Source organism: Mycobacterium sp., assembly GCF_035640695.1.
Classification (GTDB): domain Bacteria; phylum Actinomycetota; class Actinomycetes; order Mycobacteriales; family Mycobacteriaceae; genus Mycobacterium.
In genome coordinates this window covers 1-54936 of record NZ_DASQVQ010000008.1, presented here as the reverse complement: position 1 = coordinate 54936, position 54936 = coordinate 1, and the positions used below count along the sequence as shown (strand labels likewise).

General features: G+C 66.6%; 54 protein-coding genes. 30 read left to right on the top strand and 24 right to left on the bottom strand.

Annotated features, from left to right (window positions below; all coding sequences use genetic code 11):
* The first annotated feature begins 293 nt into the window (after positions 1-293).
* Positions 294-1451 carry a hypothetical protein gene (locus VE759_RS01605; protein WP_324927588.1) on the top strand — a complete coding sequence of 386 codons (1158 nt, stop codon included), beginning with the start codon at positions 294-296 and terminating at the stop codon, positions 1449-1451.
* 134 nt (positions 1452-1585) lie between these two features.
* Here VE759_RS01605 and VE759_RS01600 read toward each other — a convergent pair whose 3' ends face one another.
* The 3 genes from VE759_RS01600 to VE759_RS01590 are packed head-to-tail and all read right to left on the bottom strand — an operon-like array spanning position 1586 to position 4333.
* Positions 1586-2485, bottom strand: a complete 900-nt coding sequence (locus VE759_RS01600) for a class I SAM-dependent methyltransferase (protein WP_324927586.1) — start codon at positions 2483-2485, stop codon at positions 1586-1588.
* A 9-nt stretch (positions 2486-2494) separates the two neighbouring features.
* Positions 2495-3406, bottom strand: a complete 912-nt coding sequence (locus VE759_RS01595) for a class I SAM-dependent methyltransferase (RefSeq protein ID WP_324927584.1) — start codon at positions 3404-3406, stop codon at positions 2495-2497.
* 9 nt (positions 3407-3415) lie between these two features.
* A complete protein-coding gene (locus VE759_RS01590) occupies positions 3416-4333 on the bottom strand; it encodes a class I SAM-dependent methyltransferase (protein ID WP_324927582.1) in 918 nt (305 codons plus the stop codon).
* A 234-nt stretch (positions 4334-4567) separates the two neighbouring features.
* Here VE759_RS01590 and secY point away from each other — a divergent pair, with 234 nt between their 5' ends.
* The 10 genes from secY (at position 4568) to VE759_RS01540 (ending at position 13856) form a co-directional block, all read left to right on the top strand.
* On the top strand, positions 4568-5893 hold the full coding sequence (gene secY / locus VE759_RS01585; RefSeq protein WP_324927580.1) for a preprotein translocase subunit SecY: 1326 nt from the start codon (positions 4568-4570) through the stop codon (positions 5891-5893).
* A complete protein-coding gene (locus VE759_RS01580; protein WP_324927578.1) occupies positions 5890-6435 on the top strand; it encodes an adenylate kinase in 546 nt (181 codons plus the stop codon). The genes secY and VE759_RS01580 overlap by 4 nt, the downstream gene beginning before the upstream one ends.
* Before the next feature lie 3 nt (positions 6436-6438).
* Positions 6439-7236 carry a type I methionyl aminopeptidase gene (gene map, locus VE759_RS01575; RefSeq protein WP_324927576.1) on the top strand — a complete coding sequence of 266 codons (798 nt, stop codon included), beginning with the start codon at positions 6439-6441 and terminating at the stop codon, positions 7234-7236.
* 124 nt (positions 7237-7360) lie between these two features.
* Positions 7361-7876 carry a sigma-70 family RNA polymerase sigma factor gene (locus VE759_RS01570; RefSeq protein ID WP_324927574.1) on the top strand — a complete coding sequence of 172 codons (516 nt, stop codon included), beginning with the start codon at positions 7361-7363 and terminating at the stop codon, positions 7874-7876.
* The gene (locus VE759_RS01565) at positions 7873-8610 is read left to right on the top strand and encodes an anti-sigma factor family protein (protein WP_324927572.1); all 738 of its coding nucleotides are present in this window, start codon (positions 7873-7875) and stop codon (positions 8608-8610) included. Before VE759_RS01570 ends, VE759_RS01565 begins: the two co-directional genes overlap by 4 nt.
* Positions 8611-8802: 192 nt before the next feature.
* Positions 8803-10509 carry a thiamine pyrophosphate-binding protein gene (locus tag VE759_RS01560; RefSeq protein ID WP_324927570.1) on the top strand — a complete coding sequence of 569 codons (1707 nt, stop codon included), beginning with the start codon at positions 8803-8805 and terminating at the stop codon, positions 10507-10509.
* A complete protein-coding gene (locus VE759_RS01555) occupies positions 10490-11155 on the top strand; it encodes an SRPBCC family protein (RefSeq protein WP_324927568.1) in 666 nt (221 codons plus the stop codon). Before VE759_RS01560 ends, VE759_RS01555 begins: the two co-directional genes overlap by 20 nt.
* Positions 11152-12180: a 3-oxoacyl-ACP synthase III family protein gene (locus VE759_RS01550; RefSeq protein ID WP_324927567.1), complete on the top strand. Its 1029-nt coding sequence runs from the start codon at positions 11152-11154 to the stop codon at positions 12178-12180. The genes VE759_RS01555 and VE759_RS01550 overlap by 4 nt, the downstream gene beginning before the upstream one ends.
* Positions 12180-13229 carry a pyridoxal phosphate-dependent aminotransferase gene (locus VE759_RS01545; RefSeq protein ID WP_324927566.1) on the top strand — a complete coding sequence of 350 codons (1050 nt, stop codon included), beginning with the start codon at positions 12180-12182 and terminating at the stop codon, positions 13227-13229. The genes VE759_RS01550 and VE759_RS01545 overlap by 1 nt, the downstream gene beginning before the upstream one ends.
* A 93-nt stretch (positions 13230-13322) precedes the next feature.
* Positions 13323-13856, top strand: a complete 534-nt coding sequence (locus VE759_RS01540; protein ID WP_324927564.1) for a MarR family transcriptional regulator — start codon at positions 13323-13325, stop codon at positions 13854-13856.
* Positions 13857-13861: 5 nt separating this feature from the next.
* Here VE759_RS01540 and VE759_RS01535 read toward each other — a convergent pair whose 3' ends face one another.
* Positions 13862-15079, bottom strand: coding sequence for a GAF domain-containing sensor histidine kinase (locus tag VE759_RS01535; protein ID WP_324927562.1), 1218 nt, complete (start codon positions 15077-15079; stop codon positions 13862-13864).
* A 7-nt stretch (positions 15080-15086) separates the two neighbouring features.
* A complete protein-coding gene (locus VE759_RS01530) occupies positions 15087-15767 on the bottom strand; it encodes a response regulator transcription factor (RefSeq protein ID WP_324927561.1) in 681 nt (226 codons plus the stop codon).
* A gap of 116 nt (positions 15768-15883) precedes the next feature.
* Here VE759_RS01530 and VE759_RS01525 point away from each other — a divergent pair, with 116 nt between their 5' ends.
* Positions 15884-16669, top strand: a complete 786-nt coding sequence (locus tag VE759_RS01525; RefSeq protein ID WP_324927559.1) for an HAD family hydrolase — start codon at positions 15884-15886, stop codon at positions 16667-16669.
* On the opposite strand, the gene mmsB is transcribed toward VE759_RS01525, so the two are convergent.
* From mmsB to VE759_RS01510, 3 genes are read right to left on the bottom strand one after another with little or no spacing between them, the layout of a single operon-like run.
* Positions 16666-17541 carry a 3-hydroxyisobutyrate dehydrogenase gene (mmsB, locus tag VE759_RS01520; RefSeq protein ID WP_324927558.1) on the bottom strand — a complete coding sequence of 292 codons (876 nt, stop codon included), beginning with the start codon at positions 17539-17541 and terminating at the stop codon, positions 16666-16668. The two genes, VE759_RS01525 and mmsB, sit on opposite strands and share 4 nt — an antisense overlap.
* A gap of 3 nt (positions 17542-17544) precedes the next feature.
* Positions 17545-18720 (bottom strand): acyl-CoA dehydrogenase family protein, encoded by a 1176-nt coding sequence (locus VE759_RS01515; protein ID WP_324927556.1) that lies wholly within the window; start codon positions 18718-18720, stop codon positions 17545-17547.
* Positions 18721-18733: 13 nt separating this feature from the next.
* Positions 18734-20251, bottom strand: coding sequence for a CoA-acylating methylmalonate-semialdehyde dehydrogenase (locus tag VE759_RS01510; protein ID WP_324927555.1), 1518 nt, complete (start codon positions 20249-20251; stop codon positions 18734-18736).
* A gap of 137 nt (positions 20252-20388) precedes the next feature.
* On the opposite strand from VE759_RS01510, the gene VE759_RS01505 reads away from it, so the two are divergent.
* Positions 20389-20874, top strand: coding sequence for an RICIN domain-containing protein (locus VE759_RS01505; RefSeq protein WP_324927554.1), 486 nt, complete (start codon positions 20389-20391; stop codon positions 20872-20874).
* Between the two features lie 41 nt (positions 20875-20915).
* Here the strand turns inward: VE759_RS01505 and rfbC are convergent, their stop codons facing one another.
* The 6 genes from rfbC to VE759_RS01475 are packed head-to-tail and all read right to left on the bottom strand — an operon-like array spanning position 20916 to position 27479.
* Positions 20916-21518 (bottom strand): dTDP-4-dehydrorhamnose 3,5-epimerase, encoded by a 603-nt coding sequence (rfbC, locus tag VE759_RS01500; protein WP_324927552.1) that lies wholly within the window; start codon positions 21516-21518, stop codon positions 20916-20918.
* Positions 21519-21520: 2 nt separating this feature from the next.
* Complete coding sequence (rfbB, locus tag VE759_RS01495; protein ID WP_324927551.1) at positions 21521-22516, bottom strand: dTDP-glucose 4,6-dehydratase; 996 nt, start codon at positions 22514-22516, stop codon at positions 21521-21523.
* Between the two features lie 25 nt (positions 22517-22541).
* Positions 22542-23399 carry an LLM class F420-dependent oxidoreductase gene (locus VE759_RS01490; RefSeq protein ID WP_324927549.1) on the bottom strand — a complete coding sequence of 286 codons (858 nt, stop codon included), beginning with the start codon at positions 23397-23399 and terminating at the stop codon, positions 22542-22544.
* A 12-nt stretch (positions 23400-23411) separates the two neighbouring features.
* Positions 23412-24263 (bottom strand): LLM class F420-dependent oxidoreductase, encoded by an 852-nt coding sequence (locus VE759_RS01485; RefSeq protein WP_324927548.1) that lies wholly within the window; start codon positions 24261-24263, stop codon positions 23412-23414.
* Between the two features lie 29 nt (positions 24264-24292).
* The gene (locus tag VE759_RS01480) at positions 24293-25798 is read right to left on the bottom strand and encodes an ATP-binding protein (RefSeq protein WP_324927546.1); all 1506 of its coding nucleotides are present in this window, start codon (positions 25796-25798) and stop codon (positions 24293-24295) included.
* 13 nt (positions 25799-25811) lie between these two features.
* Positions 25812-27479, bottom strand: a complete 1668-nt coding sequence (locus VE759_RS01475; RefSeq protein ID WP_324927545.1) for an FAD-dependent oxidoreductase — start codon at positions 27477-27479, stop codon at positions 25812-25814.
* 214 nt (positions 27480-27693) lie between these two features.
* Here VE759_RS01475 and infA point away from each other — a divergent pair, with 214 nt between their 5' ends.
* The 8 genes from infA (at position 27694) to truA (ending at position 32279) form a co-directional block, all read left to right on the top strand.
* Complete coding sequence (gene infA / locus VE759_RS01470; protein ID WP_003418601.1) at positions 27694-27915, top strand: translation initiation factor IF-1; 222 nt, start codon at positions 27694-27696, stop codon at positions 27913-27915.
* A 32-nt stretch (positions 27916-27947) separates the two neighbouring features.
* On the top strand, positions 27948-28061 hold the full coding sequence (gene rpmJ, locus VE759_RS01465) for a 50S ribosomal protein L36 (protein ID WP_003879483.1): 114 nt from the start codon (positions 27948-27950) through the stop codon (positions 28059-28061).
* Between the two features lie 164 nt (positions 28062-28225).
* Positions 28226-28600, top strand: a complete 375-nt coding sequence (rpsM, locus tag VE759_RS01460) for a 30S ribosomal protein S13 (protein ID WP_324927543.1) — start codon at positions 28226-28228, stop codon at positions 28598-28600.
* Positions 28601-28603: 3 nt separating this feature from the next.
* On the top strand, positions 28604-29020 hold the full coding sequence (rpsK, locus tag VE759_RS01455) for a 30S ribosomal protein S11 (RefSeq protein ID WP_324927541.1): 417 nt from the start codon (positions 28604-28606) through the stop codon (positions 29018-29020).
* 24 nt (positions 29021-29044) lie between these two features.
* Entirely contained in the window at positions 29045-29650 is a 606-nt protein-coding gene (gene rpsD, locus VE759_RS01450) for a 30S ribosomal protein S4 (RefSeq protein WP_324927540.1), read from the top strand.
* A 79-nt stretch (positions 29651-29729) separates the two neighbouring features.
* Positions 29730-30782, top strand: a complete 1053-nt coding sequence (locus tag VE759_RS01445; protein ID WP_324927538.1) for a DNA-directed RNA polymerase subunit alpha — start codon at positions 29730-29732, stop codon at positions 30780-30782.
* Between the two features lie 38 nt (positions 30783-30820).
* Complete coding sequence (gene rplQ, locus VE759_RS01440; protein ID WP_324927536.1) at positions 30821-31399, top strand: 50S ribosomal protein L17; 579 nt, start codon at positions 30821-30823, stop codon at positions 31397-31399.
* 4 nt (positions 31400-31403) lie between these two features.
* Positions 31404-32279, top strand: coding sequence for a tRNA pseudouridine(38-40) synthase TruA (gene truA / locus VE759_RS01435; protein WP_324927534.1), 876 nt, complete (start codon positions 31404-31406; stop codon positions 32277-32279).
* Here truA and VE759_RS01430 read toward each other — a convergent pair.
* From VE759_RS01430 to VE759_RS01420, 3 genes are all read right to left on the bottom strand, one after another.
* Positions 32276-32956 carry a cutinase family protein gene (locus tag VE759_RS01430; RefSeq protein ID WP_324927589.1) on the bottom strand — a complete coding sequence of 227 codons (681 nt, stop codon included), beginning with the start codon at positions 32954-32956 and terminating at the stop codon, positions 32276-32278. The genes truA and VE759_RS01430 overlap by 4 nt on opposite strands.
* Positions 32957-33020: 64 nt before the next feature.
* Positions 33021-33620, bottom strand: a complete 600-nt coding sequence (locus VE759_RS01425) for a cutinase family protein (protein WP_324927532.1) — start codon at positions 33618-33620, stop codon at positions 33021-33023.
* A gap of 108 nt (positions 33621-33728) precedes the next feature.
* Positions 33729-34709: an EamA family transporter gene (locus VE759_RS01420; protein ID WP_324927530.1), complete on the bottom strand. Its 981-nt coding sequence runs from the start codon at positions 34707-34709 to the stop codon at positions 33729-33731.
* A 78-nt stretch (positions 34710-34787) separates the two neighbouring features.
* Here VE759_RS01420 and VE759_RS01415 point away from each other — a divergent pair, with 78 nt between their 5' ends.
* Positions 34788-35342: a CGNR zinc finger domain-containing protein gene (locus tag VE759_RS01415; RefSeq protein ID WP_324927528.1), complete on the top strand. Its 555-nt coding sequence runs from the start codon at positions 34788-34790 to the stop codon at positions 35340-35342.
* Here the strand turns inward: VE759_RS01415 and VE759_RS01410 are convergent.
* Entirely contained in the window at positions 35339-38542 is a 3204-nt protein-coding gene (locus VE759_RS01410) for an ATP-binding protein (protein WP_324927526.1), read from the bottom strand. The two genes, VE759_RS01415 and VE759_RS01410, sit on opposite strands and share 4 nt — an antisense overlap.
* Positions 38543-38706: 164 nt before the next feature.
* On the opposite strand from VE759_RS01410, the gene VE759_RS01405 reads away from it, so the two are divergent.
* A complete protein-coding gene (locus VE759_RS01405) occupies positions 38707-39165 on the top strand; it encodes a DUF3237 domain-containing protein (RefSeq protein WP_324927524.1) in 459 nt (152 codons plus the stop codon).
* A gap of 8 nt (positions 39166-39173) precedes the next feature.
* Here the strand turns inward: VE759_RS01405 and VE759_RS01400 are convergent, their stop codons facing one another.
* The 4 genes from VE759_RS01400 to VE759_RS01385 all read right to left on the bottom strand — a co-directional run bounded on the left by VE759_RS01400 (position 39174) and on the right by VE759_RS01385 (position 46593).
* On the bottom strand, positions 39174-42374 hold the full coding sequence (locus VE759_RS01400) for an ATP-binding protein (RefSeq protein ID WP_324927522.1): 3201 nt from the start codon (positions 42372-42374) through the stop codon (positions 39174-39176).
* A 98-nt stretch (positions 42375-42472) separates the two neighbouring features.
* Positions 42473-44536 carry an FAD-dependent oxidoreductase gene (locus VE759_RS01395; RefSeq protein ID WP_324927520.1) on the bottom strand — a complete coding sequence of 688 codons (2064 nt, stop codon included), beginning with the start codon at positions 44534-44536 and terminating at the stop codon, positions 42473-42475.
* Between the two features lie 55 nt (positions 44537-44591).
* The gene (locus VE759_RS01390) at positions 44592-45281 is read right to left on the bottom strand and encodes a hypothetical protein (RefSeq protein ID WP_324927518.1); all 690 of its coding nucleotides are present in this window, start codon (positions 45279-45281) and stop codon (positions 44592-44594) included.
* Entirely contained in the window at positions 45274-46593 is a 1320-nt protein-coding gene (locus tag VE759_RS01385) for a hypothetical protein (RefSeq protein WP_324927516.1), read from the bottom strand. Before VE759_RS01385 ends, VE759_RS01390 begins: the two co-directional genes overlap by 8 nt.
* Before the next feature lie 129 nt (positions 46594-46722).
* On the opposite strand from VE759_RS01385, the gene VE759_RS01380 reads away from it, so the two are divergent.
* The 6 genes from VE759_RS01380 (at position 46723) to VE759_RS01355 (ending at position 51601) form a co-directional block, all read left to right on the top strand.
* Positions 46723-47418, top strand: coding sequence for a hypothetical protein (locus VE759_RS01380; RefSeq protein ID WP_324927514.1), 696 nt, complete (start codon positions 46723-46725; stop codon positions 47416-47418).
* On the top strand, positions 47415-48467 hold the full coding sequence (locus tag VE759_RS01375) for a polyprenyl synthetase family protein (protein WP_324927512.1): 1053 nt from the start codon (positions 47415-47417) through the stop codon (positions 48465-48467). Before VE759_RS01380 ends, VE759_RS01375 begins: the two co-directional genes overlap by 4 nt.
* Positions 48468-48805: 338 nt before the next feature.
* Positions 48806-49249, top strand: a complete 444-nt coding sequence (gene rplM, locus VE759_RS01370; protein WP_324927510.1) for a 50S ribosomal protein L13 — start codon at positions 48806-48808, stop codon at positions 49247-49249.
* Complete coding sequence (gene rpsI, locus VE759_RS01365) at positions 49246-49692, top strand: 30S ribosomal protein S9 (RefSeq protein WP_324927508.1); 447 nt, start codon at positions 49246-49248, stop codon at positions 49690-49692. Before rplM ends, rpsI begins: the two co-directional genes overlap by 4 nt.
* Before the next feature lie 108 nt (positions 49693-49800).
* Positions 49801-51138, top strand: coding sequence for a phosphoglucosamine mutase (glmM, locus tag VE759_RS01360; protein ID WP_324927506.1), 1338 nt, complete (start codon positions 49801-49803; stop codon positions 51136-51138).
* Between the two features lie 40 nt (positions 51139-51178).
* Positions 51179-51601: a PPOX class F420-dependent oxidoreductase gene (locus tag VE759_RS01355; protein WP_324927504.1), complete on the top strand. Its 423-nt coding sequence runs from the start codon at positions 51179-51181 to the stop codon at positions 51599-51601.
* Between the two features lie 7 nt (positions 51602-51608).
* Here VE759_RS01355 and VE759_RS01350 read toward each other — a convergent pair whose 3' ends face one another.
* Positions 51609-52463: a hypothetical protein gene (locus tag VE759_RS01350; protein ID WP_324927503.1), complete on the bottom strand. Its 855-nt coding sequence runs from the start codon at positions 52461-52463 to the stop codon at positions 51609-51611.
* A gap of 55 nt (positions 52464-52518) precedes the next feature.
* Here VE759_RS01350 and glmS point away from each other — a divergent pair, with 55 nt between their 5' ends.
* Entirely contained in the window at positions 52519-54387 is a 1869-nt protein-coding gene (gene glmS, locus VE759_RS01345) for a glutamine--fructose-6-phosphate transaminase (isomerizing) (RefSeq protein WP_324927501.1), read from the top strand.
* 120 nt (positions 54388-54507) lie between these two features.
* On the opposite strand, the gene VE759_RS01340 is transcribed toward glmS, so the two are convergent.
* Positions 54508-54936 (bottom strand): hypothetical protein (locus tag VE759_RS01340; protein WP_324927499.1); only part of this gene is annotated, 429 nt, incomplete at its 5' end.

Genomic DNA, 54936 nt, shown 5'->3' with positions numbered 1-54936 from the left:
CCATGACGACCGGGAAGCGATGTTGTCTGTGGATCATCTTTCAAATGCGCCGCGGCGGGCAGACAGCGCGGTTCCACCGATGGGGTTGGCCGCCTGGCTACACGAAACGTGACGACACCGATTTCGACGAAACTCGCGATTAGCTGGATTAAGGTCACCTTATGAATGAGGCAGCATAGCCGCGGCGCACTCCTCGCCGGTCCATACCGAACAGGCGGGCTTACGTCAGGGGTTCGAGCAGGCTTCGGCTCAAGCGGCCTGTCGCAAAGGCCCAACGGCGGTTGACACCGAGGATGCGGGGTTATGTCAGGGGTTCGAGCAAGCTTCGGCTCAAGCGGCCTGTCGCAAAGGCTCAATGGCTCAACCGGCCGGGTGATATCTCCAGACGGCTGTGGCTCTGCCTGCTGGTCAGCCTCGTCGTCGACGGGGTCGGGACAATTGGTCTTGCATTCTTGAACGTCATTCTCGCGACAACTTTGCTAAGAATGGCGGGATCGGTTGTTTTGCTTGCAATTGGAGTGGCGAACCTGTGGGCTTTTAATTCCACACTGAGGGGAAGACAAGCGTGGGCGAGAGACAGTGTTATCGCCCAATTGCTCGTGCTAGTGCTGGCATTATCCTTTTTGTTGTTGGACGTGCGGAGCCTGCTAAAGAATGGAAGCTGGACCGCCATTGCGGTAATAGCAATTGCGATATCGATCGCTGTCATCGCCGTCGGATGGGTTATTTTTCTCTGGGAATGGATGGTCTCTGTTCCCGACAGGGCAGCCGAATCCGATTCTGTGATTGCGGCGCGCACGAGTCGGCTAACAACGATCGTGACAGCACTGATCACGGCCATCGTTGGGATTACGGGAACCATCTCCGCGGCCTTCGTGAGCTACAACAACAATATAAAACAGCTTACCAACGAAAAAGACAAACTGGCGTCGCAGATTACTCATGAAGATTCAAAGTCCCGCATAGAATTTCTCCGACAAGAGCGCGAGAAGGTATACGCTGATTTTTCTGAACAACTGGGTGCGACCGAAAACTCATTGATAAATCTGACGGCTCTGTTCGTGCCCACTGGCCCTCGGCCCACTAAGGGGACATACGACAAAGCTTTCGCAGATTGGCAGACCAACTTCGCTAAGCTAGCCACAACGGAAGTTCGCTTGCGTCTCGTGGCTTCGGAACCCGTTCGAGACGTAAGCGCGGAAGAGATAGCCACCCTCGGGAAATTCACGCAACGAGCGGTTGTTGCGGGGAAATACGTCGACGGCGGCTTGCCAGACGACGATTACTACAAATCGATTCCAGTGACGAGAGACGAAGCCTGCGAGCTCGACTCGACGCTATACAAATTCGAAACGGCGGCGCGCGCGGATGTGGGTGCCGAGGAAGGCGTCCACTCGAGTATATGCGTAAACGGACGCATGGTAATCAGTCCTGCGCGTTTCGGTAAATGAAATGCGGTGCGATGCCGCGCACTGCTACCTCAGCCAGCTCGGGCGCTAACGTAGGCTCGCCGACGTCGGGCCTTAGGGTTTGAGTGCACTGATGCTGGCAGCGAAAAGGTCTCGCGTACCGGCAGAAGATGTAGCTAGCGCAGCACCGCGCTGACGTAGCTGAGGTTCGCGAACGGCGCCGTCATCTCGTCGTCGCGAAACTCGAAGCCGTTGGCGGCGTACGCTTCCCGCATCGGCAGCGCGGACACGTCCCAGCCCAGTGACGTCAGGTATTCGGTGACGTGACTGCGCTCACCGTGGTAGACCAGGTCGGCCATCTCGATGTCGTGGCCGTACTTCTTCAACCGCTCGGAAATGCGTCGCAATCGACCGCCGGCAAAGACGGTCATGTCGGGGATGTGTTCGGTGGCCACGCGGCTGCCCGGCACGCTCAGATCGGTGATGTTGTCGAACAGTCGGTCCTGCGCCTCGGGCGGCAGATAGACCAGCAGCCCCTCGGCGATCCATGCCGTTGGCTCGGTTCGATCAAATCCGTTTTGCACCAGCGCTTTCGGCCAATCGTGACGCAAGTCGATGCCGACCGCCCGCCGCTCGGCGGTGGGTTCGGCGCCGAGGCCGGCCAGCGTCCTCGTCTTGAACTCGATGACCTCGGGCTGGTCGACCTCGTAGACGACGGTGCCGTCGGGCCACGGCAATCGGTAGGCGCGCGCGTCCAGCCCCGCGGCCAGGATCACCGCCTGGCGCACGCCCGCGGCGGTCGCCTCGGTGAACAGGCGGTCGAAGAAGCGGGTGCGCACCGCTATGCCCTCGGCCGCGCGCCGCATGTTGAATTCTGGGTCGACGTCGTCGAGATCGATCTCACCGTCGATCAACCGGATGAAGAATTCGGCGCCGACCGCGCGCACCAGCGGCTCGGCGAACGGGTCGTTGATCAACCCGGCGCGGGTGCCGACCACGCGTTGAGAGGCGACCATGGTGGCGGTCGCGCCCACGCTGGACGCCAAATCCCAAGTGTCATTGTCGGTTCGGGCCATCATGTTCCTTCACTCACGGACCGCGGTGACCGCAATCGTGTTTCGTAATGCGGCGGACGCGTCGTCGTCCGGCATCTGGCGCCGGTGCGCGGCGAACAGCTCCGCTCTGGTCCGGGTGGACACCCGCCAGCCGTGGGCGGTCAGGTACTCGGTCACGGCGTTGCGCTCGCCGTGATACATCAGCTCGGACAGGTTGAGGTTCAACCCGCCTTCCTGCCACCGGCGGCTCACGATTTTGCTGCGCTCGGCCAGCGCCGCACCGTCGGGGTGATATTCGGTGGCCAGCCGGCTGCCGCCGGCACTGAGCGCGCTGATCGCGTCGAACAGCCGATCCTGGGCCTCCGGCGGCAGATAAACCAACAGGCCTTCCGCGCTCCACGCCGTCGGTTGGGTGGTCGCGTCGAACCCGTTGTCCCGCAACGCCGCAGGCCAGTCGTCGCGAAGGTCGACGGCCACCACCCGACGGTCGGCGGCCGGTTCGGCGCCGAGGCTGGCCAGTGTCCTGCTCTTGAACTCCATCACGCCCGGGACGTCGATCTCGTACACGACGGTGCCGGTCGGCCATGGCAACCGGTAAGCGCGCGAATCGAGACCCGAGGCCAGGATCACCGCCTGCCGGATGCCGGCGTCGGCCGCGGTCGTGAAGAAGTCGTCGAAGAAACGGGTGCGAACGGCAATCAGATCGACGGAACGGCCCAGGTTGAACTTCGGATCGTCGCTGAGGTCGGCCAACGACAGGTCGCCGTCGAGCACCTTGGTGAAGAAGTCGATCCCGACCGCCTGCGCCAGCGGTGCGGCGAACGGATCGTTGATCAACGGGTCGGGCAGCTTGCTGGCCAGCGCCCTGACGGTGGCAACCATCGTCGCCGTCGCGCCCACACTGGACGCCAGATCCCAGGTGTCGTTATCCGAGCGCGCCATCGCCGACCCCTACTTCAGCACCGCGCTGACGTAAACCACCTCACCGAACGGCGTCTCGTCGACGAGTGGTTCCAGCCCGTACTTGGCGAACAGCTCCTTGGTGGTGCTGGCCGCCGTCTCCCAGCCGTGGGTGTTCAGGTACTCCGCCGCCTCGTTGCGGTCACCGAAGTACACGAGCTCTGTCATGTCGAGATCGAAGCCGTGCTCGCGCCAACGGGCGGAGATGGTGCGCATCCGCTCCTTGATCGCCTCCTCGTCGTCCTCGCGGTGGATCGGGATGCTCTCGGTCGCGAAGCGGCTGCCCTCGGCGCACAGCGCGGTGACGTTGTCCAGCAGCCGGTCCTGCGCGTCCGGCGGCAGGTAGCCCAGCAGGCCCTCGGCGATCCACGCGGTCGGCTGGTCGGGGTCGAAACCCGCCTCCCGCAGCGCCGTTGGCCAGTCGTAGCGCAGGTCGATGGCCACGGTCCGGCGCTCGGCGGTCGGCTCGGCACCCAGGCCGGCCAGCGTCGTGGTCTTGAACTCGATCACCTGAGGCTGGTCGATCTCGTAAACGATGGTGCCCGCCGGCCACGGCAGCCGGTAGCCCCGCGCGTCCAGACCGGCGGCCAGGATCACCACCTGGCGGATACCGTCGCGGGTCGCGTCGAGGAAGAACTCGTCGAAGAACTTCGTGCGGGCCGCCATGTTGTCGGCCATCTGCCGCATGCCGCGGGCCTGATCGTCGTCGAGGTCGACCAGATCGAGTTCGCCGCGCACCATCCGGGTGAACACGTCGATGCCCACCGCCTCGACGAGCGGCTGGGCGAACGGATCGTTGATCAACGGTTTCGCGTCGTTGGTCGCCCGCGCCCGGGCCGCGGCCACCATCGTCGCCGTCGCGCCCACGCTGGAAGCCAGGTCCCAGGTGTCGTTGTCCGTGCGCGCCATCCCCAACCCCTTAGTACTTAGCCTATGTAACGACGCAACTGTACCCCTCGCACCTGGCCGTGGGGCCGTCAGCCGGGTCCGGGCGAACTGTTAGGCTCATAACTTGTTCGGCGCGTGACTTCGGCATGCCCAAAGGCATGTTGCTGCGTCGGCGCGACAGAGGTTTACCCGACGCTGGCAGGGCCAGCCCAAAAAGGCATGCCGCGGGCCGGACTGGGCCGCGCAGGAGGACGAGTGCTTTCGGCTTTCATTTCATCGCTGCGCACAGCCGACCTGAGACGCAAGATCCTGTTCACGCTGGGCATCGTCATCCTCTACCGGGTCGGCGCGTCGCTCCCTTCGCCGGGGGTGAACTACCGCAATGTGCACCAGTGCATTCAGCAGGTCAGCGGCGGCGACTCGGCGCAGATCTATTCGCTGATCAACCTGTTCTCCGGCGGCGCGCTGCTTCGGTTGACGGTGTTCGCGGTCGGCGTGATGCCCTACATCACCGCGAGCATCATCGTGCAGCTGCTCACGGTCGTGATCCCGCGCTTCGAACAACTGCGCAAGGAAGGCCAGTCCGGCCAGGCCAAGATGACGCAGTACACCCGTTACCTGGCGATCGCGCTGGCCATCCTGCAGGCCACGAGCATCGTCGCGCTGGCGGCCAACGGCGGCCTGCTGCAGGGCTGCACCCTCGACATCATCTCCGACCAGTCGATCTTCACGCTGGTCGTCATCGTGCTGGTGATGACCGCAGGCGCGGGGCTGGTGATGTGGATGGGCGAGCTGGTCACCGAGCGGGGCATCGGCAACGGCATGTCGCTGCTGATCTTCGCCGGTATCGCCGCCCGGATCCCGGCCGAGGGCAAGACGATCCTCGACACCCGCGGCGGCGTGGTGTTCGCTGCGGTGTGCGCGGCCGCGCTGGTGATCATCATCGGCGTGGTCTTCGTCGAGCAGGGGCAGCGCCGCATCCCGGTGCAATACGCCAAGCGCATGGTGGGCCGGCGCATGTACGGCGGCACCTCCACGTATCTGCCGCTGAAGGTCAATCAGGCCGGCGTCATCCCGGTGATCTTCGCGTCGTCGCTGATCTACATCCCGCACCTGATCACGCAGCTGGTCCGCAGCGGCGCCGGCACCCGGGGCAACAGCTGGTGGGACAAGTTCGTCGGCAACTACTTGTCGGACCCCAGCAGCCCGGTCTACATCGCGATCTACTTCGGGTTGATCATTTTCTTCACGTATTTCTACGTGTCGATCACGTTCAATCCCGACGAGCGTGCCGACGAAATGAAGAAATTCGGTGGATTCATTCCCGGTATCCGGCCGGGCCGCCCCACCGCGGACTATCTGCGCTATGTGTTGAACCGGATCACCCTTCCCGGTTCTATCTACCTCGGCGTGATCGCGGTGCTGCCGAACCTGTTCCTGCAGATCGGCAACACCGGTGGTGTTCAGAACTTGCCGTTCGGCGGCACCGCGGTTCTGATCATGATTGGGGTCGGTTTGGATACGGTCAAACAGATCGAATCCCAACTCATGCAGCGCAACTACGAAGGGTTCCTGAAGTGAGAATCATCCTGCTCGGACCACCGGGCGCGGGTAAGGGCACGCAGGCCGAGAAGCTGTCCGAGAAGCTCGGTGTCCCGCAGATCTCCACCGGGGAACTCTTCCGCAGCAACATCGACCAGGGCACCGAGCTCGGGCTGGAGGCCAAGCGCTACCTCGACGCGGGCGATCTGGTGCCGTCGGAGCTGACCAACAAGCTGGTCGAGGACCGGATCAGCCAACCCGATGCCGCCGACGGCTTCATTCTCGACGGGTACCCCCGCTCGGTGGAGCAGGCCGACGCGCTGCGCAGGATGCTGGAGGCCCACGGCACCAAGATCGACGCCGTGATCGAGCTGCAAGTCTGCGAGGAAGAGCTGCGCAAGCGGCTCAAGGGCCGCGGCCGCGCCGACGACACCGAAGAGGTCATCCACAACCGGATGAAGGTGTACCGCCAGGAGACCGAGCCGCTGCTCGAGTACTACCGCAACGAGCTGAAGCCGGTCGACGCGGTGGGCTCGCTCGACGAAGTCTTCGCGCGCGCCCTGCGGGCCCTGGGCAAATAGCCGATGCTCGCGCTGCTGGGGCTGCGCAACCGGAAAGTGGTTCCGCAGCGCAGCGCCGATGAACTCGACGCGATGGCCGCCGCCGGGTCGCTGGTCGCGTCCGCGCTGCTGGCGGTGCGTCAGGCCGCCATCCCCGGGGTGTCGACGCTGGCCCTCGACCAGATCGCCGAGACGGTGATACGCGACGGCGGCGGCACGCCGTCGTTCCTCGGTTACCACGGCTACCCGGCGACGATCTGCTCGTCGGTCAACGACCGCGTCGTGCACGGCATCCCGTCGGCCGCCGAGATTCTGGCGCCCGGCGACTTGGTCTCGATCGACTGCGGCGCGATCGTCGACGGCTGGCACGGCGACGCCGCGATCACCCTCGGCGTCGGCACCCTGATCCCGATCGACGAGGCGCTGTCGCAGGCGACGAAGGCGGCGCTGGAGGCCGGGATCGCGGCAATGCTGCCCGGCAGCCGGCTCACCGACGTTTCGCACGCGATCGAGACGGCCACCCGCGCGGCGGAGCAGCGCTACGGCCGCGCGTTCTCGATCGTGGCGGGCTACGGCGGCCACGGCATCGGCCGGCAGATGCACGCCGACCCGTTTCTGCCCAACGAGGGACCGCCGGGCCGCGGCCCGCTGCTGGCCCCGGGATCGGTGCTCGCGATCGAGCCGATGCTGACCCTGGGGACTGCCAAAACCGTCGTGTTGGACGACGAATGGACGGTCGCTACCGCCGACGGGTCCCGTGCGGCACACTGGGAGCACAGCGTGGCGGTCACCGAGGCCGGACCCCGCGTGCTGACCGCCTGAGGGCAGCACCGCAGCGACCCGGGAATCGGCCCGAAACCGACGCTCAGCCAGCGATTATTATGGTCACCGGTTGAACCGAACCGACCTCCACTACGTGTCAAAGGCGCAAGGTCGGGAGGTTGCGATGGAAGATCCGGAGGCCGCGTTGATGCGGGTGCTCTACGACGAGCACGCCGCGGCCTTGTGGCGCTATGCGCTGCGGCTGACCGGAGACCAGGCTCGCGCCGAGGATGTGGTGCAGGAGACGTTGCTGCGTGCATGGCAGCACCCGGAGGTCGCCGATGACACCGAGCGGTCGGCGCGGGCCTGGCTGTTCACCGTCGCCCGGAACATGATCATCGATGAACGGCGGAGCGCGAGGTTCCGCAACGAGGTGGGCGCGCTGGATGGGTCCGGCACACCGGAGAAGGCCGGACCCGATGAGGTCAACACCGCGCTGGACCGGCTGCTGATCGGCGACGCGATGGCACAACTGTCGCCTGACCACCGCGCGGTGATCCGCCGCTCCTACTATATGGGCTGGTCAACGGCGCAGATTGCCGAAGACCTCGACATAGCTGAAGGGACCGTGAAGTCAAGATTGCACTACGCCGTGCGGGCCTTGCGGCTCACGTTGCAGGAAATGGGGGTGACGCGATGATTCAGTTCGGTGACACCCACGACTACGCGATGTGGGACGCCGCCTATGTGCTGGGTTCACTGTCCAGCGCGGACCGGCGTGAGTACGAAGAGCACCTGGCCACGTGTCAGGCATGCCGCGACGCCGTCAGCGAGCTGTCCGGGATGCCGGCGTTGCTGGCACGGCTGGACCGCGACGACGTCGCCGCGATCGACGATGGTGACGCCGACTCCGCGATGGCCACCCCGCCGCTGCCACAGATGTTGACGTCGCTGTTGGCCAAGGTCAGCTGGCGCCGGCGCCGTTCCCGGATGCTGACCTGGACGGTGGCCGCCGCGGCGGCCGTGGTGCTGGCCCTCGGCGTGTTCGTGGCCTTGCAGGCCACTCCGCCGGCCAACCCGACAGCGCCGCCGCAGCCCTCGGCGACCGCGATGACGCTGATGCAGGTCAAGCCGAGCGAAATAACCGCGACAATGACGCTCAACAGCCACAGCTGGGGCACTCGCATCGACATGAACTGCACCTATGCGGCGCCCGCAGCAGGCCCGGGCAACGACTCGGACGAGGCCGGCGACAAGCTGGCGATGGTGGTCGTCGGGCGCGACGGCACCCAAGCTCAGCTCGCCACCTGGGTCGGCCTGGCCGGCGTTCCCGCGACGCCGGGCGGCAGCACGTCGATGCCGATGCGCGAAATTGCTGCGGTGCAAATCGTCTCGGCCGACACCGGAGAGGTGCTGCTGCAGCGAAGCCTCTGATCTCCGACGGGGGATAGCACCTCCCGGTTGTGGGGAAAGAGCACGGCCGCTGGGGTCTTAACCCAGCGGTGCGGTTGCAAGCACGCCCAAACAAAAAGTTCGGCATGCCAAATTTGTGATTCGGCACACCCACTGAACCGAAGCTACTGACGAGTCGTGTTACTGGAAGAGGCGAAAGGGGCAGGTGGATACATGGCCAGGCAACATCGGGTGGTTGACCACATCGTCGAGCACCTCGCGGCCATCGGTGTCGGGCACATCTTCGGCGTCGACGGCGCCAACATCGAAGATCTTTACGATGCTGCGTATTTCGGCACCGACGTCACCGCGATTCTGGCCAAGCACGAGTTCTCGGCCGCAACGATGGCCGACGGCTACAGCCGCAGCGGCGCCGGGCTTGGCGTCGTGTGCGCGACGTCCGGCGGCGGTTGCCTGAACACCGTGCCCGGCCTCGGGGAGGCGCTGGCCAGCCGGGTGCCGGTGCTGGCGCTGATCGGCCAGCCGCCGACCGCCCTCGACGGGCGTGGCGCGTTCCAGGACACCAGCGGTCTCAACGGCGCGCTGGACGGCGAGGCCCTGTTCTCGGCGGTGTCGGTGTTCTGCCGGCGGGTGACGCAGCCCGGCGACATCATTTCCGCATTGCCGCAGGCGATCGCGGCGGCCAAGACGGGCGGCCCCGCCGTGCTGCTGCTGCCAAAGAACGTGCAGCAGGCCGAGGTTGGCACGAATGGCTCCGGCGAGCTGAATTTGTGGCGGGCGCAGATCGGTGACCCGCACCCGGTCGCACTTGCGTTGCGCCGCATTGACGGGCCGGTGACGATAATCGCCGGCGAGCAGGTTGCCCGCGGCGGCGCGCGCGCCGAACTCGAGCAGCTGCGCCACCTGCTGCGTGCACGGGTGGCGACGGTTCCCGACGCCAAGGACGTTGCCGGCATACCCGGTTTGGGTTCGTCGTCGGCGCTCGGCGTCACCGGCGTCATGGGCCATCCCGGCGTGGTCGATGCCGTCGCCAACAGCGCGCTGTGCCTGCTGGTGGGCACCCGGATGTCGGTGACCTCGCGCGCGGGCCTGGACGATGCGCTGGCGTCGGTGCCGACGTATTCGATCGGATCCGCGCCGCCTTACCTGCCGTGCACCCACGTGCACACCGACGACCTGCGCGGCTCGCTGTCGATGTTGACGATGGCCCTGACTGGGCAGGGCCGGCCGGCCCACATCCGGGTGCCCGACACCATGCCGCACACCGAGCTGCAGCCGCCGCCCCACGACGGCCCCGGCGTGCGCTACCGCGAGGCGATGGCCGTGATCGACGCCGCGCTGCCCGACGGTGTGGACGTCGTCGTCGACGCCGGAAACGTCGGCGCCGCAGCGATTCACCACCTGCCGGTCCGCCGCGATGGCCGCTTCGTCGTCGCGCTCGGCATGGGCGGCATGGGTTACGCGTTCGGCGGGGGCGTCGGCATGGCGTTCGCACGCGGACGCCGGACCGTGGTGATCGCCGGCGACGGATCTTTCTACATGCACGGCATGGAGATCCACACCGCGCTGCAGTACCGGCTGCCGATGACCTTCGTGCTGTTCGACAACCACGCGCACGCGATGTGCGTGACCCGCGAGCAGCTGTTCTACGACGACCTATACAGCTACAACCGATTTGGGCCAAGCCGTCTGGGCGCCGGACTCGCGACCATGTTCCCCGGGCTGGCCTCGGTGGACGTCACCGACATCGCCGGGCTGCCAAGGGCGATGAAGGCCGCGCTGGACGTCGACGGCCCATCGGTCGTCGCCGTCGAGTGCTCAGCCGACGAAATCCCCCCGTTCGCAAACTTTCTTGGACATTCCAAGTCTCCACAACCAACCGCAAAGGAGGACCGTCCCGATGTCGTTGCCCGCGCTTGAGGACATCACCGCCCACAGGGGCACCGCCGATCCGATCGAGAACGTGGTCCGCATCGAGACTTCTCCGCGCGAGAAGGCCACTCCGATCATCATGGAGATGATGCGGTCGGTGTATCCGCACGATGAGGTGTTCGGCGAGTTCTGCACCGTCAACGGCTTCATCGACTGCCCGCCCGACGAGCTGTTCGATTACCTTGCCGACACCCGTTGTCTCGAGGAGTGGACCTACAGCCTGCGTGGCTTCACCCCGACCGAAGAGCCCGGCCTGTGGCTGGCTTATGACCGGTTGGGCTCCGAAACCGAGATCTACACCCGCACCGTGGCCAGCAGGGAGGCCATGACGGTCGACTACCACTGCGCGTGGGACCAGGGCAAGCACCTGTGGATGATCTACCTGATGCGCGTCGTCGACGCCCAGGTGGTGTTCGACAAGCCCGGTTCGGTGGTGCTGTGGACGAACTGTCATCACCCGTTCTACGACCACAATCCGTATCCCGAGGCCGCCCCCCCGAAGCGGCCGGTATGGGTGGGTGACTTCTGGGACATGTTCGGCGCCGGTCACCTGCTGGAGCTGAAGAACCTCAAGGCAATCGTCGAATACCGCCACCACAACGGTTTGCCCGTGACACCCGAATGGATGAGATGACCCGCGATATGACCACACCCGACGTCAGCCTGATCGACATTTCCACCTACCTGCCCGGCGAACCGATCGGCACGGACTACTACGCCAACTTCAGCGCCGACGAGCTGCGGGACAACCTGATGTTCCGCGCACCGAAGTTCCGGCACCACGTCGCCGAGGACGAGACCGCGCTCGACATGATCGAGCGGGCCACCGAGGGTTTGGTCGCGCGCCATGGTCACGACACGATCGCCAACGTCGACGTCCTGATCACCCACGCCCAGATGCCCGACGTGCCGTTCTACGGAGGTGGCGGCGGCGCCGCCCACCGGCTCGGCATGAAGCCCAACTGGGTGCTCGACCTGCACAACGGCGGCTGCGCGGCGTTCGTGCTGGGACTGAAGGTGGCTCGGCAGCTGCTGTCGTCCGGCGCGGGCAAGACGGCGCTGATTGCGGTCGCGCAGAACGCGGCCGGCCAGATCTTCGATCAGCCGGGCATTCGGCGCAAGGCCCAAGCCGCGGTGCCCGGTGACGGTGCGGCCGTCGGACTGGTCACGGTGTCGGACAAGTCACCGATTCTTGATGTCGAGTGCCGCACCTACGGCGAATACGCCGGCGACATGACGATCGCCGTCGACCCGCCGCGCAAGTGGTGGCAGCCGGGGCCGGGCGAGGGCTGCATCGGCTTCACCGAGGGCAAGATCACCAAGGTGCTGGCCCGCGGCAATCGCCAGGTACCCGAGGTGGCGCTGGCCGTGTGCGACCGGATCGGCATCCCGTCCAAGGATCTTGACCTGCTGGTCACCAACCAGCCGAACCGGGTGTTCCTGCGCAACTGGCGTGAGGCGTTGGAGGTGCCCAAGGAACGCCACCGCGACACGTTCGACCAATGCGGCAACCTGTTCGCCGCCGGCATCCCGGTGAGCCTGGAGCGCGCGATCAGTGACGGCCAGGTGAAGTCCGGAGATGTTGTGATGATGGCCGCCTTCGCCCATGCCGGCGACTTCGCCGGGGCGGCGGCCGTGCGATGGGGCGGCAGGGACTGATGGGATCGCTTCGACAGGCAATGCCGATCGCCGCGGGAATTCTTGACGCCCTGCCCGATGCGGTTGACCCACTGGCGTTGTCGCTCAACGAGAATCCGTTTCCACCCCTGCCCGCAGTGCGCACGGCGCTGATCGAGTCGATCGACGCCGCCAACCGGTATCCCGAGTTTCTGCCCGCAACGCTGCGCGAGCTAGTCGCCGGCCGCATCGGTGTGCGTGCCGACCAGATCATCCTCGGCGCCGGTGCGACCGGCGTCGTGATGCAGGTGTTGCACGCCGTGACCAGCCCGGGCGATCGATTCGTGATGACCACGCCCACATTCGACGGGTATCCGATCTTCGCGCAGATGGCCCGGCTGGTGTCGGAGACCGTGCCGCTCGACGAGCACGGCCGCCACGACCTGGACGCGATGGCCGACGCCGCGTCGACCGCGAAGGTCGTTGCGCTGTGCCGGCCCCACAATCCGACCGGGACGCTGGAATCGGCCGAAGACGTCGAGCTGTTCCTGAAGCGGGTGCCGTCCGACACGGTCGTCCTGCTCGACGAGGCCTACGTCGAGTTCGTCGCACCCGAGCACCGCCTCGACGCGGCCGCGCTGGTGCGGCGCTACCCCAATGTGGTGGTGCTGCGGACCTTCTCGAAGGCCTACGGGCTGGCCGGGCTGCGGATCGGATACGGCTTGGCCGCACCCGAATTGTCCAAGACGCTGTGGACCATGCAGCTGCCATTCGGGATGAGCGTTACCAGTGGTGTCGCGGTGGCGGCGTCTTACGACGCGGATGTGCAACTGCGTCAACGTATTCGGTTGATCACCGGTGAACGCCGCTATTTGCGTCGGCGGCTGCGGGCGTTGGGCATCTACTCCACCGACGGGCACGCGAACTTCATGTACCTGCCCCCCGCCGCGGGCCGTTCGTGGCGCGACGTGTTCGATCCGGCGGGTCTGCAGGTCCGCCATTACGCCGACGGCGCCGTGCGGATCACGGTCGGCGGACGGGCATCGACACGCGCAATCCTGACCGCGGTCGGAAAGGCGACGCCACGCTGATCCCTTTCCGCCCAGATAGCCGCTACGGTCGTGAATTTCCCCGATTCACGACCGTAGCCGCTATTTGGGTGATGGTTGCGGTATGAAGAGGCCGTGTCCTCGCAGCCTTCCCGGCCGAACAAGTTAGATCCCCGACCGGACAAACCCGACCCGATCGCGCTGGCGCGTGCCAACTGGGAACGGTCCGGTTGGGGTGGCGTCGCCGACGGGATGGTGGCCGTCACCTCGGTGATGCGCGCGCATCAGATTCTGCTCGCCCGCGTCGAGAATGCGCTGCGCCCCTACGATCTGAGCTTTTCCCGGTTCGAGCTGCTGCGGCTGCTGGCGTTCAGCCGCTCCGGTGCGCTGCCGATCACCAAGGCCTCCGATCGGCTGCAGGTGCATGTCACCAGCGTCACGCACGCGATCCGGCGGCTGGAGGCGGCCGGGCTGGTGGAGCGGCTGCCGCACCCGACCGACGGCCGCACCACGCTGGTGCGCATCACCGACCTCGGCCGCTCGACGGTCGAGGATGCCACGGTCACGCTGAACAACGAGGTGTTCGCCGACATCGGGATGACCGACGAGGAGTCGCGCGCGCTGGCGAATTCGATCGAGACGCTGCGACACAACTCCGGCGACTTCTAAGTCCGCTAAGTCTGTGTCGGCAGCGGGATCGTCGCCGTCACCGCCGTGCCCGACCCCGGCCGCGACCGGATGTTCAGCCGCCCGCCGACGATCTCGGCGCGTTCGGCCATCGACAGCAGGCCGTAGCCGCCCATTTCGTCGCCGCCGAGCGGGTGCTCGAAGGTGTCGAAACCGATTCCGTCGTCGACGATTTCCAGCCGGGCGGTGTCGCCGTCAACGGTGAAACTGAGCCGGGCAGATGTCGCGTCGGCGTGCTTGACGACGTTCTGCAGGCATTCTTGTGCGATGCGGTACAGCGCGAGCTCGATGTGGTCGGGCAGTCGCGTGTCGGCCAACGCCACGTCCACGTCGATCTCCGGAATCGACCGGGCCAGGCTGGCCAGGCCGCCGGCCAGGCCGAGATCGTCGAGCACCGGCGGCCGCAGGCCGCTGATCGCCGCGCGGGCTTCCTGCAGCGTCAACTCGACGAGTTCCCGCGCCTTTTCCAACTGCTCGGCGACCGCGGTCGGGTCGCCGGCGACGGCGCGTTCGGCCGCGTCGAGCCGGTATGACAGCGTGATCAGCCGTTGCGAGATGCCGTCGTGGATGTCGCCGGCCAGCCGCCGCCGTTCCAGCTCCTGCGCCTCGATAACCTGCTCGACGAAGTTCTCGTGCGCGCGTTCGCGAGCGACCAGCTGGCGGTGCAGTCGAGCCTGGTGCAGCGCGCCTGCGATCAGTCGACCGATCACCAGCAGCAGCTCGACGTCGCGCGCGGTGAATTCGCGTCGCTCCACGGTATGCACGTTCAACACCCCGACCAGCCCACCCGGGTCGGTCTCCATCGGCACCGACACCATCGACGTGAAATCCGACCCCCGCAACGACCGAAACGGCATGTAACGCGGGTCGGCCTCCTTGTTGTGGGTGATCACGACGGGCTCGCGGTGACTGGCCACCCACCCGGAAATCCCCTGGCCGAGCGGCAGCCGAATCTTGCCGACCTCGCTGTCGAACGGCGGTGTCGCGCCGGCGAGCGTGAGCGACCGTTCGGTGTCGTCGAGCACGTGCACGAAGCACACGTCGGTGCCGGTGGCCTCGGTGATCATCCGCGCCGCCGCGGCCGCGAGGGGCTCGACGCCCGGCCCGCTGGACGCGGCCTGGATCAGCTCACGCAGCAACACCAGTTCGCGATCGGCGTCGACGAGATCGCGGACCACCTTTGGGCGGAAAGTATTTGGACTCACTGGTAACTCACTGGTAGATGCCCTCCCGCAACGCCGTTGCCACCGCACCGGTGCGATCGCTGACCCCGAGCTTGCGGTAAATCGAACGCAGATGGCTCTTCACGGTCTCGTCGCCGATCACCAGCTTGTTCGCGATACCGCGATTCGACAGGCCGTTGACCACACACGACAGGATCTCGCTTTCCCGCTGCGTGAGCCCCTGCCTGGCGCCGGGCCAGAACTCGTCGCGCTGCAGCCGCGCCGCGGTGTCGACGGCGCGCGCCGCCATCCCCGGGTCGATCGCGGTTTCGCCGCTGTGCACGAATTCCAGCTGGCGCACCAGTTCGTCGCTGCTGATGCTCTTCAGCAGATAGCCCGACGCACCGACCCGCAACGCCTGAAACAGGTATTGCTCGTCGTCGTAGACGGACAGCATCACGACCTTGCGCTGCGGGTCGCGCTCGCGCACCTCGGCACACAGGTCTAGGCCGCTGGAGCCTTGCATCCGGACGTCGCACAACACGACGTCGGGCTTGAGTTCGTCGATGACGCCGAGCGCGTTCTCCGCGCCGATGGCCTGCCCGACGACGCGGATCCGGTCCTGAAACGCGGCCAGCATCGCCTTGAGGCCCTCGATGACCATCTCGTGGTCATCGACCAGGACGATTCGCACCGGTCCGCTGGCGAGCCCGGGCTCCGCCGTCGTCATGGCAACACCTTAGAGGGCGCTGAGCTGGTTCGAGCACGATGGGCAGCCCCGAATGGCCTGCCCTCTCCCCCCATTGGGGGATGTCCCGGCAGGGCCGGTTCGTCACCCTAGTTCATGTGGGAGCCACGTTGGAAGAAACGCAGGCCCGAGCATTCTGGTGGGACCGGGCGCGACCCGCAGACGCTCACGTTGATCAGCTGCGCGCAGTGCTCTTCGATCTGGACGGGGCGCTGGCCGACATCGAGCGCGACGGTCACCGGGTGGCCTTCAACGCCGCGTTCGCCGCGCACGGCCTGGACATCGAGTGGGATGTCCGTGAGTACGGGCGGCTGTTGAGGATTCGTGACGAGCGCCGGCGGATCGCATCGGCGCTGCGCGGGCAGGGCTTCGGTGCCGACGCGGGCGCGCTTGCCGCGCAAGTACATCGAACGAAGACGTCGGTTTTCGAAGGATGCCTGCTCGACGGAGACGTCGCACCGCGGCCCGGGCTGGTCGACCTGGTGATGAGCTTGTTCGTCGCCGGTGTGTGGGTTGGCGTGGTGAGCACCGGTCGGCGCACCTGGGCCGAGCCATTGGCCCGGCAGCTGATCGGCGACGGCATCGCCGAGACGATCGTGACCATTGACGACGTACCGGACACTCATATCCACCCCGACCTGCACGGAATCGCGCTGTGGGAAATGGGCCTGGCGCCGGAAAGCGCGCTGGCGATTGCGGGTTCGGTGCGGGGTTTGCGCGCGGCGCGTGATGCCAAGCTGGCGACGGTCGTCGTCACCACCGGTTACTCCGCCGAACAGGACTTCACCGGGGCCGTGGCGGTGCGACCCGGATACGACGGTGCCGCCCCGCTGCTGGCAGCCGGATGCGAACGCCTGCACCGGCGTTGGTGGGCCGCTCGCTAAGCGTTGCGCAGCATCTCGATCACCGCGCTGAAGTCCTCGTCGGCGTGGTCGGTGGCGAACTTCGCGTAGATTTCGGCGGCGTGGCTGCCCAGCGGCGCGGCCGAGCCGGTCGATTTCACGGCGTCCATCGCCAGCCCGAGGTCCTTGTTCATCAGCGCGGTGGCAAATCCGGGCTTGAAGTCGTTGTTGGCGGGTGAGGTCGGAACCGGGCCCGGCACCGGGCAATTCGTGTGCACCGCCCAGCAGTTGCCGGTGGCGCCGGTGATCACGTCGAACAGCGACTGTGCCGACAATCCCAGCTTCTCGGCCAGCACGAACGCCTCGCCAACCGCAATCTGCTGCACAGCCAGCACCATGTTGTTGCAGATCTTCGCCGCCTGCCCGGCACCCGCGGCCCCGCAGTGAATGATCTTACCCGCCATCGGTTCCAGCACCGGACGGCCGCGTTCCACCGCGGCGTCGTCGCCGCCGACCATGAACGCCAGGGTGCCGGCGACCGCGCCCTTGACACCACCCGACACCGGCGCGTCGAGCTGCGCGAAGCCATGCTCACCGGCCAGTCGGTTGGCTTCGCGCGCGTCGTCCACCGAGATCGTCGAGCTGTCGATGAACAGCACGCCGGGGGCCGCCGCGGGCATCACCTCGGCGTAACAGCGTTTCACCAGCTCGCCGCTGGTCAGCATCGTGATCACCACCTCGGCGTCGGCCACCGCCTGCGGTGCACCGTCGCACACCCGCACGCCCTTGTCGGCGGCGGCGCCCGCTGCGGCCGCAGCGGGGTCGAAGCCGCGCACGGTGTGTCCGGCCGCGACAAGGTTCGCCGACATCGGCCCGCCCATGTGGCCGAGTCCCAAGAACGCGATCGTCGTCACGGATCAACCCCTTCCCGCCGCAGCCGCCCGGGCCGCCTCGGCACGCCCGATCACGACTCGCATGATTTCGTTGGTTCCCTCGAGAATGCGGTGCACCCTCAGGTCGCGCACGATCTTCTCCAGCCCGTACTCACGCAGATAGCCGTAGCCACCGTGCAGTTGCAGCGCCTGGTCGGCGACGTCGTAGCAGGCGTCGGTGACGAATCGTTTCGCCATCGCGCACAGCTGGACCTTGTCGTCGTCCCCGGCGTCCACCGCGGCGGCGGCCCGCCACAACAACATTCGCGACGCCTCCAGCGCCGTGGCCATGTCGGCGAGCGTAAAGCGTATCGTCGGCTCGTCGATCAGCTTGCCGCCGAAGGCGTCCCGATCGCGCACATACGCCGCCGCCTTGTCGAACGCGGCCTGCGCCCCGCCCAACGAGCACGCGGCGATGTTCAGCCGGCCGCCGTTGAGACCGTTCATCGCGATGCCGAACCCGGCCCCGTCGCCGTCGGCGCCGCCCAGCATCGCGTCGGCCGGCACCCGCACACCCTCGAAGATCACCTGGGCCGTCGGCTGGGCGTGCCAACCCATCTTCTGTTCCTGCGCGCCGAAACTCAATCCCGTAGTGCCCTTTTCAACAATGAACGACGAGATGCCGCGCGGCCCGTCGTCCCCGGTGCGCGCCATCACCACATACACGTCGGACGCGCCCGCGCCGGAGATGAACTGTTTGACGCCGTCGATCACGTAATCCTCGCCGTCGCGCACCGCCTTGGTGCGCAGCGCGGCGGCGTCGGATCCCGCGGATGGTTCGGTCAGGCAGTAACTCGCGACGGTCTCCATCGAGGCCAGCCTCGGCACCCACGTCTTGCGCTGTTCACGCGTCCCGTAGCTGTCGATCATCCACGCGCACATGTTGTGGATCGACAGGAACGCGGCCACCACGGGGTCCGCGACGGCAAGCTGTTCAAAGATCCGCACCGCGTCCAGCCGCCGCATGCCACTGCCGCCGACGTCCTCGCCGCAGTAGATCGCCGCCATTCCAAGCTCGGCCGACTCGCGCAATACATCGACCGGGAAGTGCTTGTCCGCATCCCACTGCAGGGCATGCGGCGCAAGGCGTTTCGCGGCGAACGCGGCCGCCGTCTCGGCGATGACGCGCTCGTGGTCGTCGAGCGTCCCGAACTGCGGCATGAAGGAACCAGCCCTATCTCATCGTCGGGATGACGAAGTCGGCGCCGTGGGTGCCCGCCGGCCACCGCTGCGTCACCGTCTTGACCTTGGTGTAGAACTGGATCGACGCGGGCCCGTGCTGGTTGAGATCGCCGAAGCCCGAGCGCTTCCAGCCGCCGAACGTGTGGTAGGCCACCGGCACCGGAATCGGCACGTTGACGCCCACCATGCCGACCTGAACCCGCGACACGAAGTCCCGCGCGGTGTCGCCGTCGCGGGTGAAAACCGCGACGCCGTTGCCGTATTTGTGTTCCGACGGCAGCCGCAGCGCCTCCTCGTAGTCGCCAGCACGCACCATGCACAACACCGGGCCGAAGATCTCGTCGGTATAGATCGACATGTCCGGGGTGACGCGGTCGAACAAGGTCGGGCCGATGAAAAACCCGCCCTCCAGGTTGGCGTCCCCGAACTGCATCTCGTCGCTGGTGCGTTCCCGGCCGTCGATCACGATGTCGGCGCCCGCTGCGGCGCCCTGGTCGATGTAGTCGCGCACCCGCGCCAGCGCAGCGCCCGTCACCAGCGGGCCGTAGTCGGCCTTCGGGTCGAGGCTGTGGCCCACTCGCAGGTTGTTGATCTTCTCGATCATCTTCGCGCGCAACCGGTCCGCGGTCTGCTCGCCGACCGGCACCGCCACGCTGACCGCCATGCACCGCTCCCCGGCGCTGCCGTACCCGGCGCCGATGAGTGCGTCGACCGCCTGGTCCAGATCGGCGTCGGGCATCACGATCATGTGGTTCTTCGCGCCGCCGAAACATTGCGCACGCTTGCCGTGCACGGCGGCGCCGGTGTAGATGTACTGCGCGATGTCCGAACTACCCACGAAGCCAACGGCCTTGATGTCGGGATGCTCGAGGATCGCATCGACGGCCTCCTTGTCGCCGTGCACCACCTGGCACACGCCCTTCGGCAGGCCGGCCTCTTCGAACAGCTCGGCCAGCCGCACCGGCACCGACGGGTCGCGCTCGCTGGGCTTGAGGATGAACGCGTTGCCGCACGCAAGCGCCGGACCGGCCTTCCACAGCGGAATCATGGCCGGGAAGTTGAACGGGGTGATGCCGGCGACCACGCCCAGCGGCTGGCGCAGCGAGTACACGTCGATGCCGGTCCCTGCGCCCTCGGTGTATTCACCCTTGAGCAGGTGCGGGATGCCGACCGCGAACTCGATGACCTCGATGCCACGCTGGATGTCGCCGCGGGAGTCGGCCACCGTCTTGCCGTGCTCCATGGACAGCAGCCGGGCCAGCTCGTCGACGTTCTGGTTGACCAGCTCGACGAACTTCATCAGCACCCGGGCCCGGCGCTGTGGGTTCCACGCCGCCCAGTCCTTCTGCGCCTCGACGGCCACCTGCACCGCCGCGTCGATGTCGGCGGCCGACGCCATGGGCACCTGCGCCTGCACTTGTCCGGTATTGGGGTCAAAGACGTCGCCGGTTCGTTGCGATTGACCGCCGGTCCGCTGCCCATTGATGTAGTGCGGAATGTGTGTGGTCATGAGCGTGCCCCCTCGGCCGGAAATGGGAATACTTGGATATCCTAGTAAATGGCGATCGGTGGGCGCAACTGGGGTCACCGAGTCATTGCGCCGCCTGCGGTGCGTGAGGTACACCAGTACGAGAGGCTGGAGCTGAAATGCATGAATCACGGTTGCTGGGCCGTGTGCGCCGGGCCCTTGTCGTAGTCGCCGCAGTGTTCGGTGTCGCGCTGCTAAGCGCGGCCGTTGCGAGTGCCGCCGACCCGGTCCAGTTGAAGAGCCGAATGGGTAATTGGTGTCTCGACGGCCCGAATGGGAACAACACCGCGACCATGGTCAACCCCTGCAATGGGTCGAAATCGCAGCGCTGGATTCTCAACTCTGCCGGTCAGATCCAGAGCGGGGCCGTCCCCGCGGATTGCCTGAGCATCAGCGACGCAGCCGATAACACCCCGGTGACCCTCGTGCCCTGTCAGACCAATGCGAACAACCAGCGCTGGAACCTCCAGACCAACGGCCAGGTCACGAGTGCCCTCGGTCCCTGCCTCAACATTTTCGGTGGCGTGGCGCAGCCCGGGACTCCGGTGATCGCCTACCACTGCATTCCCGATGTAGCCGACGAGGCGTGGGATAGCGTTCCCTGACCGGGCTCGCCCCGGGGTACCTCTCGTCACCCATCGAGTCGTCACCCATCGAGCCATCCCGCGTCGACGTACGCGCGGGCGTCCTCCCAGCTGGGCAGCAGACCGGCCGCGCGCACCTGCTCGAGCGTCGGCGCGTCCCGGTCCCGGTCGGACATGCGCAGGTCAACCTCGGGCCACCGGATGCCCAGCGCGGGATCGGTCGCGCAGATCGCGTGTTCCCGGTCCGGGTCGTATTCCGCCGAGCACAGATAAGCGACCGTCGAATCATCCTGCAGCGCGACGAAACCGTGGCCGAGGCCCTCCGACACGTACACCGCTCGCCGCTCGCGGTCGTCGAGCAGCACCGAGTCCCACCGCCCGAAGGTCGGCGAGCCGACCCGGATATCGACGACGACGTCGAACACCGCACCGCGCAGGCACGTCACATACTTGGCCTGGCTTGGCGGCAGTTCGGCGAAGTGCAGCCCGCGCAGCACACCTGCCGCCGACACCGAGCAGTTGAGCTGCCGCAGATCGAAGCGGTGTCCGGCGAACCCCCGGAACTCACGATCGGTGAACGCCTCGTAGAACAATCCGCGATCATCATGGTGCAAAGCCGGCGTGATCTCCCACGCGCCCGGCACCGCCAACTCGCGAACCGTCATCGTCACTGCCCGCGCGCCGCGTAGCGCGCCTCGACATCGTCCTTCAGCGGCCCCCACCAGGACTCGTGCTCGCGGTACCACTCGATGGTCGCCCGCAGCCCGTCGGCGAAGTCGGTGTGCTTTGGCGCCCAACACAATTCGTCGTACAGCGCGGTGGGATCGATAGCATACCGCAGGTCATGGCCCGCGCGGTCGGGCACCTGGTCGAAGTCGTCGGGGTCGCGCCCCATCATCTGCAGGATCATCCGCAGCACCGACAGGTTGTCGCGTTCCCCGTCGGCGCCGATCAGATACGTCCGGCCCGGCCGGCCGTCGGACAGGATCCGCCACACCGCGCTGTTGTGGTCGTCGACATGGATCCAGTCGCGCACGTTGGCGCCGCTGCCGTACAGCTTCGGCCGCCGCCCCGTCAGCACGTTGGTGATCTGGCGCGGGATGAACTTCTCCACGTGCTGATAAGGCCCATAGTTGTTGGAGCAGTTGGAGATCGTCGCCCGCACACCGTAGGACCGCACCCACGCCCGCACCAGCATGTCGGCGGCGGCCTTGGTCGACGAGTACGGGCTGGACGGGTTGTACGGGGTGTCCGGGGTGAACCGCCGCGGATCATCCAGTGCCAGCTCGCCATACACCTCGTCGGTGGACACGTGGTGCAGCCGGGCCCCGTGCTGTCGGACCGCCTCCAGCACCGCGAACGTGCCCAGGACGTTCGTGTGCATAAACGGCGCAGGGTCGGCCAAAGCGTTGTCGACGTGCGTTTCGGCCGCGAAATGCACGACGGCGTCGGCGTCGGCGACCAGGCCCGACACCAGCGACGCGTCGGCGACGTCGCCCCGCACCAGGCGGATCGCGTCGGCGACGTCGGCCAGCGACTCCCGACTGCCGGCATACGTCAGTGCGTCCAGGACGGTCAGCGACACGTCCGGGTGGTCCCGAAGCGTGCCGCGCACGAAGTTGGCCCCGATGAACCCGGCGCCGCCGGTGACCAACAACCGCATCGTTAAACCGTAACGGGCGGCTAGCTCAAACCTTGCCCGTCAGCCCAAGCGGCCCGGCCAGCTCGGCCAGCGTCGGCAGCAATTTGTCCCAGCCGCCCAGCACCTGGATCGCCACATGATCGGCGCCGGCCTCGAGGTGCTCGTTGAGCCGTTTGGCGATCTGATCGGCACTGCCGTGGGCGACCAGGGCATCGATCAGCCTGTCGCTGCCCGGCTTCGCCACGTCGGCGTCGGTGAACCCGAGCCGCTTCCAGTTGTTGACGTAGTTGCTCAGGTTGAGATAGAAGCCGACGGTGTCGCGACCCACCGCCCGCGCCTCTTCCGGGTCGGTCGACAGCACCACCTTGTGCTCGGGCGCCAGGAGCACCGTGCGGCCGATGAGTTCCCGCGCCTGCGCGGTGTGTTCGGGTGTCGTCAGGTACGGATGCGCGCCCGCACTGCGCTTGGCCGCCAGCTTGAGCACCTTCGAGCCAAGGGCCGCCAGCACTCGACGGCTCGTCGGCACTGCGTGATTGTCGAGTTCATCGAGATATTCGACCAGCGCGTCATAGGGCTTGCGGTACTCGCCGGTGTGCTCGGGGTGACCGACCCCGACGCCGAGCAGGAACCTACCCGGGTGGGCCTTCTCGATCCGGTGGTACGACTCCGCAACCGGCCCGGGCGCGGCCTTCCAGATGTTGACGATGCCGGTGGCCAACTGCAGCGTGTCGGTCTGCTCGAGAATCGGTTCGGCGAATTCGAGCTCCGCCGAAGGGGAGCCACCGATCCAAACCGCCCCATAGCCGAGCTTCTCGATCTCGACCGCCTGTTCCGGCCTGACCTTCCCCATGGTCCACACGCCGAAACGGCCCAGGTCCGGTTTGAGCAGCGATGGTTCGGTCATCTTGCATCCTCTCTAGGTGCGGCCCAGACCCAGCGGCCCGGCCAGCTCGGACAGTGTCGGCAGCAGCTGGTCCGCCCCGCCGAGAACCTGGATCGCGACGTGGTTCGCGCCCGCGTCGAGGTGCTCGTTGAGGCGCTTGGCGATGTCGTCGGTGGTGCCGTACGCGACGACGGCGTCGATCAGCTTGTCGCTGCCCGGCTTTGCGACGTCCTCGTCGGTGAAGCCGAGTCGCTTCCAGTTGTTGACATAGTTGCTCAGGTTGAAATAGATGTCCAGCGCCCTGCGGCCGATCGCGCGGGCCTTTTCCGCGTCGGTGGTCAGTACCACCTTGTGCTCGGGCAGCAGCAGCGCCGAAGGACCGATGATTTCGCGGGCTCGCGCGGAATGTTCCGGCGTCGTGAGATAGGGATGCGCGCCCGCGCTGCGTTCCGCGGACAGTTTCAGCACCCGCGGCCCGAGCGCGGCGACGACTCGCTGGTTGGCCGGAACCCCGTACTCGTCGAGCTCGTCGAGATACGACACCAGGGCGTCGTAGGGCTTGCGGAATTCGGCGTGCACCTCCGGGTGACCGACGCCGATGCCCAGCACGAACCGGCCCGGGTAGGCGGTGTTGATCCGGTGAAACGAATCGGCCACCGGTCGGGCCGCCGCGGTCCAGACGTTGACGATTCCGGTGGCCACCTTCAGCGCGGTGGTCGGCTCCAAAAGTGGTTCGACAAAGGACAATTCGGCCGGCGGCGACCCGCCGACCCATATCGCGCCGTATCCGAGGGCTTCGATCTCCTGCACTTGTTCGGGCGTGGCGCCGCGTCCGAAAACTCCGAATCGTCCCAGATCTGGCTTGGCGGTGTCTGCTGCGGTCATCCTTGCTCCAACCTGCGCATTGTCCGCGGCTATTCCGCCGACAGGGAAACTTCTGGTGAAGAGTCGACCGGTTCGGCCACTTCGAGCGGGAGCAGGGCAATGAAGCGCGTATCGCCGGGCTTGGAATCCAACCACAGGTTGCCGTTGTGCTTGTCGATGATCCGGGCGGCGAAGTCCAGTCCGAGCCCGGTGCCTTCGCCGACCGGCTTGGTGGTGAAAAACGGGTCGAAGATGCGTTCGCGGTTCTCGTCGGGAATCCCCGGGCCGGTGTCGCAGATCTCGACCCGCACCATCTCGCCTTGGCGGCACGTCCGCACCGTCAGCGTGCCGACGAAGCCTTGGGCGTCCGGAGTGCCGCTTTCGCGCATCGCGCCGACCGCGTTGTCGATGAGATTGGTCCACACCTGGTTGAGCTCGGCGGGATAACAGGGGATGTGCGGCAGCTCGCGATCAAAGTCCTTGACCACCTTGATATCCGAGCCGATCTTGTGCGAGAGCATTGTCAGCGTGCTCTTCAGCAGCAGATGAATATCGGTGACGTCGAACGGTGCCCGGCCCAACTGTGAGTATTGCTTGGCCTGGGTGATCAGCGTCGAAATCCGTTTAGTGGAGTCGGCGATCTCGTTCATCAGCTGTTCGGTCGCGATGGTGTAGTTCAGCCACCGGATGGCGCCTTCCAGCGAAGCGGTCGCATCGGCGTCGTCCACGGTCGCCGAGACCCGTTCAAGCCAGTCGCTGTCCAGGCCGGCTTCGACGAACGTCGGCGCCAGATCCCATGCGCCGGAAATGCCGTGGTTTTCGAGCCACTCGCCGACGGCGTCCTCGCGGTCGGATTTCTCCAGCGGTGAGAGTTCTTCGGCCTTGCCGACCAGTTCGGCAACTTCCTCCTGGATGGCCACCAGCGTGCGAAGCGTCTCGGGAGTGAACTTGCCGTCGGCCAACATCGCGAGTTTGTGCCGCGTCCCGGCCACCTTCTCGCGCAACTCGGATGTCGCCCGCGCCGCGGCCGCGGCCGGGTTGTTCAGCTCGTGGGTGAGGCCCGCGGTCAGCTGGCCGAGCTGGATCAGCCGTTCGTGCGGCCCGATGATCCGGTGCTGGCGCTCGCGGCCCAGCGTGTGACCCACCAGAAGGTGAACCGCCATCGGAAACTGCACGCGCATGAAGTCGCCGAACTTTGCCGCGTCCATGATGAAGAACCGCGACGGCTTGGTCACCCGCACCGATGCGGCGTAGGTCTGGTTCGGCTGGTCGGGCATGAACGCCGACCACGCGCCGCAGTACACGCCCTTCTGAGAGGTCCGGTTTGTCTCGATGTCCTGGCCGCCCGAGCGCTTGGACATCACCAGTTCGCCGTCGAGCAGCACGTAAAAGCATGTCGCCGGCTCACCCTCGAGGCACAGCGGTCCCGGCTCGAACGACTTGACCCGTCCTTCGGCGCACAAAATCGCCAGCTGTTCTTCGGTCAACGCGTCGAACAGAAACAGCCGACGCAGTTCGTCGGCGTTGCACGGCAGGTAACCGGGCTCGACGTCCACGACCTTCTCCCTTCTACGTTTCGGCCAGGTAGCGATGCGCCAGCATCACCGCCATCGCACCATCGCCGACGGCGGCCGCGACCCGCTTTGCGGATTCGGCTCGCACGTCACCTGCAACAAACACGCCCGGCACGCTTGTTTCCAGGTGGTGCGGCGGACGCTCCAACGTCCAGCCGCAGACGTTCTTCAGATCCGGCCCGGCGAGGATGAAGCCGTGGTCGTCGCGGGCGACCACACCGTCCAGCCAGTCCGTTCGCGGGGCGGCGCCGATGAAGATGAACAGCCGGCCGCACTCGACGATGTCTTCCTTGCCGGACTGGTGGTCCCTCAGCACCAGCTTTTCCAGGTATTCCTCGCCAATCGCCTCGGCGACCTCGGTGCACGTGCGCACTCGGATCTTCGGGTTGGCCGCGATCTGCTGGATCAGGTAGTACGACATCGACGCATCCAGCGACGGCCCGCGTACCAGCAGGGTCACGCAATCGGCCTCGCGGGCCAGATACACCGCCGCCTGACCGGCGGAGTTGGCGCCGCCGACGACGTAGACCTGCTGGTCTCGGCACTGGGATGCCTCCGACATCGCGGCGCCGTAAAACACCCCGCGGCCGGTCAAGTCCCTGCACCCGGTCGCATTCAGCTGCCGATACGACACCCCGGTGGCAAGCACCACCGCACGCGCGTCGATTGCGCCGCCATCGGAGAGTCGGATCGTTCTGGCCGGCCCGTTCAACTCCAGACCGACGGCGTCACTGGCGGTGATCAGCTCGGCGCCGAACTTTTCGGCCTGGCGGCGGGCCCGATCGGCCAGCTGGCCGCCCGACACTCCGTCGGGAAAGCCGAGATAGTTCTCGATCCGGGAACTCTGACCGGCTTGCCCACCGGTCGCGATGCTCTCGATCAGGACGGTCCGCAAACCTTCGGAAGCCCCGTAGACCGCGGCGCCGAGCCCCGCGGGGCCGCCGCCGATGACCACCAGGTCATAGAACGACGCCGACGGTGTCGTGGACAGGCCGAGGCGGTCGGCCAGCTCGGCGTCGGTTGGCTGCACCATCGGCTCGCCCCGTTCGGTGATGACCACCGGCAGCGCGCGCGGGTCGAGCCCGGCGACTTGCAGTAATTGTTCGCCCTTGGGCTCGTCGGCCATAAACCAGTTGTAAGACAAACGATTTCGGACCAGGAAGTCGCGAACCTCGGCCGAGCGCGCCGACCAGCGATGCCCGATCACCTTGGTGTAGGGGATTGCTCGGTCGCCGATGGCTTGCCACGCCTCGAGCTGTTCGTCGATGACCGGATAGAGCTTTTCCTCGGGCGGGTCCCACGGCTTGAGCAGGTAGTAATCCAGGTCGACGACATTGATCGCCTCGATCGCCGCGTGCGTGTCGGCGTAGGCGGTCAGCAACACACGGCGCGCCACCGGATACAGCTGCATCGCCGCTTCCAGAAACTCGATGCCGCTCATCTGCGGCATCCGGTAGTCGGCGACGAAGACGGCGACGGTCTCGCCGCGCATCTTCAGTTCCCGCAGCGCCTCGAGCGCCGAGGCGCCGGATTCGGCGCGCATCACCCGGTAGTGCTCGCCGTAGTGGCGACGCAGGTCGCGCGCAACGGCACGGGAGACGGCAGGGTCGTCATCGATGCTGATGATTACTGGCTTGCGGGTGGCTGGATCGGGTCCGCTCATCACGACCAAGTATGCGCTCGTCAGCGCGCACGCCCGCGGGCGGAGCGGTTTTGGTCTGCGGCGCCCAAACGAGTAAGATAAAGCAACGGTGCGGTATCCGCGCCGGCTCTTGCGTGCCCAGGTCCCGGAATTTTCTGTTACCGGCTCACGTTTTGTAGTCGGAGCAAAAGCTGCGCCGACAACCGGGCGCACCAAAAGCGAACGAAAGCGAGTTATGGCAAAGAAAGACGGCGCCATCGAGGTCGAGGGCCGCGTGGTCGAGCCGCTGCCCAATGCGATGTTCCGCATTGAGCTGGAGAACGGCCACAAGGTGCTCGCCCACATCAGCGGCAAGATGCGGCAGCACTACATCCGCATCCTGCCCGAGGACCGGGTGGTCGTGGAGCTATCGCCGTACGACCTGTCCCGTGGCCGCATCGTGTACCGGTACAAGTAAGTCAACGAGACGAAGAACAGGATCGAAAAGCCGTGAAGGTCAACCCGAGCGTCAAGCCGATTTGCGACAAATGCAGGGTGATCCGCAGGCATGGGCGGGTCATGGTGATCTGCTCCGATCCGCGCCACAAGCAGCGGCAGGGCTAGCCAGGCCGGCTAGTCACGCCCCTGCCGGCAATCGACAACTGAATGGGGACCTCCCAGTCCACTGAGCGGATAGGCCGCGCATGCACGCCCGGAACGGAGGCCGGGCCCCGCGCAAACGGGAACGGACTGGGACCAGACCTCCGCGAAGAAGGAATGTCACACGCATGGCCCGACTAGTGGGCGTCGATCTGCCGCGCGACAAGCGCATGGAGGTCGCGCTGACCTACATCTACGGCGTCGGCCGTACCCGCTCCAACGAAATCCTCGCCGCGACGGGCATCGACAAGGACCTGCGCACCAAGGACCTCACCGATGACCAGCTGACTCACCTGCGCGACTACATCGAGGGCAACCTGAAGGTGGAAGGCGATCTGCGCCGCGAGGTGCAGGGCGACATCCGCCGCAAGATCGAGATCGGCTGTTACCAGGGCCTGCGGCACCGCCGCGGCCTACCGGTACGCGGCCAGCGGACCAAGACCAACGCGCGTACCCGCAAGGGCCCGAAGCGCACCATCGCCGGCAAGAAGAAGGCCAGGTAACCCATGCCACCGAAGAAAGCCAGCGGCGCCGCCCCGAAGAAGGGCCAGAAGGGCCGCCGCCGGGAGAAGAAGAACGTTCCGCACGGCGCGGCGCACATCAAGAGCACGTTCAACAACACCATCGTGTCGATCACCGACCCGCAGGGCAACGTCATCGCCTGGGCATCGTCGGGCCACGTCGGCTTCAAGGGGTCGCGCAAGTCGACACCGTTCGCCGCGCAGCTTGCCGCCGAGAACGCCGCCCGCAAGGCGCAGGAGCACGGCGTGCGCAAGGTCGACGTGTTCGTGAAGGGGCCGGGGTCGGGCCGCGAGACCGCGATCCGGTCGTTGCAGGCCGCGGGCCTGGAGGTCGGCGTGATCGCCGACGTGACGCCACAGCCGCACAACGGTTGCCGTCCGCCGAAGCGGCGTCGGGTCTAGTCGGGTCTGGGAGGAGAAACAGGAATGGCTCGCTACACCGGACCCGTCACGCGCAAGTCGCGCCGTCTGCGCGTCGACCTCGTCGGCGGCGACCAGGCGTTCGAGAAGCGCCCGTATCCGCCCGGCCAGCACGGCCGGGCCCGGATCAAGGAAAGCGAATACCTGATGCAGCTGCAGGAGAAGCAGAAGGCCCGCTTCACCTACGGCGTGCAGGAGAAGCAGTTCCGCCGCTACTACGAAGAGGCACAGCGCCGCCCCGGCAAGACCGGTGAGGAGCTGTTGCGCATCCTGGAGAGCCGGCTGGACAACGTGGTGTACCGCGCCGGTCTCGCGCGCACCCGTCGGCAGGCCCGCCAGCTGGTCAGCCACGGCCACTTCACCGTCAACGGCGTGAAGGTGGACGTCCCGAGCTACCGGGTGTCGCAGTACGACATCATCGACGGGCGGGAGAAATCGCTGAACACGCTGCCCTTCCAGATTGCGCGGGAGACGGCGGGCGAGCGGCCGATCCCGGGCTGGCTGCAGGTGATCGGGGAACGCCAGCGGATCCTGGTGCACCAGCTGCCCGAGCGGGCGCAGATCGACGTGCCGCTCACCGAGCAGCTGATCGTCGAGTTCTACTCGAAGTAAACGCTTCTGCGCCGTCCCGATGGCGGTGGCAGATTGATCGGCATCAAATAGCGGGTGCCGTGAAGGAGGAAGAAAACACATGCTGATTTCTCAGCGACCCACATTGGGCGAAGAGGGCATCGCCGACAACCGCTCACAATTTGTGATCGAACCGCTCGAGCCGGGATTCGGCTACACCCTTGGCAATTCGCTGCGCCGCACGCTGCTGTCGTCGATCCCGGGCGCGGCCGTCACCAGCATTCGCATCGACGGCGTGTTGCACGAGTTCACCACCGTGCCCGGCGTCAAGGAAGACGTCACCGACATCATCCTGAACCTCAAGGGCCTGGTCGTCTCGTCCGAGGAGGACGAGCCGGTCACGATGTATCTGCGCAAGCAGGGCCCCGGCGAGGTGACCGCGGGCGACATCGTGCCGCCTGCCGGCGTGACGGTGCACAACCCCGACATGCACATCGCGACGCTGAACGACAAGGGCAAGCTCGAGGTCGAGCTCGTCGTGGAGCGTGGCCGCGGCTACGTGCCTGCCGTTCAGAACAAGGCGTCCGGTGCCGAAATCGGCCGCATCCCAGTCGATTCCATCTACTCGCCGGTCCTGAAGGTCACCTACAAGGTGGAGGCCACCCGTGTCGAGCAGCGCACCGACTTCGACAAGCTGATTCTGGACGTCGAGACCAAGAACTCGATTTCGCCGCGGGACGCGTTGGCGTCGGCGGGCAAGACGCTGGTCGAGCTGTTCGGCTTGGCGCGCGAGCTCAACGTCGAGGCCGAGGGCATCGAGATCGGTCCGTCGCCGGCCGAGGCCGACCACATCGCCTCGTTCGCGTTGCCGATCGACGACCTGGACCTGACGGTGCGGTCCTACAACTGCCTCAAACGTGAGGGCATCCACACCGTCGGCGAGCTGGTCGCGCGCACGGAGTCCGATCTGCTGGACATCCGCAACTTCGGCCAGAAATCGATCGACGAGGTCAAGGTGAAGCTGCACCAGCTGGGCCTGTCGCTGAAGGACAGCCCGGCCGGCTTCGACCCGTCCGAGGTCGCCGGTTACGACGTGGCCACCGGCACGTGGCACGGCGATACCGGCTACGACATGGAAAACGAACAGGACTACGCCGAAACCGAGCAGCTCTGACTCCGGTCTCTGCCTGTTAAGGAAAAGGGAGCCCAGCAATGCCCAAGCCGACCAAGGGCCGTCGCCTCGGCGGGTCGTCCTCGCACCAGAAGGCGCTTCTGGCCAACCTGGCCACGTCGCTGTTCGAGCATGGCCGGATCCGGACCACCGAGCCGAAGGCCCGGGCGTTGCGGCCCTATGCCGAGAAGCTGATCAGCCACGCCAAGAAGGGCACGCTGCACAACCGGCGCGAGGTGCTCAAGAAGATCCGCGACAAGGATGTGGTGCACACCCTGTTCGCGGAGATCGGCCCGTTCTTCGCCGACCGCTCCGGCGGCTACACCCGCATCATCAAGGTCGAGGCCCGCAAGGGTGACAACGCCCCGATGGCGGTGATCGAACTGGTGCAGGAGAAGACGGTCACCTCCGAGGCCAACCGGGCCCGCCGTGCGGCGGCGTCGAAGACGGCCAAGGCCCCGGCGAAGAAGGCGGCCCCGGCCCCCGCGGCGCCGGCAACGGATGACGTTCCGGCTCCCGAGGCTGCCGACGAGGTCGTCGAAAGCCCAGCGGACGACAGCGAGGCCGCCAGCGAGGACAGCCAGGACACCGGGGACGCTGGGGACGCCGACAAGTCCTGACGCCATGCTCGACGGACCCGCCATCGATCCCGGTGGCGGGTCCGTTCGGCTTCGGCTCGATATCGCCTACGACGGAACCGATTTCGCGGGATGGGCGGTGCAGGCGGCCCAGCGGACGGTGGCCGGCACGCTGATCGACGCGTTGTCGACGGTGTTTCGGGTTCCCGTGCAGCTGTTCGCGGCGGGGCGCACCGATACCGGCGTGCATGCGACCGGCCAGGTGGCACACGTCGACATCCCGGCCGAGGCGCTGCGGTACGGGTATCCGCGCTCGAGGCGACCGCGCGAACACGAGTTCTTGCCGCTGGTGCGCCGGCTCGCCCGCTTTCTGCCGCCCGATGTCCGGGTGTACGACATCACCCGCGCCCCAGCAGGATTCGACGCGCGGTTCTCGGCGTTGCGCCGCCATTACCTGTATCGACTGTCCACCGCGCCGTACGGCGTCGAGCCTCAGCAGGCCCGCTACGTGACGGCGTGGCCGCGGCCGCTCGACGTCGACGCGATGGCGGCCGCGTCGCGAGACCTGGTCGGTCTGCACGATTTCGCCGCGTTCTGCCGATCGCGCGATCGCGCGACGACGATCCGCGACCTGCAGCGACTGGACTTCAGACGCGACGGCGACGTGGTCACCGCCCACGTCACCGCCGACGCGTTCTGCTGGTCGATGGTGCGCTCGTTGATGGGCGCCCTGCTGGCCGTCGGAGACGGTCGCCGCAGCCCGCAGTGGTGCGCGGGGCTGCTGAAATTGACCCAGCGGTCCAGCGACTTCGCCGCGGCGCCCGCCCGTGGGCTCACCCTGATCGGGGTGGATTACCCGCCCGACGACCAGCTCGCCGCCCGCATCGCGGTGACCCGCGACCTGCGCAGCCCGATCGACTAAAGTTTGCCGGCGACGAAATCGGCGGCCTGATTGGCCATGCCGGCGCCGATGTATGCGTTGGCCAGGTGTGCGGGCCAGTTGTTCTCCCACGTGTTCGGGTCGGCCGGGTTGCAGACCGGGTCGGCGCCGTGACACAACTCGATGGTCCTGTCGCTGTAGAGCGGGTTGAAGTTCGTGATCGGTCCGATCCACGCCGCTCCGTTGCCGAACAATGCGACCGCGGCAATGTGCGTGTCGGCGCCTGCCGGTAGGGGATTGGTGAAACCCCACATGGCGGTGGGGACCGCGAGCACCACGTCGGTCGCCGCGGCGCCGAGCGAGTAGCCGCCGAGTACCAGTCGTGTGTTCGGGCAGTTGCCGACCATGTACTGGACGTGCCCGCTCATGTCGTTGGCGCCCTGGTCCACCGCGGTGTCGGCGTCGTATTTGACCGCGTAGACCCCGATGTTCTTATTGACCTTGGACCGCAGTGCGCTGATGAACGCGTTGCCGAGTATGCCGACCCCCGGTGGTTCCAAGCGGCCGCGGGCGAAGACGACCTCGACGTCCGGGCATCCCGCGGCCGATCCCGTTGGAATACCTGTCAAAGCGTCCGGAACCGCGGCGGGGCCGATCAGTAAACCAGCGGCTACGACTGAAGCCACAACTGACGCAATTGCAACTCTCACCCCAAGGATATTAGCGACGCCGACCGCGATCTTGGGCTAAAGCAGATTAGCGGCGTAGGTGCCGGCCAAACAGCTAGACCAATCCCGCCACGAAACCCGCGGCTTGACCGGGGAAGTCGGTGCTCTCGTAGCTGGTATGGGCGAAGGGATTGCGGCCGCGGGAGCAGATCGGGTCACCGTTGTTGCATAAATCGATGGCCCTGCCACCCCACAGCGGGCTCGCCGACATCGGGTTCCCAAACTTCGTCGCCGGGTTGCCGAAGACCGCGACCGCCGCCACCTTGCTGGCGGCGTCGGGGGAAAGCGGCGGTGCCGACCCCACGTCACCGATCTTTTCGCCGAGGGGCGGTATACCGCCCAGCATGTCGACGACGGCCGCACCCTGCGAGTATCCGCCGAGCACGATCCGGGTCGACGGGCACTGTCGCGCGGTGGCCGCGATGTATGAATTCGCGTCGGCCGCGCCGGCCGCGGTGGTCAGAAAGTCCAACGAGGCGGGATAGTTCACCGCGTACGTTCTCAGCGTGCGGTTTGGCAGCTGAGCCCCGAGGGCGTCCGCGAACGCCTGGCCCACCCGGCCGATGCCCGGCGGTTCGTTGGTGCCGCGGGCAAAAACCACCTGGACGTCCGGGCATTGTTGAGCCGAGGCCGGCGGGATGGTCGGTGTGCTCAATGAGGTTCCTGCCGCGAACAACGCGGCTCCGGCAAGGATCAAGCAATTCTGGCGTCGCCTCACGCGGTTAATGCTCACATATCGGGGTGCCGGTTACGTAACCGGTGCTCAGCGACCGCTCGCCGCGACGGCTTCGATCGCCCCGGTGTCCGCGAAGCCGGCCGCGGCCACCTCGGCGCGGTTGCTGCGCCCGGCGAACGCCAACCCGACCAGCACGACCCCGCCGCCGACGGCCTGGGTCAGCGTGACGGCCTCGCCGACCAGCACCCAGGCCGCGACGACCGCGCACAGCACCTCTCCGAGGCCGAGCAGCGATGCATAGCTGGGCCGCAGCCGGGCCACGCCGCTGATGCCGAACGTGTAGGCCATGGCCGTGCTGACCACGCCGAGCACCAACACCGGCAGCACGAATGAGCTGGTGTGGCCGGCGACCACGGTGTCGTTGGTGGTGAAGGTCAGCGGTAGGACGCCGGTCACGCCCAGCGCGGCGACCGCGGCGGCACCGACGATCAACCCGCCGGCGGCCAGGGTCACCGCGTTGAGTCCGTCGCCGTCGGTAACCCGGTCCGACAGCACGAAGTAGCACGCGACACTGACCGCCGCGCCCAGCGCCCACGCCACGCCAATCGTGTCGATGTGGGCGCCGGAGAACACGTCGAGCACGACGACGGTCCCGGCCACCGCGAGCGCGGCTCCGACCAGCGTGAGGGTGGCCGGCCTGCGGCGGGTGGTGCCCCACACCCAGCCCACCACCAGCACCGGTGCCAGGTACTCCAGCAGCACCGCCACACCGACCGACAGATGCGCGACGGCGTTGTAGTAGCACAGCTGGCCGCCCGCGATCGGAATCAAGCCGTAGCCGGCCACCGTCCCGGCGTGCCGAATCGCTTCCCGAAGCCAGCTGCGATGCACGATCGTCGCGAACAACGCCATGACCAACGCGCCGCCGGCCAGCCGCGCGGTAACCGCGGCGGTCGGCGTCCAGCCGGCCTCCATCAGCGACTTTGCGAACGGCCCGGACATCCCGAAGGTGACGGCAGCCGCCGCCGCGAACGCGACGCCAGGTCGGAACGCGTTTTTCCCATGCATCGCAAACCCCCAACCGTCGCGTAATGAGTAAAATGAATTTCGGTACTGACGCTACCGGGAGGGGGAGTCAGGGGTCAAATGCTTTTTAGTCATGACACGGAGCTGACCCTGCGAGCCGCGGCGATCCTGGTCAACACGAACCGCGACGACGGCGAGCATCTCGCCGACCAGCCGGCGCTCGACAAGTACCTGAACTATTTCGGCTGGACGGGTCGCCGCGACCACGACGCCGCCGAATTGGCCGCGGTGCACGCGCTGCGTGGCCGACTGGGGCGGATCTGGGAATCCGCCGGCAACGAGGAGCGTGCGGTGGGGCAGGTGAACGCGCTGCTGGCCGACACGCATGCGGCGCCGTGGCTGACCCGCCACCCAGAGATGCCGGAGTGGCACCTGCACCTCGCGTCGCAGCACGACCCGCTGGCACAGCGGATGGGTGCGGAGATGGCGATGGCGCTGGCCGACCTGATCCGGGTCGGCGAGCTGCGGCGGCTCAAGATCTGTGCGGCGCCGGACTGCCGGGCCGTCGTGATGGATCTGTCGCGCAACCGGTCCCGCATCTTCTGTGACACCGGCAACTGCGGCAACCGTCAGCACGTGGCCGCCTACCGCGAGCGCAGGGCGAAAACGGGTTAGCGCGCCGAGCCGACCAGTGCTCGTGCGCGTCTCAACTCCGGCCAGGTTTGCTCAGCCGGAAAGCGGCTGAGCGCGTCCAGCAGGGCGGCCCGTGCCGGCTCGCCGACCAGCTCGTAATCATCCGCGGCGGCTCGCAATTCGTAGACGGGGGCACCCTGCGTTTGGGCCAGCTCGATCGCCGCGCGAAGACCTGCGTGCCGGGCGTCGGAGTCGCGAGATGTGTGAGCCCGCAACCGCAGCAGCTCGGCGTCGCAGATGTGCCACCCGGTCTCGTCGGCCATTCGCAGCGCCATGTTCACGCGTTCGCGCGCCGCGTCTTTCCTGCCGACCGCCAACAGGACCCGCGCCAATGCGGCCTCGTACCACCCCAAAAACGAGATCATCTCGGCCGCCCGCCACGCCTCGACCACTGCGGTCAGGGTTTGGGCGTGCGCTTCCAACACCGAAGAGTCGGTCTCGCCGCCGGCCAGCGCAGCCGTTGCCTTCGTGTTGGCCCCCGCGCTCGCCGCGATCATCACCCACTCGTCGAAGCCGTTGTGGTGGCCCCGGTCGGCCACCTCTCCAATCAGCTCAACCGCGCGGTCGTATTGGCCGGCTTCGGTGCGCACCAACGCCTCTATCGTTCGCCCATAACAAAGGGTGAACGCGCCATGGGGGAAGCGCAGCGTTTCGCACCGCCGTTCCATCTGCGCGAATGCGGTCTCCGCACCGGCCAGGTCGCCCTGAACAAACCGGGTCATCGCGAGGAACGTGTACATCCCCGCTAATGGGTCGTTCGGGGCAAACCATGCTCCTTCGATTTCGGGTGAGCCAATGTCATCGACGGCGGCCGCGGCTTTCTCCAACGTGGCCCGGGCGGTGCGGTAATCACCCCGGAACACCGCCAGAGCCCCGAATACCGCATCATTGGCCGCGCGGTACCAGTCCGGCATGTCCGCGAGCCGCACCCTGAGCGCCTCCACCAGCAGCGTCGCTCGACGCAGGTCCCCACGGGTGGCGTAGTAGCTCCAGAGGGCACTAAAAGTCGCGTAAAGCGCCAGACTCGGCTCGTCCCCGATGAGTTGCAAGCATCGCTCGAACTCGGTGGCCGCCTCGACACTTGCGTGGCCCGTCGCCGCCGAGGCCAGAAACCCGCGCTCCAGGCGGATGGCGACCTCGCGGTGGTCACGCGACGGACCTGACGCCATACGCGCGACGTTCTCGAGAGCGCGGGTGAGATGGGTGCGTGCTTCGCCGAGCGCTCCTCGCTGTCGGGCATTGGCCGATGCTTCTTGGTAGGCCGACGCCGCCTCGTCGAACCGATCAGCCTGTTCGTAGTGGTACGCCACCAGTGGCCACTCCGGGGTGCCGTCTGCCGCAGCGGCAACGAGTGTGTCCGCGATGCGGCTGTGCAGCTTGCGGCGCACACTCGGCGGTGATAGCTCCGCGGCGACCTCGCGCAGCAGCTCGTGGTGGAATCGCCAGCTGTCCGTAAGAACCGGCTGGAGGACTCTGCCACGCCCGAGTTCCCGAAGCACGTCGTCGACTTCGCGCTTGTCCAACTGCACCACGGACGACAGCAGGCGTACGTCGACGAGGCTACCGATCAGCGCCGCCGCCTCGACCACGAGCAGCGCGTTCGTGCTGGAACGCAGTCGCGCGAACAGCGTCTCATACAACGTGTCGGGCACCTGCGCGGATTCGGCGGCGTCCGAGGGCTGCTCCTTTAGCTTGGCGACAACCTCCTCGATATAAAGCGGTATGCCGTCGCAGCGCTTCCGCACCGCCCTTCGTGCATCGGAAGTCATCTCGGGATGCAGGGCCACGATGAGCTGCTCAGTTTCCGCGTCGCTGAGGGGCTTCACTTCGAATACCCGTGTCGTGCCGGACAATGCCGGCAGTTGGCGTCCGGTGATGACGACGAGCAGCCGGCCGAGGTCCTCACGAAGTAGCGCCTGGACTACCTCAGTGGTGTCCTCGTCGAACCAGTGCATGTCCTCGACCAGGACGAGCCCGGGTCCGGTGCCAAGACACGCCAGCAGGTAGTCACGGATCGCCTCGCTGATCCGCTCATAGAGCCGCTCTCCGCCGGCGCGCACGGGTTCATACCCGCATTCCGGGCCGACGCCGAGCACGGGCGCCAATAGCGGCACGACCGCGGCCGGATCCAGTGAGCGCGCCACGACCTCGGCCTCCAGCCTGCGGAGGCGCTCCGCCGGATCTGAGTCGCGCCTGATTCCACACCGTCGTTCCAGCAACCGCCGAACCGGTCGCAAACCGACATCGGTGTGAAACGGAGATCCGAATAACCCGAGCACGACAGCGTCCGTCTGCTGGGCCATGTCGACGGCGGCGTAGGCGAGGCGACTCTTGCCTATGCCGCCCTCGCCGTGAAATGCGATACCGCGCGTAACCAGGGTTCCCGAAGTTGCCTCCGCCCAGCTTCTTTGCAGGTAAGCGAGTTCCCGATCCCGGCCGACCAGCGGTCCGCGCGCGGTCTTGGCGATGTCGCGTTCGGCAACCGCGCGATAGTGGACGATCAACTCCGCTACGCCCTTCACCGCTCTCGGCGGCAGCGCCTCCAGTTCGAACGCGTCGCCGACCAGTCGTTCGATAGTGTCGGAGACCGCGACCGTTCCCGGCTCGGCGAGGCTGCACACTCGCGCGGCGAGGTTGGCGCCGAAGCCGTAGACGTCGTCTTGGGCGGTGTCGAGGTAGACGAGTCCCCGGTGAATGCCGACCCGCACGCTGATGTCGAACCCGAAGCGGCGTCGCACCCGTTCGCTGAGCGTTCCCACCTCGCGCGTGATGTCGAGTCCCGCCTGCACCGCGCGGCGCACATCGTTCTCGTGGGCCTTCGGGTGCCCGAACAGGGCAAGTAGTCCATCGCCCTTTGTCGAGCCGATGTGACCCTCGTACCGGTCGACGATTTGACGCACCTGTTCGCGGTACCTTCCGACCACGGTCCGATAGATCTCTGGCTCGATGCGGGTGGACAATGCGGTTGAATCGACCAGATCGGCGAACAGGATGGTCAGACGGCGGATTTCGCCGCTGTCTGCCGGTGCGGCGAGCAGTTCCTCGGCGTCGGGATTGCTGCGATCCACGGCCAGCACCTGCCCGGCCAGAGCATCGGCTGTCGCCCGGTCGCCGCGGTTGATCGCCTGGACCGCGCGATCCAGCAGTTCGTCGATCGTGGGCTGGCTGGGGCGTCGGCTCACGGTCCGATTGTGCCGGGCATCGGGCCCAAATTGGTGCATTTGAACCAAGGTTCACTTTGCTGAGCTAACTGCCAGCTCGGCCGGTGATGCGCCTGGCCTCCTCGGCTCTCGACGTAGGGTGAGAAGCTGATTGCGGCGTTAACCGGTGAGAGGCGGGCATCAGGATGGGTCTTGAGCTGCAGCACGAGTTCTCCTTCTGGGTGGCGACCAAGCCGCCAGTGGACTTTGGCACGGGTCCGCTGGGTCGCCGGACGTATCTAGAGGCCGTCGAGGGTGCGGCGACCGGGCAGCGCTTCAACGCGACCGCGATCGGCGGTGGCGGTGACTGGCTGGTCGTGGGCAGCGACGGCTACGGCCGCATCGACGTACGGCTGCAGTTCCAGACCGACGACGGAGCGCGGGTCTACGTCCAGTACGTCGGGCTTCTCGAACTCAACCAAACCGTTCTTGAAGCGATGGCAAGCGGCCGCGGCACTGCGTACGAGGACCAGTACTTCCGCATCACGCCACGAATTGATACCGGGGACGAGCGGTATGCGTGGATGAACCAGAGCGTTTTCGTGGCCCGCGGGCATGTGGCCGAGGGCTCGAAAGTGGAGTACGAGGTTTTTCGGGTTCTTTGAGCAAGCGCTCACACCAACAACACACGCGCCCTGGTTAGTTCGGGCCAGGTGCTGTCGTCAGGGAAAAGCTGCACAGCTTCGGCAACCGACCGCCGGGCCGCCTCGCCGCGCACACGGTAATCGTCTAGGGCGGCGCGGAGCACGAAGACGGTCGCTCCCTGCCGGCGGGCGAGTTCGGCCGCCGCCTGTAAATCGGCGTGCCGCGCCGCCGGATCGGCGTGTGTCCCGGCGCGCAGCCGAAGCAGCTCGGCGTCGTAGTAGTGTTGGCCGGTTTCCTCGGCAAGCTGTAGACCCGAATTGGCGCGATCGCGCGCCTCGTCAAGCCGGCCCGTAGCGATCAGGAGCCGCGCGATGTGGCCGTCGAATGCAGTGAGATATCCCTTGGCCTCAAGAAAGCGGCAAGCGTCCATCCACGCGCTCAGGATCGCGATGTTGTTCGGCATCGTCTCTGCGTCTTCATCGCCGGCCGCCACCTTGGCCAGCGCGGCTGCGTCGCAGTGCAGGGCCGTGCCCAGACCAATCCATTGGTCGAAGCCGTGGCGCTCGGCTCGTTGGCTCATCTCGGCGGCCAATTCGGCGGCGCGTTCAAATCGCCCTGCCTCGATGTAAATCCAGACCTCGACATACCGTGCGTAGCACAGGCTGAACGGCCCCTGCGGGAAATCAAGCTCGTCGATCCGGCGTTCGCAGCGTGCCAATGCTTGATCCGCACCGGCCAAATCACCGCGAAGCCATCGTGCATGTGCCAGGCCAGTCAGAATCAAGACTTCCGGATCGTGGGGCATGAACCACTCGGCTTCTACGTCGCGCTTGGGGCGGCAATCGACCAACGCGGCCGCCTCTTCGAGTTGCCTTCTGGCTTCCTCGAATTCGCCCCGCAGCCAGGACAACGTTCCCGACCCGCCGATGTTTTCGGATCGCCACCACTCGCGTCCTTTGTCTACGCTGATTTTCAGCGAGCGGACAACGTGCTCTGCGCGGCGCAGATCGGCGCGACTGACGTAGTAGGCGAATATCGCCATCAGCACCGAGAAGAGTTCGTCGGCATTCGGCTCGCGACACAGTTTCAGCGACCGTTCGAAATCGTCGACGGCGTCCGCGCACCCCGGGCCTTCGGCGGCCGCGGCGAGGAATCCGTGGCGTAGCCGCAACTTCACTTCGCGTTGGTCACGCCCGGCTCCCGGCGGCAGCTGGTCGAGCTGGGCCAGCGCGCGAGACAGGTACGCCCTGGCTTCCTCGAGCGCTCCCCGACGACGCGCGGTCGACGAGGCCCGTTGATAAGCCGACACCGCTTCATCGAAGCGATGCGCCCGCTCGAGATGAAGTGCGACCAACGGCCAGTCGGGATCACCTTTCGCCGCAATCGTTTCCAGCGCATCGGCGACGCGGCTGTGCAACCGACGGCGAAGGCTCGGCGGTGGCAGCTCGGCGGCCACCTCCCGCAGGAGCTCATGGCGAAACCGCAAGGACTCTTTGCCGGCGGCCTCGAACACCTTGGCACCGAGGAGGTCGCGGGTGACCCGATCAACTTCGCCGTCCGTCATCTCCGACACTGACCGGAGAAGCCCGCGGTCGAACTGGCTGCCGATCGTCGCGGCGGCCTCCACTACCCCGAGTGCCCCTTCGGTGGCCCGCAGCCGCGCGAACAACGCTTCGTACAACGTATCCGGCACCAGCACCGGCTCGGCGTCTGGCTGCTGTTCTTTGAGCTTTGCGACAACCTCCTCGATGTACAACGGCACGCCGTCGCAACGGCGACGCACGGTGGTACGGACCGAGGCCGTCATCGCCGGGTACAGCGCGCGGATGAGCTCGTCGGTTTCCTGCTCGCTGAGCGGTTTCAGGTCGAATACGTCAGCCCGCGAACTGTCCGGCAGGGATGCCAACTCACGGGAAGTCATCACCACGAGCAGTCGCCCGAACTCGCTGCCGAGGAGCGAACGGACCACCTCGATCGTCGAGTCGTCGAACCAGTGCATGTCCTCCACGACGACCAGTCCCGGACCGTCGCCCGTACACGCGATGAGGTAGTCGTGGATCGCGGCCGAGATCTGTTCATGCAACTTGAGCCCCTGGACGGGCACCGGCTCGTAGCCCTTGTCCGGGCTGATTCCGAGCACCGGCGCCAACAACCCCACCGTGGCATCCGTTTCCAGCGAGTGCGCCGCCAACTTCGTCCGCAACAGCCGCAGGCGTTCGGAGTGATCGGACGTCCGATGGATGCGGCAGGTGCGCTCCAACAGCTTTCGGACCGGATGCAAGCCGACGTCGGTGTGAAACGGTGACCCGACCAGCTCGAGCACCACGGCACCCGAGCGCTCCGCCATCTCGACGGCCGCGCATGCCAGCCGGCTCTTCCCGATCCCCGGTTCACCGCGAAAAGCCACCCCGGCGGTGGTTAGTGTGCCCGACTGAATCTGCTGCCAACGCGCTTCCAGGTGAGCGATTTCGCGCTGCCGCCCGACGAGCGGACCGAGCGGAATTCGGGTCCTGTCACGCTCGGCAATCGCTTGATACGACACGACCGGACCCTCGATGCCCTTGACCGGCTGTGGCGACCGGATTCGCAGCTCGAACCTGTCGCGCACCAGTCGTTCGACGGCTTCGGAGACGGCAACGGTGCCCGGGTCGGCGATGCTGCACATGCGCGCGGCAAGGTTGGCCGCGAAGCCGTAGACGTCGTCTTCGGCCGTGTCCAGGTAGACGAGGCCACGGTGAATACCCACTCGGACGTTGATGTCGAAGCCGAACCGGCGCCGGACCCGCTCACTGAGTCGCGCTACATCGCGGGTGATGTCAACACCCGCCTGCACTGCCCGTCGAACATCGTTTTCATGTGGTTGCGGGTGGCCGAAAACGGCGAGCAGGCCGTCCCCCTTCGTGTGACCGATGTGGCCTTCGTACCTCTCGACGATGCGCACTACCTCGTGTCGATACCGCCCCACCACCGTGCGGTACGTCTCCGGCTCGATCCGGGTAGACAGCGCGGTGGAATCGACGAGGTCGGCGAACATGATCGTGATCCGCCTGATTTCGCCGTGGTCGGCTGGGACGGCAAGTAGCTCCTCGGCCTCGGAGTTCGAGTGGTCCACGGCCAGCACCCGCCCCGCGAGGGCGTCGGCGGTCGCGCGATCGCCACGGTTGATGGCCTGGATCGCGTGCTCAAGCAACTCGTCGATCGTCGGTCGATGGGCGTGGGGAACGACCACGGGGTTCATTGTGACCGCTACCGGACAGAAATTTGCTGAATCTAAGGGTTTTGCACGCAGCTTGCGTCGCGCAAGCCGTGGATGCTACGGCAGCTGTGCTATGGCAGGTAATAGCCCCGGATGCGGTGAAAGCGGCCACGGCCCAGGATCGCATTGGCCGCCTGGAGGCCGGAGAGCACTGCCGATTCGATGCATCCGGAGTTCAGCCCGGAATCGGTCCAGTCGCCCGCGAGAACCAGGTTGTCGTACCCGCCCTCGTCGGGCCGCAAGCGGTACCGGTCTGAGCCGGGCACCGAGAGCACGTAGCGGTCCGATGGATCGATGTTGACGCTGATGTGCTGGGTGGCCAGGGCCGCGTCGCCGCGCTGGCCGTCGGCACCGGTCAGCAGGTGCCACGCGAAGCCCTGCTCATTGACCGCTCCGGGCACGTAGAGACCGACGTCGTGGTCGAGGAAGCCCAGCGCTATGGCTGATGCCCGGCGTCGGCAGTCACGAACGTAGTCGGCCCCCTCACGGGCGGACGGCCACGGGGCGTCGAAGGCGCCGCAAAAATACGCCACGGTGGCCGGCCGGTCCTGCTCTGACCAGTCCTCGGCCCACAGCGTCTGCGGCATCGACGCGAAGGTGTCCAGTGGTGGTAGGTAACCGCTTGCCGTCACCGCTGGGGCTATCAAGCCGAGCGCCTCGTGGTCCGGGCGTAGCCAAAGCTGCAAGCCTTGGGTGGCGATAGTTTGCAGGTGCTTCGTCATGTCCTGCCATTCCGGCCGGTCGGCGATCAGTTCCGCCGCGACCAGCTCGACCATCCCGAGCGAAACCGCCAGGACGACCCGGTCGAAGTCAACTCCCCGGCGAAGCACCAGGGTCTCGGCGTCGTCGCGCGTTCCGAAGTGCGATTCGAGGCTCTCGACGCCGTCCTTTCGTTCGATCTGCTCGGCCAACGGCCTGCTCGGAAAGACCGGAAGGCCGCGCACCCTGGTCAATGGCTCATAGTGGTCGACGCCGTCGGCAAGCCGGACCTGGCGGCCGATGGTGATCGCCTCGACGCATTGACGACGCTGATCCAGGTGTATGCCGTCGACCCGATGGAAGAACTCAAACCTGACACCCCGTCTTCGAAGCGCCTCGTAGAGGGGAGCCATGACGACGTCGCCCATGCCCGCCGTCATCTTCCAGAAGATCGCGCCCTTGTACGTGAAAAGCATCAGACACACGAGCAGCATGCCGGTACCCGCGGCAACCGATGGCCGGGTCAGGTCGCCGTCCTCGTAGCCAAATGTCATGTCGTACATGGCGCGAAGCACCGGGAACTCGACCACGTCCGGATGCGCACCGTGACGCAGCACCCACTCGGCGAAGTCTTCGTCGTTGGCGGCCCGGAGGCCGCGCGGATCTGTCACGAGGTTGTCGACGATGGCTCCGCGTGCCGTCGCGGTCAGCAGCGATATCAGTAGCCAGGCCAATCGGTGGTCGGCTCGATGCTCGTAGTCCAGGGCAGTGCGGATCGCGTCGAGGGCGCGCGTCAGCAGCCCGGGTTGCGCATCCCCGTGCGCCCGGGGATCAGAGACGGCCGATAAGGCGGCGAGCACGCCGAATTGCACCGCGTCGAGGAATCGTCCGGGCGGCGGTGGGTCTGAGCGGGACGACAGCGCGAGGCCCGGGTTGTTGACCTGCCGCAGTGAGTCGGAGAAGTCGAGAATCAGTTGCAATGCTCGCTGAAGGAACCCCACCACGGTCATCTCGCCGCCGGCGGCATCCGGTTCCCCGGGTAGCTCATCGTTGCGCGTGAACCGCCCCAGCACGACCTGCCAATCGCCCTGCCAGCGGTCGGCCGCCCCGACGTCATTGGCGGGCACGAAGGCCTGATCCCAGGTCAGGATCGGCACCGACGGGTCGGTGTGAGCGCGGTCGAGCTCGGCATAACACTCGCGAATCAGCGTGAAGGCGTTCTCGTAGGAGCCGATCCAGACGTGCAGGCCGTGCTCTTCTATTCGGCCGTTCTCACCCCGGCTGGACGCTCCCTTCCCACCGAGACGCCAGCCCCGCTGGTACACCGTGATGGACTCGAAGCGGTCATGCCAGCCGGGTTCGCTCAGCCGCCAGGCGGCACTCAGGCCGGCCATGCCGCCGCCCAGGATGGCGACGCGTTCTTTCGAACGACTCATCGAGTGGCTGGCGGGCTCAGCAGCGGCAAATCGGCTGCGGCAGAAGATGAATCGGTCACAGCCTGATCGCGACGGGAACGATTTCGTCCTCTCCGACTTTAACTGTGCCCAGGTAAACCCCGCTCTGCAGGTTCTCCTCGTCTACCACCAGGTAGAAGTCGGTCGCGCCCGGTTTGAGGCGCTGCGGCTGCACCGTGACGCGGTTTTCGGGGATCTCGTCGGCCGTGCCCGGCCGCTTCAACAACTCGGCCATCCGCAGCAACCGATCGTCATTGCTCGGGCTCGCCTTGAAGACATCGGAAATGAATGCCGGCGATCCGTAGCTGGCCGGGCCGATCGCCGCCGTCTGGGCCATTTCGATCCCGCCCATCATGCCGATGTCGGCCAGCTTGGTCAGCGACCTGACCCAGGCATTGACGCCGTATGAGTTCGCGCTGATGTTGCTCGACGCTTCCTCCGCCACGTATCTCGCTTGCCCGACCATCCGCCTCGCCGTCGTGGCCAGGTTGTCCGCGACAAGCATCTGCCCGGCGTCCAGCCGTGTTTCAAGCGCAGCCTCGGCGAAACGCAGTCCGCTGACCCCAGCAATGCTGGCAAGTTTGGCCATCGACCGAATCATCGCCCCGAGCGTGAAGTAGTTTGCGCTGACTTGGCCGGACACCTCCTTCGCCAACGCCTCTATCGCATCAACGGTTTCGCGCGCGGTCGCAGCGAACTCCTTGTTGGTTTCCGCGGCATCACTCACCTTTAGTTCCTTCCATCCGCGGCCGTACGGTATCCACCGCGCGCGTGAACGCGCTTCGCCAATATTGGGTTATCTCGTGTCCGAGGTCTGCTCCGAGCTCGTCAATCTCGTCGGGCGTCAGCCCGTTTCGCCACTTGTCGATGAAATCGTCGACCCAATCCTCGACGCGGAAAAGGTAGTCCTTCATGCCCGATGCCGTCGTTTCGATGAGGTCGGCACGTACCGACTGGGGCACCGTCAGTGGGGGAACCCGATCGCGTCCGACCGTCTTGACCGGCGGAGCAAGCTCTTTCGACGCGGACCACTTCGTCAGTCTCTCCGGGGCGATTTTGGTGGCATTGAGCAACATTTCACGTCCCATGTCGGCCCAGCCGAGTAGACACGACATCGCGGCCGTCGCGGTCGGGCTCACCCCTTGAATCCGGACTTCTTTGCTCGTGTGGACCCGCACGCCCAGCGCTGAAGTTTGTTGTGCCACAAGGGGTTGCACAACGATATAGCCGGAGTCGACTTGCACCAGACCGTCATCTCCGGTCCGGTCGTCGTCCAAGTCGTAATTGACGAAGATCCCACCGTCGGGAAGAACGCCCTTCCAATACTTCAACGCGGTCTTGAGGCGAAAGTCGGTGCCCACCTCCTCCATCACCCGACTCCAGCCTTGGTCATTGATCGGTCGGTCCCGAGGCGGGGTCATACTGCGGAAGAAGCTGCACGTCAAGTGCCAGTTGAGCGGGTCTACGACGTTCTTCATTTGGTCCACCGAGACGGTCTCGTCATCGAACTCCGTCGTCAGCACCGAGCAATATTCACCGTTCACCTTCCGCAGTGATCCGGTGCAGGGTTGCTCGACGCAAGCCGCCGCGGGGGATACCAGATTGTCGGCGGATGCGCTTTGCATCCTCTCCGACCATTGCTCCCGCCCTGTGATGTCATCGACCAAACCTTTGAACTGCCGGGTGGCATCGGGGGCGGGTTGTTCCGGACGGACGAGGTTCAGGCACCCTTCGAGGTGTTCATCGCCGACCTCCTCAACCCCGATCTTCCTGAGGATGGTGGTGGCATAGAGCAGGTTCGCGGCGTCGCGGGTGCTGAGGGTTTCGTCGTCTTCCGGAACGCCAACATCAGCCTGGGTAAGGTCTTTGAACGCAGTATCAAGCCTTGGGAACCTCAGCGGTTCGTCGTCGGCGTCGCGCGGCAACCTCGCGGCCAGTCGCTGTATTTCCCCGTACCAACCGCGCTGCCCGACGCCGGTGGTTCCGGGCAAATACCTTTCAACGGTCTCCGCGACGGCGGCCGAACCCGAGTTGCTCACGGCCTCGTCAATTGCGCCATAAACGCGCAATAGTGAGTGATTTATTCGCATCGCCCCGCCTCCCGCTATTTGCCGACTTAGCATAACCACGGGTTGTCTTGCGGTCGGGTGGAAATTGGGGAGGAAGCCGTGGGCAGTGGCAGGTTCGAGGGCGACGGCAGCAGCGACGGCAGCAGCGACGGCAGCAGCGACGGCAGCATTGCCGACCTGCCCTGGGCGTCGGTGTTCGACCCGGAGATCAATATGCGTGCGGTGACGGCGATCCAAGCCCGCGGCTTTCGCGCCGCGTCGGAGGTCGTCAATCGGCTGGTGAAGGCTCCCGACGAGCACGCCCGTGTCGATGACCAGCGGCCGGAGCCCAATAAGCGGTCGGGCCAAGAAGTCAACGGGCTTCTTTCGCTATGGGAGCGATTGCTGGCGCAGATGACGCAATCGCTCAACGGCGCCGGATTAACACCCGGGGGTGCTGCCACGCTGGATTTCGCCAAACCCGGTGTGCGAAATGAGGTGTGCTTGCACGCGAATACGTCGGGCGCGGCCGCAAGCGAGGTGTGGCTACACAATGGCGGACGAGACGACCTCGGCGACGTGCGACTGCGGTGCAGCGACCTGGTTTCTCATGACGGCCGGTCGGTGGATTCGGCCGTTGTCGGGTTCGAGCCCGATGTCGTGCCGATGCCTGCGCTGTCCAGCCGCGGCGTTCGTGTGACAGTTCGCCTCGCACCCGGTGTTCAGCCTTCCAGGTACCGCGGCACGCTGCTGGTCGACGGCCACCCCGACGCTTGGCTGCCCGTCGTCCTTGACGTGCCGCCGCGCGCGTCATGACGAGCACTGCCGACCGTGCAGAGCTGGTTGCCGCGGTCGATGCTCGGCTGCGCGAGGTGTCGAGGTTCGTGCGGCGTTCGATGCTCGACGCGATGCCTGACGGCGAACCGAGCCGCTGGCTGTATGCGCCGATGCGTGAGTACCCATCCAGACCCGGCAAGGCGTTGCGGCCCGCGCTCTGCCTGTCGGCCGGCCGGGCGTTCGGCGCGGACCCCAATGACCTTCTCGGCATCGCAGTGGCAATCGAGTTGCTACACAACGCTTTTCTTGTCCATGACGACGTCGCAGACGCCAGTGAGATGCGGCGCGGCAGGCCGACTTTGGCGGCGCAGCATGGAATCGCGGCGGCGCTGAATGCGGGCGATGCCATCGCCGTGGTGGCGAACCAGGTGCTGAGGCGGACGATACAACGGCTGGATCGCGATCTGGCCGACATGGTGATGGGCGAGTTCGACACGATGGCGATCCGAACACTCGAGGGACAGGCGACCGAAGTCGGTTGGCAGCACGACAATGTCTCCGATTTGAGCCCCGAGGATTACCTCGAGCTGATCATGCACAAGACGTGCTGGTATACCACCATCCACCCACTGCGCGTCGGCGCGATGGTCGGTTCGCGCGGTACGGCGCAGTTGGCACCGCTGGTGCGGTTCGGGTTCCACTTCGGAGCGGCATTCCAGATCCGCGACGACTTGCTCAATCTCATCGGCGATGAGCTCATGTACGGCAAGGAAATCCTCGGCGACCTCTACGAGGGCAAGCGAACCTTGCCTTTGGTCCATCTCCTCAGCGTCGCAAAGGGTGCAGACCTCGCCCTGGTCCGCGACTATCTTGGCCGGAGTCGAGCCGAGCGGTCGCCGGAGCTGGTGCGCACAATCCGGCAACTGATGGACGACTACGGCAGCATCGCGTTCACCAATGAATACGCCGAGGGCATTCTGTTTGTCGCCGAGGAATACTTCGAGCAGGCCTTCGCCGATGCCCACCCCGGTCCCGATCTCGACTTCCTTCGCGCACTCGTTCCCTATGTGTGGGCGCGCTGGCGGTGAGCTCCCCGTCGCGTCGCCGAGTTGGCCACTGGCGAAAACCCGTTGGCAGCACGGTCCCAACCCACCGCGCCGGCGGACACACCCTCACCTCACACTCGCCGCCCTCACCTCACACTCGCCGCCGCCACCTCACACTCGCCGCCGCCACCTCACACTCGCCCGGACAGGCTTTTTGACCAGCGCATACGCCCGCCGGTAAGCTGCTGGGTTGGCGTGGCGCGGTGCGCAACGAGGGGCTCGGGTCAATGTCGGTCGCCGAGAACCACCCCAGCCGTACACGCCTGACCGGCACCCCGATCCATGCGGGGATCCACCCGAGAGGAAGAAAGGTATGCGCTGTGCCCACGTACACGCCGAAGGCAGGTGACACCACACGGTCGTGGTATGTCATCGATGCCACGGACGTCGTGCTCGGCCGGATCGCCGTAGCGGCAGCCAACCTGCTGCGCGGTAAGCACAAGCCGACGTTCACACCCAACGTCGATGGTGGCGACTTCGTCATCGTCGTCAACGCCGACAAGGTCGCCATCAGTGGCAACAAGCTGCACGACAAGTTCGTTTACCGCCACTCGGGTTTCCCCGGTGGCTTGCGGGCACGCTCCCTCGGCGACGAGATGCGGCGCCACCCCGACCGCGTCGTCGAGAAGGCGATCGTCGGGATGCTGCCCAAGAACCGGCTCGGCCGCCAGATCAAGCGCAAGCTGCGCGTCTACGCCGGGCCCGACCATCCGCACAAGGCACAGCAGCCGGTTGCCTACCAGATCAAGCAGGTGAGCCAGTGACTGAGTCCGCGGAGCAGACCACCGAAGCGACCGAAGCGCCCGCGCCCGTCGCGATCGACCGCCCGATCCAGACCGTCGGCCGTCGCAAGGAGGCCGTGGTTCGGGTGCGCCTGGTGCCCGGCACCGGGCAGTTCAACCTCGACGGCCGCAGCATCGAAGACTATTTCCCCAACAAGGTGCACCAGCAGCAGATCAAGGCCCCGCTGGTCACGGTGGACCGGCTGGAGAGCTTCGACATCTACGCCCACCTCGACGGTGGTGGCCCGTCCGGGCAGGCCGGCGCGCTGCGCCTGGCGATCGCCCGGGCGTTGATCCTGGCACAGCCCGATGACCGGCCCGCGTTGAAGAAGGCCGGCTTCCTCACCCGCGACCCGCGGGCGATCGAGCGCAAGAAGTACGGCCTGAAGAAGGCCCGCAAGGCGCCGCAGTACTCGAAGCGCTGACCGCTGTTTCGCGGATAAAGGTCGAGTTCGCGTATCGGTTCGGCGGCGGGATGGCCGATAACCTCGTCGGTTGTGTCTTCGCGGGCCAACTGTGAGAAGTTTGTCGGCATGGGTCGACTGTTCGGCACCGACGGCGTCCGCGGAGTCGCCAACCACGACCTGACCGCCGAGTTGGCGCTGGCCGTCGGCGCGGCATCGGCGCGTCGCCTCGGCACCGCGGGCAGATCGCGCCGCCGCGTCGCCGTGATCGGCCGCGACCCCCGGGCCAGCGGCGAGATGCTTGAGGCCGCGGTGATCGCCGGCGTGACCAGTGAGGGCGTCGACGCCCTGCGGGTCGGCGTGCTACCGACCCCCGCGGTGGCGTACCTCACCAGCGCCTACGACGCCGACTTCGGTGTGATGATCTCGGCGTCGCACAACCCGATGCCCGACAACGGCGTCAAGGTGTTCGGGCCCGGCGGCCACAAGCTCGACGACGCGACCGAGGACCGCATCGAAGAACTTGTCGCCGCGGGTCCGGGCGGACGTCCGATCGGCGCCGCGATCGGCCGCGTGCTGGACGCGGAGGACGCCCAGCAGCGATACCTGCTCCATCTCGGCAAGGCGGTCACCACCCGGCTGGACGGGCTGACCGTCGTCGTCGACTGCGCCCACGGCGCCGCGTCCGCCGCCGCGCCGCACGCCTACCAGGCCGCCGGCGCCCGGGTGATCGCGATCAACGCCGAGCCCAATGGCCTCAACATCAACGAGGGCTGCGGATCGACCCACATCGACGGGTTACGCGCCGCGGTCATCGCCTACCGCGCCGACCTCGGTCTGGCCCACGATGGCGACGCGGACCGGTGCCTGGCCGTCGACGCCGCAGGGGAGGTGATCGACGGCGACGCGATCATGGTCATCCTTGCGCTGGCGATGCGCGAAGCCGGCGAGCTCACGTCCAACACGCTCGTGACGACGGTGATGAGCAACATGGGTCTGCATTTGGCCATGCGCTCGGCCGGCGTCGAGGTGCGCACCACCGCCGTCGGCGACCGCTACGTGCTCGAGGAACTACGTGCCGGGCATTACGCGCTCGGCGGCGAGCAGTCGGGACACATCGTGATGCCGGCGCTGGCGACCACGGGCGACGGCATCGCCACCGGGCTGCGGCTGATGTCGCGGATCGCGCAGACCCGCACCCCGCTGCGCGAGCTGGCGTCGGCGATGCGCACGGTGCCTCAAGTGCTGATCAACGTCGAGGTGTCCGACAAGACGACCGTGGCCGCCGCGCCGTCGGTACGGGCCGCCGTCGCTGATGCCCAGGCCGAGCTCGGTGACACCGGGCGAATCCTGTTGCGGCCCAGCGGAACCGAACAACTGGTACGGGTAATGGTGGAAGCGCCCGACGAGGACACCGCCAAGCAGGTGGCGCATCGGGTCGCCGCCTGCGTCAGTGCCCAGAATTGATCGCGGACCACCAGCCCCGATATCACCTAGCGTGGTCGGAGTGGAACAACTCTCCGACGAAGTGATCGAATTTCTTTCCACCGGCACTCGCACCGGAAAGCTGGCCTATCTCGCAGCGGATGGCCGGCCGCTGGTGGCTCCGGTGTGGTTTATCGTCGAAGACGGCGATATCGTCTTCAACACCGGTAAGGACACCGCGAAAGGCCGTGCGCTGGCGAGGGATTCGCGCGTGGCGATGACCGTAGACGACGAGCGTCCGCCATATTCCTTTGTGCAGGTGCAAGGCGTCGCCGGCACGAGCGAAGATCCGCAACAACTGCTCGACACCGCGACCCGGATCGCCGGGCGCTACGTCGGCGACGATCGCGCGGCGGAATTCGGCCGGCGCAACGGCGTCCCCGGTGAACTCGTCGTGCGCATCCGGCCGACGAAGGTCATCAAGGCGTTCAACGTCACCGGCTGACCGGCCGCTACGGCTTCAACAGGGCGACGACCTTGTCCTCGATGTCGACCGGGTCGGCGTCGGGATCGACCGCAGCGGTCCTCGGTAGCCGCGCCTCCGGATCGGCGAATTCGCGGTACGTCTTGTCGCCCGCCAACCGGTAGAGCAGGTATCCGGTCACCAGCGCCCGCACCGACTTCTGCGTGCTTCGGTCGGCGCCAGGCAGCCCCAATACCCGGGCCAGCCGGCGCCCCTCACTCAGGCCCCCGGCCTTTGCCTTGCTGACTGTGCGCAACACCGCGCCGTCCCACGCCCTGGCCAACTCCACGGCATTAGAGCGCAACGTGTAGGGATCGCCGGGCGCGCTCAGCACCAGACCGGGGATGGTCAGCCCCGCCGCCTGTTCCTCGGCCGCCGGCTTGGTCACCGTCGGGAACACCGCCACCGCGGTCTTCGGCACGAAACCGGTCTTGCCCGAGCGCTGTACCGCCGTCAGCGCCGCCGCCGAGCCGCCGAATCCGTGCCCGACCACGCCGAGCTTGGTCGGATGCACGCTGATCTTGCCCGGACCCAGCCGCACGCCCGCGGCGATGTCCAGCGTCGTGCCCAGGTCGGCGGCCAGGTTCAGCGCCGACGGCGCCAGCCCGCGCTCGGTGTCGGGGGCCGCGGCGACGATGCCCCACGACGCCAGATGCTCGAGCGTGCCCAGATAGCGGTCCACGCCCGTCAGCCAGTCGTGACCGAACGCAACGCCGGCCAGGTTCAGACCGGACTCGGGCGTGTACACCACGCCCGGTAGACCGGCAAAGGCCAGGTCACCGCGCAAAACCTGGTGTGGACCGCGACGAGTCAGCTCACCGAAGAGCTTGCGGGTGGACGCCATGGGATGACCGTAGCCGACCGGTTCGGCACGACAGGGTCCACTACCCTGATGGCTTATGTGTGGAATCGTCGGTTACGTCGGACGGCGTCCCGCCTGCGACGTCGTGGTCGATGCACTGCGCAGGATGGAGTACCGGGGCTACGACTCCGCCGGCATCGCGCTCATTGATGGTCGCGGCGGGCTGACGGTCCGGCGCCGCGCCGGGCGGCTGGCCAACCTCGACGACGCCGTGCGGGCCACCGATCCGGCGAAGCTCACCGGCCAGACCGGCCTGGGACACACCCGGTGGGCCACCCACGGCCGTCCCACCGACCGCAACGCCCATCCCCACCGCGACGCGGCAGGCAAGATCGCCGTCGTCCACAACGGCATCATCGAGAACTACATGCTCCTGCGCCGCGAGCTCGAGGCGGCCGGCGTCGAATTCGCCAGCGACACCGACACCGAGGTGGCGGTGCACCTGGTCTCCCAGCAATACCGCCGCGGCGACACGGCCGGTGACTTCCCCGCTTCGGTGCTCGCCGTGCTGCGCCGGCTGGAAGGGCATTTCACGCTGGTGTTCGCCAACGCCGACGAGCCGGGCACCATCGTCGCCGCCCGCCGTTCGACGCCACTGGTGGTCGGCGTCGGTGACGGCGAGATGTTCGTCGGCTCCGATGTCGCGGCGTTCATCGAGCACACCCGCGACGCGATCGAGCTGGGCCAGGACCAGGCCGTGGTGATCACCGCCGACGGCCACCGCATCACCGATTTCAACGGCGCGGACGCCGCCGCCAGCGCTCGGTCGTTCCGCATCGACTGGGACCTCTCGGCCGCACAGAAGGGCGGCTACGAGTACTTCATGCTCAAGGAGATCGCCGAGCAGCCCACCGCGGTCGCCGACACGCTGCTTGGCCACTTCGTCGACGGCCGCATCGTGCTCGACGAGCAGCGGCTCTCCGACCAGGAGCTGCGCGAGATCGACAAGGTGTTCGTCGTCGCCTGCGGCACCGCCTTCCACTCCGGGCTGCTTGCCAAGTACGCGATCGAGCACTGGACCCGACTGCCGGTCGAGGTCGAACTCGCCAGCGAATTCCGCTACCGCGACCCGGTGCTGGATCGCAGCACGCTGGTGGTCGCGATTTCCCAGTCCGGGGAGACCGCCGACACGCTCGAGGCGGTGCGGCACGCCAAGGCGCAGAAGGCCAAGGTGCTGGCGATATGCAACACCAACGGCTCGCAGATCCCGCGGGAATGCGATGCGGTGCTCTACACCCGTGCCGGGCCGGAGATCGGCGTCGCGGCGACCAAGACCTTCCTGGCCCAGATCGCCGCCAACTACCTCGTCGGCCTGGCCCTGGCGCAGGCGCGCGGCACCAAGTACCCCGACGAGGTGGCCCGCGAATATCAGGTGCTGGAGTCGATGCCGACGCTGGTCTCCCGGGTGCTGGCCGATCTCGAGCCCATCGCCGAGCTGGGCCGCCGGTTCGCGTCGCGGTCGACGGTGCTGTTCCTCGGCCGCCACGTCGGCTATCCAGTCGCACTCGAGGGAGCGCTGAAGCTCAAAGAGCTCGCGTACATGCACGCCGAGGGCTTCGCGGCGGGCGAGCTCAAGCACGGCCCGATTGCGTTGATCGAGGACGGCATGCCGGTCATCGTCGTGATGCCGTCGCCGAAGAACTCGGCGGTGCTGCATGCCAAGCTGCTGTCCAACATCCGCGAGATCCAGGCTCGCGGCGCGGTCACGATCGTGATCGCCGAGGAGGGCGACGATACCGTCCGGCCCCACGCCGACCACCTGTTCGAAATACCGTCGGTGTCAACGCTTTTCCAGCCGCTGCTGTCGACGATTCCGCTGCAGGTGTTCGCCGCGTCGGTGGCGCAGGCCCGCGGGTATGACGTCGACAAGCCCCGCAACCTGGCCAAGTCCGTCACCGTCGAATAGCGCGAATAGCGCGGCGCGCAAGCGTTGGGAGCGGGCGTCACACCCCATCAAGACCCCGCATCACAGCACCGCGGCGAACCTACGCCAGATAAGCCGTGGGTCCGCCGCGGATCGCTGCGTTTAGCTTGAGTGCAGGATGTTGTGGTTCTCCTCGCCCCGAAGGCACGTCGTCGTGCACGCCTGCACGACGGTCATCCCGTTCTCGTCATGGACCGGCTTCCACTGCCAGGTCGTCTCGATGACCTCATGCTCAGCGCCGAGCCGGTCACGCGCACTGACGTCGCACCGCAGCGTCCGGTGGGCGATGTCGCAGGTTTCCAGGAGCACCTCATGCTCCGACACCGTGAGCGGGTTGCGGGCCAACCGCACGCCGAACCGCTGGGTCTTCCCGTAGTGCCGCAACAGTTCGGCGATGCCGGCCAGCACTTCTTCGTCGTCGAAACTCAGCGGGGAGATCGCGCCGAAGTCGTCCGATTCGGCGAACTCCATGCCGATCACACCCAGACCGGAGTCGACGGCGGGATCAAAGCGCACCGCGGTCGCGTTCAA

Excerpts from the sequence above, each read along its gene's own strand:
- VE759_RS01605 (WP_324927588.1), top strand. The coding sequence starts at position 294 with ATGCGGGGTTATGTCAGGGGTTCGAGCAAGCTTCGGCTCAAGCGGCCT.
- VE759_RS01600 (WP_324927586.1), bottom strand. The coding sequence starts at position 2,485 with ATGGCCCGAACCGACAATGACACTTGGGATTTGGCGTCCAGCGTGGGC.
- VE759_RS01595 (WP_324927584.1), bottom strand. The coding sequence starts at position 3,406 with ATGGCGCGCTCGGATAACGACACCTGGGATCTGGCGTCCAGTGTGGGC.
- VE759_RS01590 (WP_324927582.1), bottom strand. The coding sequence starts at position 4,333 with ATGGCGCGCACGGACAACGACACCTGGGACCTGGCTTCCAGCGTGGGC.
- map (WP_324927576.1), top strand. The coding sequence starts at position 6,439 with ATGCTCGCGCTGCTGGGGCTGCGCAACCGGAAAGTGGTTCCGCAGCGC.
- VE759_RS01570 (WP_324927574.1), top strand. The coding sequence starts at position 7,361 with ATGGAAGATCCGGAGGCCGCGTTGATGCGGGTGCTCTACGACGAGCAC.
- VE759_RS01565 (WP_324927572.1), top strand. The coding sequence starts at position 7,873 with ATGATTCAGTTCGGTGACACCCACGACTACGCGATGTGGGACGCCGCC.
- VE759_RS01560 (WP_324927570.1), top strand. The coding sequence starts at position 8,803 with ATGGCCAGGCAACATCGGGTGGTTGACCACATCGTCGAGCACCTCGCG.
- VE759_RS01555 (WP_324927568.1), top strand. The coding sequence starts at position 10,490 with ATGTCGTTGCCCGCGCTTGAGGACATCACCGCCCACAGGGGCACCGCC.
- VE759_RS01550 (WP_324927567.1), top strand. The coding sequence starts at position 11,152 with ATGACCCGCGATATGACCACACCCGACGTCAGCCTGATCGACATTTCC.
- VE759_RS01545 (WP_324927566.1), top strand. The coding sequence starts at position 12,180 with ATGGGATCGCTTCGACAGGCAATGCCGATCGCCGCGGGAATTCTTGAC.
- VE759_RS01530 (WP_324927561.1), bottom strand. The coding sequence starts at position 15,767 with ATGACGACGGCGGAGCCCGGGCTCGCCAGCGGACCGGTGCGAATCGTC.
- VE759_RS01515 (WP_324927556.1), bottom strand. The coding sequence starts at position 18,720 with ATGCCGCAGTTCGGGACGCTCGACGACCACGAGCGCGTCATCGCCGAG.
- VE759_RS01510 (WP_324927555.1), bottom strand. The coding sequence starts at position 20,251 with ATGACCACACACATTCCGCACTACATCAATGGGCAGCGGACCGGCGGT.
- VE759_RS01505 (WP_324927554.1), top strand. The coding sequence starts at position 20,389 with ATGCATGAATCACGGTTGCTGGGCCGTGTGCGCCGGGCCCTTGTCGTA.
- rfbC (WP_324927552.1), bottom strand. The coding sequence starts at position 21,518 with ATGACGGTTCGCGAGTTGGCGGTGCCGGGCGCGTGGGAGATCACGCCG.
- rfbB (WP_324927551.1), bottom strand. The coding sequence starts at position 22,516 with ATGCGGTTGTTGGTCACCGGCGGCGCCGGGTTCATCGGGGCCAACTTC.
- VE759_RS01490 (WP_324927549.1), bottom strand. The coding sequence starts at position 23,399 with ATGACCGAACCATCGCTGCTCAAACCGGACCTGGGCCGTTTCGGCGTG.
- VE759_RS01485 (WP_324927548.1), bottom strand. The coding sequence starts at position 24,263 with ATGACCGCAGCAGACACCGCCAAGCCAGATCTGGGACGATTCGGAGTT.
- VE759_RS01475 (WP_324927545.1), bottom strand. The coding sequence starts at position 27,479 with ATGAGCGGACCCGATCCAGCCACCCGCAAGCCAGTAATCATCAGCATC.
- infA (WP_003418601.1), top strand. The coding sequence starts at position 27,694 with ATGGCAAAGAAAGACGGCGCCATCGAGGTCGAGGGCCGCGTGGTCGAG.
- rpsM (WP_324927543.1), top strand. The coding sequence starts at position 28,226 with ATGGCCCGACTAGTGGGCGTCGATCTGCCGCGCGACAAGCGCATGGAG.
- rpsK (WP_324927541.1), top strand. The coding sequence starts at position 28,604 with ATGCCACCGAAGAAAGCCAGCGGCGCCGCCCCGAAGAAGGGCCAGAAG.
- rpsD (WP_324927540.1), top strand. The coding sequence starts at position 29,045 with ATGGCTCGCTACACCGGACCCGTCACGCGCAAGTCGCGCCGTCTGCGC.
- VE759_RS01445 (WP_324927538.1), top strand. The coding sequence starts at position 29,730 with ATGCTGATTTCTCAGCGACCCACATTGGGCGAAGAGGGCATCGCCGAC.
- rplQ (WP_324927536.1), top strand. The coding sequence starts at position 30,821 with ATGCCCAAGCCGACCAAGGGCCGTCGCCTCGGCGGGTCGTCCTCGCAC.
- truA (WP_324927534.1), top strand. The coding sequence starts at position 31,404 with ATGCTCGACGGACCCGCCATCGATCCCGGTGGCGGGTCCGTTCGGCTT.
- VE759_RS01420 (WP_324927530.1), bottom strand. The coding sequence starts at position 34,709 with ATGCATGGGAAAAACGCGTTCCGACCTGGCGTCGCGTTCGCGGCGGCG.
- VE759_RS01415 (WP_324927528.1), top strand. The coding sequence starts at position 34,788 with ATGCTTTTTAGTCATGACACGGAGCTGACCCTGCGAGCCGCGGCGATC.
- VE759_RS01405 (WP_324927524.1), top strand. The coding sequence starts at position 38,707 with ATGGGTCTTGAGCTGCAGCACGAGTTCTCCTTCTGGGTGGCGACCAAG.
- VE759_RS01395 (WP_324927520.1), bottom strand. The coding sequence starts at position 44,536 with ATGAGTCGTTCGAAAGAACGCGTCGCCATCCTGGGCGGCGGCATGGCC.
- VE759_RS01375 (WP_324927512.1), top strand. The coding sequence starts at position 47,415 with ATGACGAGCACTGCCGACCGTGCAGAGCTGGTTGCCGCGGTCGATGCT.
- glmM (WP_324927506.1), top strand. The coding sequence starts at position 49,801 with ATGGGTCGACTGTTCGGCACCGACGGCGTCCGCGGAGTCGCCAACCAC.
- VE759_RS01350 (WP_324927503.1), bottom strand. The coding sequence starts at position 52,463 with ATGGCGTCCACCCGCAAGCTCTTCGGTGAGCTGACTCGTCGCGGTCCA.
- glmS (WP_324927501.1), top strand. The coding sequence starts at position 52,519 with ATGTGTGGAATCGTCGGTTACGTCGGACGGCGTCCCGCCTGCGACGTC.